Raw genomic sequence first — 56,784 nt, forward strand, 5'->3', positions numbered from 1 at the left:
AGACTGCGCTGCTGCCGATCATTCAGCAGGCTGGTGCTGATGGCGTCGAAATCCGCCGCGAACTGCTTGATGACGCGGCGCTGGCCGATCTGCCCGCACTGGCGCAGGCGGTGGCACAGCATCAGCTTCAGGCCAGCTATTCGGTGCCCGATACGCTGTTTTGTGACGGCGGCGAAATCAATCCGCGCATAACCCACTACGTTGAAGAAGCACGCCAGTTAAATGCACAGCGGCTGAAAGTTGCGCTGGGACATTTCACCGGCGCACTTCACCTTGAAACGCTGCAGGCGCATCTGGCAGCACTGCCGTGTGAACTGACGGTGGAAAACGATCAGACCGAACAGGGCAAACTCGCCCCCTCCGTCGCGTTTTTCACGGCGATCAGGGAAGCCGGGCTACCGATCACGATGACCTTCGACATGGGGAACTGGTGCTGGACCGGCGAAAACGCCTTCCAGGCCGCGCAGCAGCTGGCCGCGCAGGTCGGCTATGTGCATGTCAAAGCTGCCGTTCCGCATCAGGAGAGTTTCCGGGCAATTGCGCTGGATGAGGCGGACGCTGGCTGGCGTGACCTGCTGCAACAGCTGCCCGGCTCGGTGCCGCGCGGTATTGAATTTCCGCTGGAAGGCGACGATCTGATTGCGGTGACGCGCCACTATGTGTCGCTGCTGCGCAATGTGTAAGGAGTAAAAATGAGTCATCACACCCAATATCACACCGGTCCGCTTGATGTGGTCACCATCGGGGAAGCGATGGCGATGTTTGTCGCCCGTGAAACCGGCGATCTCGCCGCCGCAGAGACCTTTGTTAAACGCGCAGCAGGCGCAGAACTCAATGTCGCGACCGGCCTGGCGCGTCTTGGCCTGAAAGTGGGCTGGGTCAGCCGGGTTGGCGATGACGCCTTTGGTCGTTTTATCTGCCAGCAGCTGAAAAAAGAGGGCATTGACCACGCCCGGGTCACGGTCGATAACCGTTATCCCACCGGTTTCCAGCTGAAATCCAAAGTCGATGATGGCTCTGACCCGCTGGTGGAGTATTTCCGTAAAGGCTCGGCGGCCAGCCATCTGTCGGTTGACGATTTTGACGCGGACTACTTTGGCTCGGCACGCCATCTGCACCTCAGCGGGGTGGCGGCAGCGCTCTCGGAGAGTTCACTGGAACTGCTGAAGCACACGGCCAAAGAGATGCGTGCGCGTGGGAAAACCATTTCGTTTGATCCCAATCTGCGGCCGGTGCTGTGGCGCAGTGAAGAGGAGATGCGTAAGCAGCTCAATCTGCTGGCGGAGTATGCCGACTGGGTACTGCCAGGCGAAAAAGAGGGGCTGATCCTGACCGGTTACCGTCAGCCGGAAGCGATTGCAGATTTCTATCTCGATAAGGGTGTGAAAGCGGTCGTGATTAAAACCGGTTGTGACGGCGCCTGGTACAAAACCGCACAGGGTGAACAGGGACAGGTGGCGGCGATAAAAGTCGACAACGTGGTCGACACCGTAGGGGCCGGTGACGGTTTTGCCGTCGGCGTGATCAGCGCCCTGCTGGAAGGTCAGACGCTGCCGCAGGCGATTCGCCGCGGCAACAAAATTGGTTCGATGGCGATTCAGGTCATTGGTGACAGCGAAGGTCTGCCGACGCGTCAGCAACTGGGCGACGAGTAGTTCACGCGCCCCTCTACAGACACAGGAGTTCCCGATGAAAAAGCAGACAATCGCGCCAAAACGCTGGTGGTTCATCATGCCCATCGTGTTTATCACCTACAGCCTGGCGTATCTCGATCGTGCAAACTTTAGCTTCGCCTCTGCCGCCGGGATTAATGACGATCTCGGCATCACCAAAGGCATGTCCTCGCTGCTGGGCGCGCTGTTCTTCCTGGGATACTTCTTTTTCCAGATCCCGGGCGCAATCTATGCCGAACGCCGCAGCGTGAAGAAACTGATTTTCGGCTGCCTGATCCTGTGGGGTGGCTGTGCATCGCTGACCGGTGTGGTCAGCAACATTCCGATGCTGGCAGCGATTCGCTTTGTGCTGGGCGTGGTGGAAGCGGCGGTGATGCCGGCCATGCTGATTTACATCAGCAACTGGTTTACCAAATCGGAACGTTCGCGCGCCAATACCTTTCTGATCCTGGGGAACCCGGTCACGGTGCTCTGGATGTCGGTGGTGTCGGGCTATCTGATCGAATCCTTCGGCTGGCGTGAGATGTTTATCATTGAAGGGATTCCGGCGGTCATCTGGGCGATTGCCTGGTGGTTCCTGGTGCAGGATAAGCCGTCTCAGGCGCGCTGGATGAGCGATGCAGAGAAAGCGGCCCTGCAGGCTGAGCTGCAAAAAGAGCAGGAAAACATCAAGGCGGTGCGTAACTACGGTGAAGCGTTCCGCAACCGCAATGTGATCATCCTCTGCCTGCAATATTTTGCCTGGAGCATCGGTGTATATGGCTTTGTGCTGTGGCTGCCGTCGATTCTGCGTAACGGCACGCAGATGGGCATGGTTGAAGCGGGCTGGCTGTCAGCGGTGCCTTATCTGGCGGCAACCATTGCGATGGTCGTGGTCTCCTGGGCGTCGGACAAAACCCAGAATCGTAAGCTGTTTGTCTGGCCGCTGCTGCTGGTGGGGGCGCTGGCGTTCCTTGGCTCTTACCTGGTCGGCTCAAGCAACTTCTGGGCCTCCTACACCCTGCTGGTGATTGCCGGTGCCGCGATGTATGCGCCTTACGGACCGTTCTTCGCCATTATTCCTGAGATGCTGCCACGCAACGTCGCGGGCGGGGCAATGGCACTGATCAACAGTATGGGTGCACTGGGGTCATTTATCGGTTCATGGATCGTCGGCTATCTTAATGGGGCGACCGGCAGCCCGGCAGCCTCCTACATCTTTATGGGTTCGGCTCTGCTGGTGTCGGTGTGGCTGACGCTGATTGTGAAACCGGCGCAGAACAAAGCGCCGCCGCTGCGGGGCGCAAAACCGGCCTGAAAGCGTAAACGCTGAAGCGGGATGGCCCGGTGCAGCTCCACAACGCCTGCACCGTTCGCACAGGCCTTGCCGGGCCTGTACGGAGGCCGCCCGGGCGTAAACGTCAGCCTCTGTTTTCTCCGGGCGGCCCGCAAGCCGCCCGCTACTTATTTGTTTGATCGGGAGCCACTGAATGAAACCCGCTGTAATTCTCTATAAAAAACTGCCTGACGACCTCTATGCGCGCCTGGCTGAACAGTGTGACGTGACGGAAGTGAGCAATCTTTCGCCAGAGAGCCAGCAGCAGCACGCTGCGGCGTTCCGCCAGGCCGAGGGCCTGCTGGGATCGGGCGGAAAAGTGAATGGCGAGCTGCTGGCGAACATGCCTAATCTGCGCGTCTGCTCCAGTGTCTCGGTGGGCTATGACAATTTTGACGTGGCGGCGCTGAATGCGCGTCATGTGGTGCTGATGCACACCCCGACCGTGCTGACGGAAACCGTGGCTGACACCATGATGGCGCTGGTGCTGAGCACCGCGCGTCGGGTGCCGGAGCTGGATGCCTGGGTCAAAGCGGGCCACTGGCAGAAGAGCATTGGACCTGCGCAGTTCGGCATCGACGTACACCATAAAACGCTGGGCATTCTCGGCATGGGACGGATCGGGATGGCGCTGGCGCAGCGCGCCCACTTTGGCTTCGGCATGAAAATCCTCTACAACGCGCGCCGTGAGCATGAGGAGGCGCAGTCGCGCTTTGGCGCGCAGCGCTGCGAACTGAAAGAGCTGCTGCAGCAGAGTGATTTTGTCTGCATCAGCCTGCCGCTGACTGACGAAACCCACCATCTGATTGGGGCTGCCGAGCTGGAACTGATGAAGCCGGATGCGGTACTGATCAACGCCGGTCGCGGGCCGGTGGTGGATGAGAAGGCGCTGATCGCCGCGCTGCAAGCGGGCAAACTGCACGCCGCCGGGCTGGATGTGTTTGAGCAGGAGCCGGTTCCTGCCGACTCTCCGCTACTGTCGTTGCCGAACGTGGTGACGCTGCCGCACATCGGTTCTGCCACCCACGAAACCCGCTACGGCATGATGCAGGATGCGGTAGAGAATCTTATCGCCGCGCTCGGCGGAAACGTCGATAAAAACTGCGTTAACCCTCAGGCGCTGAAATAATCGCCACGCCTTTCCATTGCGCCCGCCGATGGCGGGCGTTATGGTGAACCCCCGATTCGCAATCACAAATTTTTAACCGCTATGTCCTTTTCTCAGTTCGGCGACAAATTTACCCAACATTCCGGCATTTCACGTCTGATGGAAGATATGGGCGCAGGCCTGCGTACGCCCGGCACCATCATGCTTGGCGGCGGTAATCCGGCGCAGATCCCGGCCATGAACGACTACTTTCAGCAGCTGCTGCTGCAGATGCATGAGGAGGGCAAACTCAGCGAAGCACTGTGCAATTACGACGGCCCGCGCGGCAAAGCGACGCTGCTGGAGTCACTGGCCGGGCTGCTGCGCGACCAGCTTGGCTGGCCGATTACCGCGCAGAATATCGCGCTGACTAACGGCAGCCAGAGCGCCTTCTTCTATCTGTTTAACCTGTTTGCCGGTCGCCGCGCCGACGGCAGCAAAAAGCGGGTGCTGTTTCCGCTGGCGCCTGAGTACCTCGGCTATGCGGATGCCGGTCTGGAAGAGGAGCTGTTTGTGTCGGCGAAGCCGAACATTGAGCTGCTGCCGGAGGGACAGTTTAAATATCATGTCGATTTCGAGCATCTGCCGATGAATGATGAGGTCGGGCTGATCTGCGTCTCGCGTCCGACCAACCCCACCGGCAACGTGATCACCGATGAGGAGCTGATCCAGCTGGATGCGCTGGCGCAGCAGCATGATGTGCCGCTGCTGATCGACAATGCCTACGGCGTGCCGTTCCCCGGCATCATCTTCAGCGAAGTGCGTCCGCTGTGGAATCCCAACATTATTCTCTGCATGAGCCTGTCGAAACTTGGCCTGCCGGGCGCGCGCTGCGGCATCATTATCGCAGACGAGAAGACCATCTCTGCGCTGAGCAACATGAACGGCATCATCAGCCTGGCCCCCGGCAGTATTGGCCCGGCCATCGCCAATGAGATGATTCGTCGCGGCGATCTGCTGCGGCTCTCCGAAGAGGTGATTAAGCCGTTTTATCAGCAGAAGGTTGCGCAGACGATTGCGATCCTGCGCCGCCATCTGTCAGAAGAGCGCTGCCTGATCCACAAGCCGGAAGGGGCGATTTTCCTCTGGCTCTGGTTCCGCGATCTGCCGATCACCACGGAAACGCTCTATCAGCGGCTGAAAGCGCGCGGGGTGCTGATGGTGCCGGGCCACTTCTTCTTTCCGGGGCTGGAGCAGGCGTGGCCGCACACCCACCAGTGTATGCGGATGAACTACGTGCCGGATGCGGAGAACATCGAGCGGGCGGTGCAGATTCTGGCGGAAGAGGTAGAGAACGCCTGGCGCGACAGCTAAGCCTGCGCGTCGGTTAACGACAGCTGGCACCACTGCGCCAGCTGTCGGATCGCCTGTTCCACTTCCGCATTCCAGCCAAAACCGGCATTCAGCCGGAAACAGTGATCGTAGCGCTGATCGGTGGCAAAAATATGGCCCGGCGCAATCCCGATGCCCGCGTTGCGCGCCTTCAGAAACAGTTCGCGCACGTTCAGCGCCTGCGGCGGCATGGCGACCCACAGCACATATCCCCCTTCCGGGTCGGAGACCGTTGTCCCGGCCGGAAACTCCCGCAGCACCGACTGACGCATTTCGCTGATTTGCCGCGCCAGTTCGCGCCGCAGCTTGCGCAGGTGAGCATCATAGCCGCCGCTGCGCAGCAGTTCCGCCACCGCCGCCTGCGACAGCACCGAGGTGCCCATGGTGGAGGTATATTTCAGCGAGGCGATCTTACGCATGTAGTTGACGCTGTGGACCCAGCCGATGCGGATGCCGGGTGCCACGGTTTTCGAGAAGCCGCTGCAGAGAATAGCATTGGGGCTGAAGGCGCGCATTGGGAAAGGGCGACGCTCACCAAAGGCGGTATCGCCAAAAATATCATCCTCAATGATCACCACATCGTTTTCATCGGCCTGGCGCGCAATATAGGCTTTCTGCTCGTTGGGAATGCTTTTTCCCAGCGGATTGTTGACGTTGCACAGCGTCAGAAAGACCCGCACCGCTTTGCGCTGAAACAGACGGGTGAGGGTTGCCACATTCACATAGCCTTCCGGCCCGGCTTCCACTTCAATCACCCGTAAATTGAGGTTATGCAGCATCTGCAGCAGGACGAAATAGCAGGGGGACTCCACCGCCACCACATCGCCTGGCTGCGTGGTGGCGCGCAGTGACAGCGAGATCGCCTCAATGCAGCCGTTGGTGATCAGAATATCGTCGGCGCTGATATTGCAGCCGTAATCGACCGCGCGCCGGGCAATCTCCGTTTTCAGCGGCGCATAGCCGGTGCCCTTCACCGTGTTACCGAGCAGGGCGGGTTTGCTGTAACCCATCTGGCGCATCAGCAGGCCAATCCGCCTGATCGGATAGAGGGCACTGTCGCCGTTCGCCAGATCGAGGCGCACCCGGCAGTCTGATCCGAGCATCGCCAGATGCAGTTCGGTCTGCTCATCCAGCGGGGCGATGGCGCGCGGCTGTTCGCTGACGGCGGGTAACGCACGCGAAGCGGGCCGCTGTGGGGCAACAAAAAAGCCCGACTTCGGGCGGGCGACGGCGTAGCGCTCATCTTCCAGCGTACGCAGGGTTTTCAGGGCAGTGGTGAGGCTGACATTGTACTGTGTCGCCAGGGTGCGCACCGAGGGCAGGCGGCTGTCGGGTGCCAGTGAACCGGCATGGATTGCCTGTTTAATCTGTTCTGCTATCTGGCGATAACGGCTGCTCTGACTCTCCTGTTCCCCGATAACCCCGGTCATCTGTTCCACCCCATATCGCGCTGATCTGTGCATATTCAACAGAGTACATTCAAAGTACTTTAGGCTGCATCTCTTAATTATTCATGACGCTAAACGGCGCACAGCGCCCGGCTGCCGTCGGGCCTGTGGCCATAACGGCAGGCCGTTCACCTAAGGAAAATGTGAAAGATGAATAATCTGCCCGCCATGATGAAAGCAATGGAAGCGTATCTCTCACCGGCCATCATCGCGTCGGCTCAGCGCTGTTCGGCCCGTCTGCTGGCGGCGTTACCCGATAAGCAGCCTGAGAACAACCGCGTCCTGCTCGCCTATGGCGGCGGCAAAGACAGCAGCTACATGGTGGCTTACGTGCGCTACATTCAGGGGCTGATTTGGCAGCAGCAGGGCACCACCTTTCATCTGCGGGTCAGCACCAACCGTCACGCGGCGATGAACCAGAGCGTCATGGATAATATTCACCGCGTTTATCAGTCGCTGGCGATGCATGACGATGAACGGGTGACCTGTCTGGTGGTGGATGGTCTGCTGATCCGCCCTTTCGCCCGCGATCTGCCGATGCCGGACAGCGTGCGTGAGCAGAACCGCAACGATGTGCTGATGAATGGCCACCGCTTTCGCGCCGATGCGCGCTCCACCTTCTGCAACGCCTGCAACCTCAGCATGGTCAACTCCTTTGGCCTTGCGGCGGACTACAACGGCGGTGTGGATATGATTATCACCGGCGATTCGCCGCAGGAGCAGGCCGCCTATGTTGCCTGGGCGCGGCACCTCTCACGACTGTTTGATGCGCCGGTCGCGGAAAAAAGCCGTGGCTTCAGCGGGTTCCTGCAGACGCTGGATGGCGTCGCAGAGCGCTACTTCAGCGACATCTACGGGGCCGGCCAGCTCACTCCCGCGCACCGCATCACCCATCAGCTGGCGCGCGATCCGCTCTTCTTCAATATCTATCAGGACACGGCCTATGAAGCAGGTGCGCACTGGGCGCTGCTCAGCGACTTTATGGGCTTCCGGTTTGATGAACTGATGTTCAGCTTTTCTGAGTCCGACTGCGGTAACCCGACGCTGATGGCGCATCTGCGCGGACTGCGGGCCGAAACGCTCCTGCAGCGCAGCTACGCCGAGGGGATCCGTGAATATGTGCGTTTTGCGCTGGGGCTGATGGTGAAGAAAGATTTTCCCCCGCAGCTGATCGACGAGATGGCGGCGCGCTATCAGGATGACGCCGCGATCCGGCAGCAGCGGCAGCGCGCAGCCGCGTTCGCCGTGCAGACGTTTGACCTCAGCGAAGCGCAGCTGATCTGCATGATCTACTCGCCCTTTCTGGGACAGGGCCAGCAGCTCGGTCACTGGCTGACCGGGCAGCAGATCGCGCTGGAAGAGGCCGCTATCCGCGACCTGCTTGAGCAACGCAGTCAGGATGTCGCGCTGGCCAGGGCGTTAACGCACCTCTCCGGCATGACGCTGACACAGATGCGCCACTGCTGGCAGAGCAAGCCGGTCAGTTCGCTGCTGGAGGGCAAAAGCCCCGATCCCCTGTCGCGCGTGCTGCGCTTCGATCCCCACAAAGCGGTGATTCAGGTCAGTAACGGTGTGCTCAATGACACGGTGACAGAAGTCATCTCCGGGCGATAACCCGGTAAGGCGAGGCGATGAAAAAGATTTTTCTGCAAATTGGCGCCACCCGCGATGGACAGAACCCTTACTGCGCGGTGGCAAAGCGCGAAGGCTATTTCACCGTGCTGGCGGAAATGGGCGACTTTGTCGATTACCAGTCACTAAGCCTGGCGCTGCCTTTTGATCTGATTATTCGCCTCGACCGCCCTGAGAATCCGTGGGAGGTGATGCAGGCTTATCTGCACGCCGGTTTACTGGCGCATCCGCTGGTGGTGCTGGCGGGCTTTGAAGCTTACAACGCCAGCGCCGGGCGACTGCGCGACATGCTGGCCGGGCCGGACGCGCCCGCCGCCTTTATCCCGCTGGATAAATATGCGCAGCGCATGGCGCTGAAAAAAGCCTGGCCGCGCTTCCCGCAGCCGGAGTTCCGCTTTTTTGCCTCGCCGCTCAGCATTCTGGATGCGGAGCAGGCGCTCATCTACCCCTGCGTCGTCAAACCGGTAGATGGCGGCGGCGGGCTGGGCATCTGGCTGATTGAGCGGGCCGATCAGCTGCGCAGCGTGGTGAAGCAGCTGGTGCAGACCATGAACTATGGCGGGCGCGGCTTCAGCGGCTTTATCGTGGAAAGCGCCCTGATCGGCGAGGAGTTTTCGCTACAGGGTGTGGTCGCGCAGGGGCATCCCCGGGCGCTGACCTGCTGCCAGAAGGTGATTGAGCAGCACCGGGACAGCGAAGGCTGCGTCAGCTTTTATGAGTCGGGGCATGTGGCGATGGCAGCAGCGGCGCTGCCCGCCGCGTTCAGCGGTCTCATGACCTTCTGCTGCGAAACCTTTGGCTACCGTCAGGGCGCGTTTCATATCGATTTCATTGTGGTCAACGGCGTGCCGCATTTTCTGGAGATGGGGTTCCGGCTCTCTGGCATGGGGGTGGCGACGCTGGTTGAGGAGGCGACCGGTATCAACTGGGCTGAGGTGACTTTCCGGCTGGAGGCGGGAGGCACCCTGCCTGCCTTTGCCCTGAGCACGTCGCGCGCTGTTGGCCAGCTGCGCCTGCGCCAGCCCGCACAGCTGCAGGCGGCGGAACGCTGGATCGAACAGCATCAGCAGGGCGCGCTGTTACCCCCCCTCCGGTTGCCTGCGTTGCAGGTGTCATCCCGCTCATCGCTCTACGCCGATCTCACCCGTCACGCCGGCATTCTGGCGACCTTCAGCCTCAGCGCCCCGACGCGGGAGCCCGTTATGACCCTTTTTCAGCAGGTGATTGCCGCGCAGCCGGTGACCGCCGGGAGAGACAAAGTATGTGCAGAATGATTCTGGCGCATGGCAGGTTCGACAGCGCACAGATTCTGGAGGCGGCGCGCGCCATGAGCTGCGGCGAAGGAGCCGAACACGATGGCCCAATCAAATCCCATCCCAACGGCTGGGGCTGCCTGTGGCTGGAAGCGGGGGAGATCCGCACCCTGCACGGCACGGGCGCGTTTGCGGAGGCGCTGCCGGACATCGATGTGGATCGGCTGCGCAGTCCGTTTCTGGCCGTGCATGTGCGCCACGCCACGCTGAGTAAAAATCAGGGGCTGGCCTTTTCTCATCCGCTGACGCGCCACAGCGCGGGTCATCAGTGGTACATGATGCACAACGGCTTTCTGCCGACCATCCACCGCCAGCTTGGCCTGGCGGAATCCCGTTTCGATTCAGAAGAGTACCTGCGCTACCTGGTCGATCAGACCACGCCCGCCGACTTCACCCGCGACTATCTGCGCGCAAAGATGGCGCAGGTGGAACCCGGCGGCAGCGCAGGCAATGCCATTTTCGTCACCCGTGACAAAGCCTGGGCGTGGCAGTGGTATCCCCACGACACCCCCTGGCCTGACTATTTTACGATGCATTTTCGGCAACAGGAGGATTGCACGCTGATCGCTTCTGAACCCGTGACAATACCAGGCAGCGCCGGCAGCTGGCGGCGAATGAACAATCATGAACTCTATGAAATTCCGTTTAGGGAGTGATAAACATGGCTATTTTCAATCAGTTCCGCGTGATTAATCCCAGCATGTTTGTGGAGTCGACCTGGCTGGATGACATCGTCACGGCGCGTGTGCCGCTGCTGGTGCTGCGTAATTTCCTGACGCCGGAGGTGCGGGAAGCGGTGGTGGCGGATCTGCAGCGCTGCCGGGAAAAGATCCGTGTTTCTCACTATCCGAATGGCGCGCTGACCACGCTCGGTCCCTATCTGGCGCGTCACACCGCAGAGCCCGATAACTATTTTACCGAGCTGCGCGATATCCAGCCGGCGCTGCCCCCTTCACTCACCACCCTGCGTGAGCAGATCTACCTCTGGGTTCAGCATGCGCTGCGGCTGGAGAGCCTGCGCATCGCCCAGGAGCCGGGCCACGGCGACTATGCCGGTTCTATCGTGCGGTTTCATGCCGATGGCGTCGCGAACCCGTTACACAACGACAATATCGTGCGTGATGCCGCCGGAACCGGGCTGGCGGTGACGCAGATTCTCCATCAGCTCAGCTGCGTGGTCTGCCTGCAGGAGTGCAACGCGGGCGGGGCGCTGCGGATCTACAACAAAAAATGGGCACCGGAGGATGAGCGGTTCAAAACGGCCGGTGAGCTGGGCTATCCCGCTGAGGTGATTGAACACAGCGAAGTCTGCGAATTTTCACCACGCAGTGGCGATATCTATCTGTTTAATCCCGCTTTTTATCACGAGATTGATCGGGTTGAAGGTGATACCCGCATCACCATGGGATTCTTTTTCGGGCTGACCGATAAAAAAATGAAACACGCTATCGCCTGGAGTTAATCCGGTCCGGGCCAGACAAGGAGAGGGATATGACGACGTTTGAAAAAATCACCGCGCTGCTGGATCAGCATCAGGCCAGCTACCGCGTCGTGGAGCATGAGGCGATAGGGCAGACCGACCAGATCAGCCAGATACGCGGTAATGCACTGGGTCAGGCGGCTAAGGCGATGGTGCTGGAGGTCGTTATGCCGGACGGCGCGCCGCCGCGTCCGCTGCTGGCGATTGTGCCGGGCGACTGCCGGATCAATTTTAAAAGTGCGGCGCGCGCCATCGGCGGAAAGAAATCCTCTTTCGCCGCGCCGGAGCTGGCGCAGACGCTGACCGGCTGTGTGATGGGCGCGGTACCGCCATTCAGTTTTGATGACCGGCTGGCGCTGCGGGTCGATACCCGGCTCCAGCAGGTCGGAACGTTATGGTTTAACGCGGGCGAGCTGGATAAATCGATCGCGCTGGCTGTAGATGACTATTTTCGCATCGTGGGGGAAGCGTGCTGTACTGACATCGCGACCCCGATTGCGATCACCGCCTGACGGCGGCTCAAGGAGTTTCTGATGTCGGTAAAAGATATGCTGTTAGCGTTGTGCGTGGTGGTGGCGTGGGGCGTCAATTTTGTGGTGATCAAGCTGGGGCTGCAGGGGATGCCGCCTTTTCTGCTCGCCGGACTGCGATTCACGCTGGTCGCCTTCCCTGCCATTTTCTTTGTCCGCCGTCCGCCGATCCCGCTGCGCTGGCTGGTGGTTTACGGTATGACCATCAGTTTTGGTCAGTTTGCGTTTCTCTTCCTGGCGATTCAGCTCGGTATGCCAGCAGGCCTGGCCTCCCTGGTGCTGCAGGCGCAGGCGTTCTTTACCCTGCTGCTGGGGGCGCTGCTGCTGGCGGAGAAGCTGCGCTGGAACCACATCACCGGGATTATCATCGCCACGCTGGGGATGTTTCTGCTGGCGACGGCAGGCATGGAAGGACAGACCAGCGCCGGCATTACGCTGACCACCATGATGCTGACGCTGTCGGCGGCCCTGTCATGGGGGCTGGGTAACATTACCAACAAGATCATTATGCGGAATCGCAGCGTGCCGATTATGTCGCTGGTGGTCTGGAGTGCGCTGGTGCCGGTCATTCCCTTCTTTGCCTGCTCGCTGCTGTTTGAGGGGCAGGAGGCTATCGTCAGCAGCCTGCTGCACATCGGGCTGCAGACGGTACTGGCGCTCTTCTATCTGGCCTTTGTCGCCACCATCGTCGGCTACGCCATCTGGGGAAATCTGCTCAGCCGCTACGAAACCTGGCGCGTTGCCCCGCTGTCGCTGCTGGTGCCGGTGGTCGGGATCGTTACTGCTGCGCTGGTGCTGGATGAGCATCTTTCCGGGCAGCAGATGCTGGGCGCCTCGGTGATTATTGCCGGCCTGCTGATCAACGTGTTTGGCGGCGTGCTGGGACAGCGTTTCGCGATGCGAACGCAGCCGTAAGGGCAAGGCCGGCGTCAGATATAAGGGCAAAAAATATCGCCTTGAGGTCAGGTGACAGGCTCAGGGAGCATACGCTTTCGCAAAGACGCAATAGACGCCATCCCTGGCATGCTCAGCGCGGCCCATCCCTGGTCCGCGATGCTTTGCTACAGGCGTATGCTCCCATCGCTTTGAACTTATCAGCCGTCTGAAACAGGGGATCGGAGCAACATTTTTTGCCTTATGAATCTCCACTGATCTTAAAAACGAAAAACGCCGCATTAGCGGCGTTTTTTATGGTTACTTCAGAAATTACTTCAGAATCTCAATACGGCGTGGTTTGGCTTCTTCCGGCACCAGACGTTCAAGATCGATACTCAGCAGACCATTTTCGAGACGGGCGTCGCGCACCACGATGTGGTCGGCAAGCTGGAATTTACGCTCGAAGTTACGCTCGGCGATACCCTGATACAGGTATTTACGCTCGGCCTGCTCTTCCGGATGGGCACCCCGTACAGTCAGCACATTGTCGTGCGCTGTGATATCAAGCTCGCTCTGAGAGAAACCGGCCACCGCGATGGTAATGCGGTAGTGATTTTCATCGACCAGTTCAACGTTATAGGGAGGATAACCCCCGTTGCTCTGATTCTGGTTTGATTCGAGCAGGTTAAACAGGCGATCGAAACCGATAGCTGAGCGATAAAGTGGGGTGAGATCAAAGTTACGCATATTAAGACTCCTGAATTTCAGCAAGTTTTGGCAACCTTCCACTACTGGACAGGCTGGATCCGGCACCTCACTGTCCCTTTCGGCGACGGTGAGCGCGTCCGTAAACTAAAAATGGGTGCCAAAGGAGAATTTTCAAGCGTGCAGAATGCAATTTTTTTCGCCAATCTCAGGAAATGACATACACTCAGAACACCTTTTGTCAGACCCGAACGGACTTCGCCCCAGAGTGTTGACGTTGTCTGGCAAGCCAACTCAGCCCGGCGCATGTCAGGGCTGAAGGGATGATGATAATGAAATTGATGAAGACCTTACCTCTGGCTGGAATGGTTTGCTGCGCAATGGCGACAACCGGTTGTTCCAGCGTGATGTCACACACAGGTGCGAGTCAGGGCTATTATCCAGGCACCCGGGCCAGCGCGGATATGCTGACCGACGGGGACACCAGCTGGGCGCTGAAGCCGCTGGCGCTGATCGATCTTCCTTTCTCCGCCGTGATGGATACGCTGCTGCTGCCGTGGGACTACTACCGCAGCGACAAAGATAAATCACTCGACTCCCCGCGGGAACGCATTCTGCAGAGCGAAAAGCTGGCGCACACGCAGGAGAGCCTGGCGCAGGCGCAGCCTATGCCTCCGCTGCGCCCTCAGCCGCAACCGTAAACAGCTGCCGCCAGCCCTCCACCTCACGCATATACGCAATCTGCGTGCCGTCAGGTGACCAGACGACCGCGTCGCCTGAGGGGGCGTCATCCGTTCTGCGCGTCAGACGCTGGCACTCGCCGCTCTCAGCGTCACATCGCATCACGCTGTTATCACAGATAAAGGCGACGGCCTGGCCATCAGGATGCCAGCTGAAGGCGGACTCAATGCTGCTGCCGAGACGGGTCACCTGACGCGGTTCGCCGCCGTTGGGAGAGACCGTCCAGAGCTGGATCACCCCTCCCTCATCTGCCATCAGAAACGCAATCTGGCTGCCATCGGGCGCGCTGCGCAGCCAGTGGCGCGGTTGCAGCGCCAGACCACGACCGTACGTCAGACGGCGCTGCCTGACGCCAGCCGGGGGCGCAGGCAACTGCTGGCTGCTGCCCTCCAGCGGGCTGGCACCGGCCCGGGCGTAATCGTCCAGGGCTTCGGGCAGATCAACAACAAACACTTCAGGACGCTTCTCTCCCTCCGCCGTCAGCGTGTCGCCGATGAACGCGATAGCCCAGCGCTGCCAGCGGCCGTCCGGTTTCTGATAGCCGCGGTTACCGATCCAGCACTCTTCATAGGCGCGGTTGATCTGGTCGCTGCCCGGCTGCGGTGCCGGATGCGTCTCGCTCACCAGCAGGCAAAAGTAGCTGCCGTCATACTCTCGCGGATGCTGCTTAACCGGCGAGACTGCGCGCAGCGGCACTGCGATGCCGACGTTGCGCAGATCCAGCCGGGTATCCCGTTCATGCATGACATGGTCATTGTAGGTAAAGCTCAGGCGTGAACCGTCGGGACTGAAGACATGCACATGCGACCCGCCCCGCAGCGCGCCAGGCGTAAAGGGTGGCGTGATATCGCAGGCATCCAGATTGACAGCGGTGGCGTTCTGAACGATCACCCCGCGGCGGTGATGGAAATCATACTGCCACCGGGCATCGGGATGTTCCGGGCCATGAATGCAGACGTAGCGCGGCGGCATATCGGGGCTGACCGTCACCACGCCGACATGAGCCCCGTGCTGTGCCTGATAGAGCACCTCCACCTCACCGGTCATCACATTGACCCGCTCAATGGTCTGGCTGGTAAAGGAGGCGCCCGAAGGACGCACGTCAAATGCCAGCCACTGGCTGTCGGCAGTCCAGACATTGACATTGGTGAGCTGATGCTGACGGGCAGCAAAGGTGATCTGTTTTTCTGACATGGTGAAACCCGTGCAGGAAGCGTTGCCCGACAAATTACGCGATTCTGTTTTGCGCTGCAGCTTTTTTACCGGGTTCCGGGCCAGCGCGGCCCGGAAAGCGCAGAGCGGTTACAGCACTAACTCTTCAATGGCATGTGCGACGCCATCTTCCATATTGGTTTTCGTGATGAACTGAGCGATAGCCTTGACCGAATCAATGGCATTGCCCATGGCGACACCCGTGCCGGCATACTCAATCATCGCCAGGTCGTTCTCCTGGTCACCTATCGCCATCACCTCTTCCTGCTTCAGGCCGAGCTTCTCCGCCAGCATTCTGACGCCCTGACCTTTGTTGACCCGGCGATCGAGGATTTCGAGGTAATAAGGCGCACTCTTCAGGATGGTGTAGGTCTGCTTAGCGTGCGCTGGCAGGCGGGCAATCGCCGCGTCGAGTAGGGCCGGACGGTCGATCATCATCAGTTTTGGGAAGCGCGTCGCGCGGTCCATCTCTTCCACCGCACGATAGCGCACCGGAATCCCGGTCAGGCTCGCCTCATGGATGGTGTATTCGCTGATGTCTTTGTTGGGTGTATAGAGATGGGATTTGTCGAACGCCTGGAAATGGACGCCAAGTTCACGCGCCAGCTGCTCAATGTAGAGGTAGTCGTCAAAGGTCAGCGTCACTTCCGCCACGCACTCACCATCTTCAGCCTGATGAACCAGCGCGCCGTTGTTACTGATCGCGTACTGGCCGGGGGTCTGCATATCCAGCTCCATCAGATAGCGCTGGATACCTACAAACGGCCGGCCGGTGGTCAGCACAATCGATACCCCCAGCTGGCGGGCGCGATCAAGGGCAGATTTCACCCCCGGCGTGATCTCATGCTGCGGATTGAGCAGGGTGCCATCCATGTCGATAGCGATCAATTTAATAGCCATAGAGTCCTCGTTGCGTCTGGGTTTGGTTCAATGCTAGCGCGATTCAGCGCGTATTGACCAGTTTCATAGCAGGCGGGCACCCCCGGCCGACCGTCAGCGTCAGGCGGTAAACAGATCGCGGTGAATTTTAATCACGGCTTTTCGGATAATGGCGGGTTCACCCGGCGCGCAGCAGGGGCGATGAATATCGTGCGGAAAAAAGATCGCGAACATACCGGGCAGCAGCGTGATCACCGACTCATTCAGCGTCTTCTGATAAAAGACCACGTCGCGTTGCTGAGCAAAATCCTCGGTCACTCGCTGATCGGGGTGGGCACGGGCCACGCCGATATTCTCGCTGCCGGCCAGCAGAAACTGAATGTCGATGTAGCTGAAGTGGGATTCTGCCCGACGCGCGCTCGCCGGTTCGGTCATCATCTCCTGCACCAGGCAGAACATCTTATCCTCAGGCAGGATGGCATATTTATCGGTGTCGAGCTGGCTGAAGTCGGTGTCAGTAATCCAGCGTATCGCCTGATCGATAACCGGATGAAAGGCGTGACGTTCTCTGTTCCAGTCGTGACAGTCGCAGACAATCATAAGGTAACTCCCTGTATTAACGTTGTGCGCGCTGAAGGCGCAAAGAGAGGCAAGCGTAAAGGAGCAGGGCGGGGGAAAACGTGATCGGTCTCGCAGCACCGGGTGCGGCATTCGCCGCGGCGGCATAAAAAAAGGCCATCACCGGGGTGATGGCCTGTCTGGTCTGCGACCGATCAGATATCGATATTGGCTGCTTTCAGCGCATTCTCTTCGATGAAGGCGCGGCGCGGTTCAACCGCATCGCCCATCAGCGTGGTGAACAGCTGGTCAGCACCAATGGCATCTTTGATGGTGACGCGCAGCATACGACGGCTGTCCGGGTCCATGGTGGTTTCCCACAGCTGATCCGGGTTCATCTCGCCCAGACCTTTGTAGCGCTGAACAGAGAGGCCGCGACGCGACTCTTTAACCAGCCACTCAATCGCCTGTTCGAAGCTGGCCACCGGCTGACGACGCTCACCACGTTCAATGTAGGCATCCTCTTCCAGCAGGCCACGCAGTTTGCCGCCAAGATCGCAGATTTTGCGGTACTCCGGTCCCTGAATGAACTCCGCTTCCAGCGGGTAGTCGGTATCCACACCGTGGGTGCGAACGCGCAGAACCGGCTCGAAGAGGTTCAGCTCGCGGTTTTCGCGAACCTGGGCCAGATAGGTGCTGCCGTGCGCTTCGCGTTCAGTCAGATAGCTCACCAGACCGTTCAGCCAGGTCGTGACCTCCGCTTCATTGGTCAGATCGCTCAGCGTGTCGTGATAAATCAGCGCGCGCAGCATGGCCATCGGATAACGGCGCTCCATACGCTTGATCATCTTCTGCGTGCTGTTGAAGTCAGAGACCAGCGTCTCCAGCGGCTCACCGCCCAGTGCCGGAGCGCTGGCGTTGGTGTGCAGCGTGGCACCATCCAGCGCGATGGCGATCTGATACTGATCCATCGCCTCGTCATCTTTGATGTACTGCTCCTGCTTGCCTTTCTTCACTTTGTAGAGCGGCGGCTGGGCAATATAAACGTGGCCGCGCTCAATGATTTCCGGCATCTGACGATAGAAGAAGGTCAGCAGCAGGGTACGGATGTGTGAACCATCGACGTCGGCATCGGTCATGATGATGATGCTGTGATAGCGCAGCTTGTCCGGGTTGTACTCGTCGCGGCCAATGCCACAGCCCAGTGCGGTGATCAGCGTGGCCACTTCCTGAGAGGCGAGCATCTTATCGAAACGCGCTTTCTCAACGTTCAGGATCTTACCTTTCAGCGGCAGGATCGCCTGGTTTTTACGGTTACGGCCCTGTTTGGCCGAGCCGCCTGCGGAGTCACCCTCCACCAGGTAGATTTCAGAGAGCGCCGGGTCGCGCTCCTGGCAATCCGCCAGTTTGCCTGGCAGGCCAGCCAGATCCAGCGCGCCTTTACGGCGGGTCATCTCGCGGGCACGACGGGCCGCTTCACGGGCGCGCGCGGCGTCGATGATTTTACCGACCACGATTTTGGCGTCTGCCGGGTTTTCCAGCAGGTATTCCGCCAGCAGTTCGTTCATCTGCTGCTCAACCGCCGATTTCACCTCTGACGAAACCAGTTTGTCTTTGGTCTGTGAGGAGAATTTAGGGTCCGGTACTTTCACCGACACGACGGCAATCAGGCCTTCACGGGCATCGTCACCGGTGGCGCTGACTTTGGCTTTCTTGCTGTAACCCTCTTTATCCATGTAGGCGTTCAGGGTACGGGTCATCGCCGCACGGAAACCGGCAAGGTGCGTACCGCCGTCACGCTGCGGGATGTTGTTGGTAAAGCAGTAGATATTTTCCTGGAAACCGTCGTTCCACTGCAGCGCCACTTCCACACCGATGCCATCTTTCTCGTTTGAGAAGTAGAAAACGGTCGGATGAATCGGGGTTTTGTTTTTGTTCAGGTACTCAACAAACGCCTTGATGCCACCTTCGTAGTGGAAGTGGTCCGTTTTGCCGTCACGCTTATCTTCCAGACGGATCGAAACGCCTGAGTTCAGGAAGGAGAGTTCACGCAGGCGTTTCGCCAGAATGTCATACTCAAAATCGCGGACGTTGGTGAAGGTTTCGTAGCTCGGCCAGAAACGGACTCGGGTACCGGTTAAATCGGTATCGCCGGTCACGGTCAGCGGCGACTCGGGAACGCCGTGGACGTAAATCTGCTGATGCACTTTGCCTTCGCGACGAATGGTCAGCTCCAGCTTCTGCGACAGGGCGTTAACGACCGAGACACCCACGCCGTGCAGGCCGCCGGAGACCTTGTAGGAGTTATCATCGAACTTACCGCCCGCATGCAGAACGGTCATGATCACTTCAGCGGCGGACACGCCCTCTTCTTCGTGAATACCGGTCGGAATGCCGCGTCCATCATCCTGCACCGAGACGGAGTTATCCGCATGGATGGTGACCACAATGTCACTACAGTGACCAGCGAGCGCTTCGTCGATTGCGTTATCCACGACCTCGAATACCATGTGATGCAGACCGGTACCGTCATCGGTATCGCCGATATACATGCCCGGGCGTTTACGTACCGCATCAAGCCCCTTCAGGACTTTAATACTGGAGGAGTCATAAGAATTCGACATCAACGTTTCTCGCTCATTTTAATCTTCAGGTTGAACCGCTATTTTACCCTGTTCCACGCGGAACATCTTGCCCTTTTCGTCGCTCATGTCGATTACATGTCCGGCCGAAATGGCGCTGACAAAGACCTGAGCCTGGGTGGCTTTTAACCGTTCCGCCAGCAGGCGTCGGCGGCTCTCATCCAGCTCAGAAGCAAAGTCATCAATGAGGTAAATACAGCGGCGTCCGCTCTGGCTTGTCAGGAACTCGCCCTGTGCCAGACGCAATGCACACATCAGCAGCTTGAGCTGCCCGCGTGAGAGTAAATCTTCCACCGGCGTCCCTTCAGCACGGATTCGAAAATCCGCTTTATGGGGGCCGCTGGCGGTGTAGGTCAGTGCACGATCGCGCTCAAAGTTACGCTCCAGCAGCTCGCCATAGTCGCTCTCTTTGTCCCAGCCGCGCTGGAAGGAGAAGCGCAGGTCAAATTCCGGCAGGAACTGGCTGCAGGTGCCGGTGATTTCGGCGGAAATGGCGGCACTGTACTCCGCCCGCCACAGGCTGATCTGTTCAGCCAGCGGCACCAGCTCCTGATCCCAGGGACGGATCTGGCTGTAGCGGGTGACCTGACGCAGCGCGGCGTTGCGCTGCTTAAGCAGGCGACGCAGGTTGTTCCAGGCGTTGAAAAAGCCAGGCGTGTTATGGAAGCAGCCCCAGTCAACATAGGCTCTGCGGTATTTGGGGCCACCATTGAGCAAACTAAAGCCTTCGGGCGTAATTAATTGCATCGGCAGCAGCTGTGCCAGCTCGGCGACTTTGTGACCGTCGCTGCCATCAATGCGCACTTTACTGTCACCGGCCCGGTTTTTGGTCAGTCCGACCGAAATTTCCCGCTCTTTGCTCTCCAGCCGTCCGTGCAGCACAAAGGCCGCCTCGTCGTGACGGATGACGCGCCCCGCCTGCAGGCTGCGAAACGACCGGCCATGCCCCAGCGTATGGATCGCCTCTAACACGCTGGTTTTGCCGCTGCCGTTGACGCCGACCAGAAAATTAAAGCCGGGAGCCAGTTGCAGGTCAGCCTGTTCGATATTACGAAAATCTTTAATAAGAAGGCGGGTTAAAGCCATGAATCAGTCCAGCGTGAGGGGCAATGATCGGGATGAAATGGGTTTTGCCTTGTAAAAATTCAGGATTTACCAGCACCAAACCAGGCCGTCGGCGTCGCAGCTACGTTGCGCCCCGCCAGCGCAGAGCCACCGGAGCGTACTGAAGTACGTGAGGATGGCGAGCACTGCCGGGGCGCAACGTAGCAAGTAAGCCAGGCCGATATATAACACCTACAAGCGCATGGGCATAACGACATAGGCCGCAGCAGGACTCGCCACATCCTCAATCTGCACGCTCGACACCGAATCGGTCAGCAGCAGACGCACGTTCTCACACTTCAGCGCGTTCAGCACATCCAGCACGTAACTGACGTTAAAGCCAATCTCCAGTTCGGTGCCGTTATAGCTGACATCCAGCATCTCTTCCGCCTCTTCCTGTTCAGGGTTATTGGCAGTGATCTTCAGCTGGTTTTCGGTGATATAGAGGCGCACCCCGCGGAACTTCTCGTTGGAGAGGATAGCCGCGCGGGCAAACGCCTGTTTAAGCAGGTCACAGCCCGCTTCCAGCACTTTGTCGGGATTCTTCGGCAACACGCGGCGATAATCGGGGAAACGACCATCAACCAGCTTAGAGGTGAAGATGTAGTCGCCGACGTGTGCACGAATATTACTGCCGCCAATCTGCACCTGCAGCGGGGTCTCGCCGCCATCCAGCAGACGCAGCAGCTCAATCACGCCTTTGCGCGGCACAATCACCGAATGACTCGGCAGCGCCTGGCCAACCGGCATTGAGCAGACGGCCAGACGGTGACCGTCCGTCGCCACGGTGCGCAGTTCTTCCCCTTCGGTTTCAAACATCATGCCGTTGAGGTAGTAACGCACATCCTGATGCGCCATGGAGAACTGAGTCGCTTCGATCAGCCGCTTCATCGTCGCCTGCGGCAGGGTGAATTCGACTTCACTCTGCCAGTCGTCAAGATTCGGGAAGTCACTGGCGGGCAGGGTGGACAGCGAAAAACGGCTGCGTCCTGAGCGCACCAGCATGCGATCGCCTTCCAGCGCCAGCGTGATCTCTGCGCCATCCGGTAAGCCACGACAGATATCGAGGAATTTACGCGCCGGAACGGTGGTCGCGCCAGGCTCATGCGCCTGCGTCAGCGCCACGCGTGCCACCATCTCCATTTCCAGATCGGTACCGGTCAGCAGCAGCGAACCTTCTGTTACCTGCAGCAGCAGGTTTCCGAGGATTGGCAGCGTTGGACGCCCGCCCAGCGGGCCACTTACTTGTTGCAGCGGCTTCAGCAGCTGCTCACGTTCAACAATAAATTTCATAGCGTCACGAAGATAATGTTCTGATGAGATTAGAGAAATCTTCTTTGATATCGTGGCTCTCTTCACGCAGCTGCTCAATCTTGCGGCAGGCGTGAAGCACCGTTGTATGGTCGCGTCCCCCAAAAGCGTCGCCGATTTCCGGCAGGCTATGGTTCGTCAACTCTTTCGCCATCGCCATCGCCATCTGGCGCGGACGTGCAACCGAACGCGAACGGCGCTTGGAAAGCAGATCGGCGACCTTGATTTTGTAGTACTCAGCCACGGTCTTCTGAATATTATCGATGGTGACCAGCTTTTCCTGCAGCGCCAGCAGATCGCGCAGCGCTTCACGCACGAAGTCGATCGTAATCGCCCGGCCGGTAAAGTTGGCGTTGGCGATCACGCGGTTCAGCGCGCCTTCCAGCTCACGCACATTGGATCGTAAACGCTTGGCAATAAAAAAGGCGACTTCACCCGGCAGGCGGATGTCATTCTCATCCGCTTTTTTCATCAGGATCGCCACCCGCGTTTCCAGCTCAGGCGGCTCGATCGCCACCGTTAACCCCCAGCCGAAACGGGACTTAAGACGATCTTCCACCCCGTTGATCTCTTTGGGGTAACGATCCGAGGTGAGGATGATCTGCTGATTGCCTTCTAATAAGGCATTAAAGGTGTGGAAGAACTCTTCCTGCGATCGCTCTTTATTGGCAAAGAACTGAATGTCATCGATCAGCAGGGCATCCACTGAACGGTAGTAGCGTTTGAACTCTTCGATCGCATTGTTCTGCAGGGCCTTAACCATGTCCTGCACAAACCGCTCGGAGTGCATGTAAACCACTTTTGCATTGGGTTTACGGGCAATGATGCCGTTACCTACCGCATGCAGCAGGTGCGTTTTACCCAGACCGGTGCCGCCATACAGAAACAGCGGGTTATACGCGCCGCCGGGATTATCCGCCACCTGACGTGCCGCCGCGCGCGCCAGCTGGTTGGATTTACCCTCGACGAAGTTGTCGAAGTTATGACGGTTATTCACATTCGAGCGGTAGGTCACGTCGGCCGGTGCCGGCACATTGTCCCAGCTGGGACGCACGATCTGCGTCGGTGCCGGACGAACATGGCTCTGCACGGGCATCACTGGTGCGCTGACGCTGGCCATGACCGGCTGGCTGACCGCTGCCGCCTGCTGCTGAACCGGGCGCGTGCCGACTTCAAAACGCAGCGCGGGCACGTTCGGGCCACAGAATTCATTCAGCAGCGCATTGATACTATTGAGGTATTTATCCCGGACCCAGTCGAGTACGAAGCGATTTGGAGCATACAAGGCAAGCGTATTGTCGTTTAACTCAGCCTGCAGTGGACGGATCCACATGCTGAATTCGGTGGCAGGAAGCTCATCCTGCAAACGGGCAAGACACTGTTGCCAAAGCGTAAGTGACACGGCGGACTCCACTCGTACAAATTCGATAAGAATAGTAGGCGTTACTCTAAGAAACGTTCATTTTTTGACACAGACGAAAGAAAGCGCCTGCGACCGCTATCAGCGGTTTTCCAGCCTGCAATCAGCGGAGGATCGTCAGCGGAAGGGCGGATCATAGCGCAAAGCGAGACAGAGATCTTCCCTTTCTACACAGTTTTGATCCTTTTTATCCACAGGCCTGAGGCGCGCAAAGAAGTTTACGCCAGTTGCCGGAAAAACCCGCAGGGATCTGGCGAAAAGCGTCAGAATTTCGGACGATGTCTCGTTTTATCCCCACGATCCCGCCTCCCGATCGTAATAAGATCCCGTACGATCCTTGCGCTTTAGAGCGGAGCCCGTATAATTCCCCACCCGACATTGCGCCCCAAAGCAAAATGTCGGAACTCAGCGGGCTGTATGCGGGTTTTCAGGTACCGTGCCACGCGAAGTAAATTGACTCGGGACTGTACAATTATTACAATCCCGCCTCTTTATTAAAGACACATTGAGGCGTCGGTCGATTTACTGGCCCGAAACGCGTCACCCAGTGAAAATTTTCAAGTTTAGGTAGAAACCGCCATGAAACGCACTTTTCAACCGTCCGTACTGAAGCGCAACCGTTCACACGGTTTCCGTGCTCGTATGGCAACAAAAAATGGTCGTCAGGTTCTGGCACGTCGTCGTGCTAAAGGCCGTTCTCGTCTGACCGTTTCTAAGTAATAAAGCTAGCCCTGATGGGTAAGCTCGCATTTCCCAGGGAGTTACGCTTGTTAACTCCCGCTCATTTCACTTTCGTCTTCCAGCAGCCACAACGGGCTGGCACGCCGCAAATCACTATTCTCGGCCGCCTTAACGCGCTGGGGCATCCCCGCATCGGTCTTACCGTCGCTAAAAAACATGTGAAACGCGCCCACGAACGCAACCGGATCAAGCGATTGACCCGCGAAAGCTTTCGTCTGCGTCAACATGAACTGCCGTCGATGGACTTCGTGGTGGTCGCGAAGAAGGGGGTTGCCGATCTGGATAACCGTATGCTGGCGGAAGCGTTGGAGAAATTATGGCGTCGTCACTGTCGCCTGGCGCGCGGCTCCTGATCGTCCTGATACGCGTCTATCAACGCGGTATCAGTCCATTACTGGGACCACACTGTCGGTTTCACCCGACCTGCTCTCATTACGGAATTGAGGCGTTACGCAGGTTCGGCCTGATAAAAGGCAGTTGGTTGACATTAAAACGCGTATTAAAATGCCACCCCTTGAACCCGGGTGGTGACGATCCTGTGCCGCCAAAAACCTTTGATACCAGAGAACATTAACGATGGATTCGCAACGCAATCTCTTTCTCATCGCTTTTCTGTTCGTGACCTTTATGATCTGGCAAGCCTGGCAGACGGACCACGCTCCGCAGCCACAGCAGACGCAGACCACACAGGGCACCAACAGCGTAGCGGGTGATACCGCCAGTCAGGGTGTACCGGCCAGCGGTCAGGGCCAGACGATCACCGTTAAGACCGATGTCCTGTCATTAAATATCAACACCCGCGGCGGTGATGTAGAACAGGCACAGCTGCTGACTTTCCCGGACAAACTGGGTTCTGACCAGCCGTTCCAGCTGCTTGAAACGACGCCAGCCTTCCTTTATCAGGCGCAGAGTGGTTTAACCGGCCGTAATGGTCCGGATAACCCGAACAACGGTGCGCGTCCGCTGTTCACCACGGCACAGGATCACTTCGAGCTGGCTGATGGCCAGGCTGAACTGCGTGTGCCGATGACCTATACCGCTGAAAATGGCGTGGTTTACACCAAAACCTTCATCTTCAGGCGTGGCGAATATGCCGTTAATGTCGACTATCATGTCAACAACACCACCCAGCAGCCGCTGGAAGTGTCGCTGTTTGGCCAGCTGAAGCAGACTATCGATCTGCCTAAGCATCGTGATACCGGCAGCAACAACTTTGCACTGCATACCTTCCGTGGCGCGGCGTACTCCACCAGCGAGTCGAAATATGAGAAGTACAAATTCGACACCATCGCGGATAACGAGAACCTGAACACCACCACCAGCAATGGCTGGGTGGCGATGCTGCAGCAGTACTTTGCAACCGCATGGGTTCCGCGTACCGAAGGCACCAACACCCTTTACACCAGCAACCTGGGTAACGGCGTGGCGGCGATTGGCTATAAATCTGCACCGGTAACCATCGCCGCAGGCGCACAGCAGAATCTGGGCGCAACCCTGTGGGTCGGCCCGGAAATTCAGGACAAGATGGCTGCTATTGCGCCGCACCTTGATCTGACCGTGGATTACGGCTGGTTGTGGTTTATCTCTCAGCCGCTGTTCAAGCTGCTGAAATTTATCCACAGCTTCATCGGTAACTGGGGCTTCTCCATTATCGTGATCACCTTCATCGTGCGCGGCATCATGTACCCGCTGACCAAAGCGCAGTACACCTCGATGGCGAAAATGCGCATGCTGCAGCCGAAAATTCAGGCGATGCGTGAGCGTCTGGGTGATGACAAGCAGAAGCAGAGCCAGGAGATGATGGCGCTGTATAAAGCAGAGAAGGTGAATCCGCTGGGTGGCTGTCTGCCGCTGGTGATTCAGATGCCTATCTTCCTGGCGCTCTACTACATGCTGTCAGGCTCGGTTGAACTGCGTCATGCGCCATTCATTCTGTGGATCCATGACCTGTCTGCGCAGGACCCGTACTACATCCTGCCGATTCTGATGGGCATCACCATGTTCTTCATTCAGAAGATGTCACCGACCACCGTGACCGATCCGATGCAGCAGAAGATCATGACGTACATGCCGGTGATCTTCACCGTCTTCTTCCTGTGGTTCCCGTCAGGTCTGGTGCTGTACTACATCGTCAGCAACCTGGTCACCATTCTCCAGCAGCAGCTGATTTATCGCGGCCTGGAAAAACGTGGTCTGCATAGCCGCGACAAGAAGAAAGCGTAAGCGATCCAGCGCGGGAGCCATCCCGCCCTATATAGTCTATTCTCAGGCGGTCAAAGCGACCGCCTGTGTTTTTTGTAGCGAGAGAAAATTTATGAGCCACAGCGATACCATTGTTGCCCAGGCAACACCGCCCGGACGCGGCGGCGTCGGCATTCTGCGCGTCTCTGGCGCACAGGCGGCAGAGGTCGCCCGCCAGCTGCTGGGCAAACTGCCTAAGCCACGCTACGCCGATTATCTGCCGTTTACCGACAGCGACGGCAGCGTGCTGGATCAGGGTATCGCGCTGTGGTTCCCTGGCCCCCATTCCTTTACCGGCGAAGATGTGCTGGAGCTGCAGGGCCACGGTGGCCCGGTGATCCTCGACCTGCTGCTGAAGCGCATCGTGGCCCTGCCAGGCGTGCGGATTGCTCAGCCGGGTGAGTTTTCCGAACGGGCGTTCCTGAATGACAAGCTCGATCTGGCGCAGGCCGAAGCGATTGCCGATCTGATTGATGCCAGCTCCGAACAGGCCGCTCGTTCAGCCGTTAACTCGCTGCAGGGCGCTTTCTCGGCCCGTATTCATCATCTTGTGGAAGCACTCACGCATCTGCGCATCTACGTCGAAGCCGCGATCGACTTCCCGGATGAGGAGATCGATTTCCTCTCAGACGGCAGAATTGAAGCGCAGCTGAATACGGTGGTCAGTGACCTGGATGCCGTCCGTGCCGAAGCGCGTCAGGGCAGCCTGCTGCGTGAAGGGATGAAGGTGGTGATTGCAGGCCGGCCAAATGCCGGTAAATCGAGCCTGCTGAATGCGCTGGCGGGCCGTGAAGCCGCCATCGTGACCGACATTGCGGGCACCACCCGCGACGTGCTGCGCGAGCATATTCATATTGATGGCATGCCGCTGCACATCATCGACACCGCCGGTCTGCGTGAGGCCAGCGACGAAGTGGAGCGCATCGGGATTGAGCGCGCCTGGCAGGAGATTGAACAGGCGGATCGCGTGCTGTTTATGGTGGACGCCACCACCACCGATGCCACCGAAGCGGCGGCCATCTGGCCCGATTTCGTTTCGCGTCTGCCGCCACAACTGCCGATCACGGTCGTGCGTAATAAAGCGGATGTGACCGGTGAGTCTCCCGGTCTGACGGACGTCAATGGTCACTCACTGATTCGTCTGTCGGCACGTACCAGCGAGGGCGTCGATGCGCTGCGGGATCACCTGAAGCAGAGCATGGGCTTCTCCGGCAATATGGAAGGGGGCTTCCTGGCGCGTCGCCGTCATCTGCAGGCGCTGGAGTTAGCGGCAACCCACCTGCAGCAGGGCAAAGCACAGCTGCTCGGCGCCTGGGCGGGCGAGCTGCTGGCTGAAGAGCTGCGCCTTGCTCAGCAGGCGTTAAGCGAGATCACCGGCGAGTTCACCTCTGACGATCTGCTGGGACGTATTTTCTCCAGCTTCTGTATTGGTAAATAATCCCTCTGGCCTGGCGGCGTGGGCTGTCAGGCTGGCTTTCCCGCCGTGCGCGTTCCTCCGTTATTCCCCTCTCTGCAGTGATTCTTGCCGATATGTTATTTTGCGGCGGCACGCCATTATCGTATAACGGTAGAGGCGCCGATCTGATGTGCCGCCGTGAGCGATCCCGCTCCAGCCGCGTCAGGCCGCAAGCCGACCCTATACGTGAAGCTATTCGGGCGAACCTTTTCGCCTGCTACAGGAGAGTTGCATGAGTACACCGCTCGATAAGACCGCTCTGGACACGCTGTTTAACGACGCCCGCACCCACAGTTACTGGCAGGATAAGCCGGTCGATAATGCCCTGCTGGAACAGCTCTATACCTTAACGGCTCTGGGGCCAACGTCGGCAAACTGCTCGCCTGCGCGTTTTGTTTTTGTGACCTCGGCGGAGGGGAAAGAGAAGCTGAAACCGGCCCTCTCTTCAGGCAATCTGGACAAAACCATGAGCGCACCGGTCACGGTGATTGTGGCGTGGGATCGTGAGTTCTATGAGCAACTGCCCGCCCTGTTCCCGCATGCTGATGCGCGCAGCTGGTTTACCGGCAGTCCGGAAGCGGCAAAAGAGACAGCTTTCCGTAACAGCAGCCTGCAGGCGGGTTACCTGATTCTGGCGGCCCGTTCGCTGGGGCTGGATGCCGGTCCGATGTCCGGTTTTGATCCGGCGAAAGTGAACGACGCCTTCTTCCCGGACGGTCAGTATCAGGTCAACCTGCTGATCAACCTTGGCTATGGTGAGGCATCAAAACTGCATCCGCGCCTGCCGCGTCTGAGCTTTGAGCAGGCAAGCCGTTTCGCCTGATGCTACCCGCGTCGCGATCCGCATCGCGACGCTTCTCCCAGGCGCTCCCGCCTGCTCTGTGCTCTCCGTTCGTCCTATTCCGAATTTAGCCCAATCCGTGCGTTGCCGGGTGCATTAAGTTAAGAAAATTCTTACAATGCCTCTGATGATTATCTGACCATTTTCACGGAGCGACAGATGGCTGGTCATTTTGTACGCTGGACGGGTGACCCCGGTTTCCCGGCCAGTGAGATGCACATTCCCCAGGCAATCCGGGACACGGCACAGCAGTTTGCTGACAAACGCCGTGGACGCTTCCTTGCCGCGCGTATCCTGCTGGCACAGCTGATGCAGCGGATTTATGGCATCAATGAGTTGCCGCGCTTAACCATTCAGGATAACGGACGGCCCGCCTTTGCCGACCGCGATCTGCCCGATTTCAGCATCGCCTATGCGGGTAATACCGTAGGGGTGCTGCTGGCCGAAGAGGGCGGGCGTGCCGGTCTGGATATGGAGATTGTGCATGCGCGGAGCCGTCAGACGCAGGAGCAGCTGATTCAGGGGCTGACCTCCGGCGAAATCGCCTGGATCAATGCCCAGCAGGATGCGATGGAAGCGGTGACCCAGATCTGGACGCTGCGCCAGAGCATTCTCAAGCTGACGGGAGAGGGCGATCGGGGGCTGGATTCGCTGCGTCTGCTGCCGGGTGCAGGGCGGCTGCGGTCGTCGCTCTATCCCGATATTCAGGTGGTCTGCGATGCAGAGCCTGTGCTGGTCTGGTCGTGTGCGCTCTCATCCGCGACCCAGCGGCTCTATCTGTGGGAGATGGATAACGCCTTTCAGTGGCGCGCATTACGGGAAATGGAGATGGGCAAGCCCAATATCGGGCCGCATGCGCTGCGGCTGACCAGCCTGCCCAGCGAGCGCAATCTGCATCCTGAGATGTGACAACGCCGCAACCGGTGGGTTGCGGCGCTCAGTCACAGCGCTCAGTGCGCGTCGATAAAGACAATCTTCAGTACGAACAGCAGGGCAACAATCACCACGCAGGGGCTGATTTCACGCCAGCGCCCGGTGCCCAGCTTCATCACGCAGTACGCGATAAACCCCAGCGCAATGCCTTCGGTGATAGAAAAGCTGAACGGCATCATGGCGGCGGTGACAAATGCCGGAACGGCTTCGGTTAAGTCATCCCAGCGCACGCGCGACAGGCTGGCCGTCATCAGCACACCCACGTAAATCAGCGCGCCCGCCGCGGCGTAAGCCGGCACCATGGCCGCCAGTGGTGACAGGAACGTCACCAGCAGGAACAGCAGGCCGGTGACGACCGCCATCAGGCCGGTACGGCCACCAATCGCCACCCCGGAGGAGCTCTCAATATAGGCGGTCACCGAGGAGGTGCCCGCCAGCGCGCCACTCACTGAACTGATGCTGTCGACATACAGCGCCTGCTGCATGCGCGGGAAGGTGCCGGTTTCATCGGTCAGGCCCGCTTTATCGGTGACGCCAATCAGCGTGCCGGAGGAGTCGAACAGATTGACCAGCATAAAGGAGAAGATCACCCCGGCCATGCCGATGTTGAATGCGCCTTTGATATCGACCTGACCGACCACCGACGTTACCGACGGTGGCGCGGAGAAGAGGCCGACAAACTTCACATCGCCCAGCATCCAGCCGATAGCCGTGGTGATCACCATGGAGATCAGCACCGCCGCGTGGATATTACGCGACGCCAGAATGGCGATAATAAAGAAGCCCAGCGCGCCCAGGAGCACGCTGTGCGAGGTCAGGTTGCCGACGGCCACCAGGGTATCGGGATTAGGCACGATAATGCCCGCATTCTTCAGCCCCATCATGGCGATAAAAAGGCCGATCCCGGCGGTAATGCCGACGCGCAGGCTAAGCGGGATATTGGCAATCATCCAGTAGCGGACCCGAAGCAGCGTCAGGATCAGCAGGCCGACTGCACCCCAGAAAATGGCGCCCATGCCGACCTGCCAGGAATACCCCATTGCCCCGACCACCACAAAAGCGAAAAAGGCGTTCAGTCCCATAGCGGGTGCCAGCGCTACCGGCAGATTGGCAAACAGGCCCATCAGAATGCTGCCGAAGGCGGCAATCAGACAGGTGGTGACAAACACCGCCTGCGTATCCATGCCCGCGACGCCCAGGATCTGCGGATTGACGAAGACGATATAGACCATCGTCAGAAAGGTGGTGATACCCGCGATCACTTCGGTACGCACCGTGGTGCCATGTTCCTGCAGCCTGAAAATGCGCTGCAAAACGCCTTGCTTGCTCATGCCATCCATCCAGAAGAAAAAATCATCGGCGCGTATCCTGGCGATTTTACCGGGGCAATACAATGATTTTTCGCAACCGATTGCCAGTCTCGCAATCTGTACGGAGTGCGGTAAAGTGAGGAACCCACACCTGAATCGAAGGATAGAATCTGATGTCAGTAGAATGCGTCTTTTTTGATTGCGATGGCACGCTGGTGGACAGTGAACTGCTCTGCACCCAGGCCTACGTGAATACCTTTGCCCGCTATGGCCTGACGCTGTCGCTGCAGGAGATGTTTGAAAAGTATAAGGGCGTCAAACTTTACGACATCATTCGTGATGTGGGTGAGGCGCATCAGGTATCTCTGCCGATGGAGGAGGTCGAAACCGCCTACCGCGCGGAAGTGGCGCGACTGTTCGACCAGCAGCTGCAGCCGATCGCCGGTGCGAAAGCGCTGGTGGAGCAGATCAGGGTGCCGATGTGCGTGGTCTCAAACGGAACCGTAAAGAAGATGCAGCACTCGCTGGGATTAACCGGCATGCTGCCGCTGTTTGCTGAGCACCTCTACAGTGGCTATGACATTCTGCACTGGAAGCCCGATCCGGAACTGATGTACCACGCGGCGGAGCAGATGCAGGTGCCGATTGAGCGCTGCATTCTGGTGGATGACTCCGAAGCGGGCGCCCGCGCCGGGATCGCCGCCGGGATTCCGGTCTACTACTACTGCGCAGACGCGCATAACCCGGAACTGGATCATCCGCTGGTGACGCGCTTCGATGACATGGCGCAGCTGCCTGCGCTGTGGCGCGCCCGTGGCTGGGATCTGGTGTAGCGCGGCCCATGAGTCACACCGTCTGGTTTTTAACCCTGCCTGGCGTCATGGTGCTGGATCTGACCGGTCCGGCCGAGACGCTGAAACTGGCGGGCGATCATTTTACGCTGCGCTACATTGGCCCGCAGCCGGAGGTTGTCTGCTCCACCGGCATGACCATTGGCGGCATCGAACCGCTGCCGGAGCAGCTTCCCGCCGACAGTCTGCTGGTGGTGCCGGGCGTCTATGACTCCCGGCACTGCTTCGCCACGCCGCAGGCCGCCGAGGCGCGCCAGTGGCTGATCCGGCAGCAGGCTGCGCTGCGCGCGCAGACCTGTATGCTGGTCTGCGTCTGCTCAGGTGCCCTGCTGGCCGCGCAGGCGGGGCTGCTGGATGAGGTTGAATGCACGACGCATCATGATGTGATTGCCCGTCTGAAAGCGGCCGCCCCGCGCGCACGGGTCAAAGAGAACCGTGTCTTTGTCGGGCACGGGAACATCTGGACCAGCGCGGGCATCACGGCGGGTATCGACCTGGCGCTGCATCTGATTAATCAGCTCTGCGACACGCCCACGGCGCTGGCGGTGGCGCGCGAAATGGTGGTCTGGTTTCGGCGCGCCGGTGATGATCCGCAGCTCTCGCCGTGGCTGCGTTACCGCAACCATCTCCATCCCGCCATTCACCGGGCGCAGGATCTGATGATTGCCCATCCTGAGCATGGCTGGACGCTGACCGAACTGGCCGGACGCACGCACGTCAGCAGTCGCCATCTGGCACGGCTCTTTCGTCAGCATCTGGGGATCAGCGTGCGTGAGTATCACGAACAGCTGCGGGTGGGCGTGGCGCGTCAGCGGCAGCAGCAGGGAGAGTCCGCCGAGAAAGCGGCGCTGGCGGCAGGATTTTCATCGGCGCGCCAGCTACGACGCGCCCGTCAGCGCGAAGCCGATCAGCTGACAAAGTGACGGGTGTCGACGCGTTTCAGTGCCATGCCCAGCAGCAGGCTGCCGCCCAGCGTCAGCCCGAACACCCAGGGCAGGTCGAGCCACGGGCGTGACATGTCATCGTAGTGATGCGTGCGCAGATAGTGGATAAACAGCGCGTGAAAGCCGTAGATCGGCAGTGAATAGCGCGCAATCAGCGAAAAACCGGGCAGGGTGCGCTGGTTGAGACAGTTTTTAAACACCACCAGCAGGCTAATCGCGGCGATAAACACCAGCGGTCCGCAGTAGAGATACCAGGTATCGTTAAACGCGCCATTAACGATCAGCGCCTTTTTGGTGCCGAGGGTAATGCCCGCCACACAGGCGATAAACAGCCCGGCGGCGAGCGGTGTCAGGCCGCGCCGGGTGGTCTCCATCGAACCGATAGCCCGCCCCAGCAGTGCATAGAGCAGATAGTAGATACTGTCGCCACTGACATAGAGATTCACCGGCAGAAAATGAAAGGGGCCCAGCGACTGGCTGACCGTATTCGGGTTGGCCAGCACCGCCAGCACCAGTACCAGCAGCGCCACATAGCGCGCCTGCACCGTTTTCACCTGAATCAGCGGCGACAGCAGATAGATACCGATCAGCGCAAAGAAGAACCAGAGGTGATAAAACACCGGCTTCTGCAGCATCTTCAGGATCGATCGCCCTTCGCTGATGGGGGTCAGCCAGGTGATATAGGCGAGTGACACGGCGCTGTAGAACAGCAGGCAGAGAACCAGCCGGAGCATATGGCGCGGCTGGGCGCTGCGCTCACCGAAAAAGAGGTAGCCGGAGATCATAAAGAAGAGCGGAACGCAGACGCGTGAGGCCGAGTTCAGCAGATTAGCGGCATCCCAGGCGACCCCCTTTACCGCCATCGGCCCGGTGATGTACCAGGTGGTGGTGTGAATGACGATCACCATCAGGCAGGCAACCGCGCGTAAATTATCGATCCAGTAAATCTTCTGCGGCATAGCGTCCTCTTGCGCATAGCGTCCGTGCGGGAAAGGGTAGCCAAATGCGACCAGTGCAACAACTGCCGCCAGCAGGATTCAGACCCCTCTGTACACCAGCGTGCTGAATCCCCCTTAAACGGGCCGCTATCGTCCGGGATTTACGGCTGCACATCGCGCGGTCAAAGGGTATACTGTCGGCCTCTTTTTTTAATCCAACCGAAGCGCGTGCACACTTAACATGCAAAAGTTTGATACCAAGACCTTTCAGGGGCTGATCCTGACCTTGCAGGATTACTGGGCGCGTCAGGGCTGCACCATTGTTCAACCGCTGGACATGGAAGTGGGCGCTGGCACTTCACACCCGATGACCTGCCTGCGCGCACTGGGCCCGGAGCCGATTGCCGCCGCCTACGTGCAGCCATCACGCCGTCCTACCGATGGCCGCTACGGTGAAAACCCGAACCGTTTACAGCACTACTACCAGTTCCAGGTAATCATCAAACCTTCACCGGATAACATTCAGGAGCTCTACCTTGGCTCACTGAAAGAGCTGGGTATGGACCCGACGGTGCATGACATTCGCTTCGTCGAAGATAACTGGGAAAACCCGACGCTGGGTGCCTGGGGACTCGGCTGGGAAGTGTGGCTCAACGGCATGGAAGTGACGCAGTTCACCTACTTCCAGCAGGTTGGCGGCCTGGAGTGTAAGCCGGTGACCGGCGAGATCACCTACGGCCTGGAACGTCTGGCGATGTATATCCAGGGCGTCGACAGCGTTTACGATCTGGTGTGGAGCGACGGTCCGCTGGGCAAAACCACCTACGGCGACGTGTTCCATCAGAACGAAGTGGAGCAATCCACCTATAACTTCGAATACGCCGACGTCGACTTCCTCTTTACCTGCTTTGAGCAGTATGAGAAAGAGGCACAGCATCTGCTGGCGCTGGAAAAACCGCTGCCACTGCCCGCCTACGAACGCATTCTGAAAGCGGCGCACAGCTTTAACCTGCTGGATGCCCGCAAAGCGATTTCGGTCACGGAGCGTCAGCGCTATATCCTGCGCATCCGTACTCTGACCAAAGCCGTGGCTGAAGCTTACTACGCCTCTCGCGAGGCGATGGGCTTCCCGATGTGCAATAACAAAAAGTAAGAGGCAGCCATGACTGAACAAACCTTCCTGGTGGAGATCGGCACCGAAGAGCTGCCACCAAAAGCTCTGCGCAGCCTGGCGGAAGCCTTTGCTGCGCAGGTTACCGCGGAACTGGATGCCGCGAACCTGAGCCACGGCGAGGTCAGCTGGTTTGCTGCACCGCGTCGCCTGGCGCTGAAAGTGGCGAACCTGAGCGCCGCACAACCCGATCGGGAAGTGGAGAAGCGCGGACCGGCCGTCGCTGCGGCGTTTGACGCGGACGGCAACGCCACCAAAGCGGCCGAAGGCTGGGCGCGCGGCAACGGCATCACCGTCGATCAGGCCGAACGTCTCGCTACCGATAAAGGCGAATGGCTGGTTTATCGCGCCCAGGTGAAAGGCGAAGCGGCTCAGACGCTGCTGCCAGCAATGATTGCTAACGCGCTCGGCAAACTGCCGGTGCCAAAACTGATGCGCTGGGGCGACAGCGATGTGCAGTTTGTCCGTCCGGTACACACCGTGACGATGCTGCTGGGCGATGAGCTGATCCCTGGCACCATTCTGGGCATTGAGTCAGGACGTCACATCCGCGGCCACCGCTTCATGGGCGAAAACGACATCATCCTTGAGAGCGCCGATCAGTATCCTGACGCGCTGGAAAAGCGTGGCAAAGTGATCGCCGATTATCAGACCCGTAAGGCGATGATCAAAGCGGATGCTGAAGCGGCCGCGCGCCGTTTAGGCGGCAATGCCGATATCAGCGACAGTCTGCTGGAAGAGGTCACGTCGCTGGTGGAGTGGCCAGTGGTGCTGACTGCCACCTTTGAAGAGAAATTCCTCAAGGTGCCCGCCGAAGCGCTGGTTTACACCATGAAGGGCGATCAGAAATATTTCCCGGTGTATGACAACGACGGTAATCTGCTGCCGAACTTCATTTTCGTCACTAACATCGAATCCAGCGATCCGCGCCAGATTATCGCGGGCAACGAAAAAGTGGTGCGTCCACGCCTGGCCGATGCGGAGTTCTTCTTTAATACCGACCGTAAAAAGCGTCTGGAAGATCACCTGCCGCGTCTGGAAACCGTGCTGTTCCAGAAAGAGCTGGGCACGCTGCGCGATAAAACCGATCGCATTCAGGCGCTGGCGGGCTGGATCGCCGGCCAGATCGGCGCCGATGTGAATCACGCCACCCGTGCCGGCCTGCTGTCGAAGTGCGACCTGATGACCAACATGGTCTTTGAGTTCACCGACACCCAGGGCGTGATGGGCATGCACTACGCGCGTCACGACGGCGAAGCCGAAGATGTGGCGGTCGCGCTGAATGAGCAGTATCAGCCGCGTTTTGCCGGTGACGATCTGCCGTCCAGCCCGGTTGCCTGTGCGCTGGCGATTGCCGATAAGATGGATACCCTGGCCGGTATTTTCGGAATTGGTCAGCATCCGAAAGGCGACAAAGATCCATTCGCGCTGCGTCGTGCGGCGCTGGGCGTGCTGCGTATCATCGTTGAGAAGAACCTGCCGCTGGATCTGCAGACCCTGACGGAAGAAGCGGTGCGTCTGTATGGCAGCAAGCTGAGCAACGCCCGCGTGGTGGATGATGTGATCGACTTTATGCTGGGTCGCTTCCGCGCCTGGTATCAGGAAGAGGGTCACAGCATCGATACGCTGCAGGCGGTACTGGCGCGTCGTCCGACCCGTCCGGCTGACTTTGATGCCCGTATGAAAGCCGTGTCGCACTTCCGTACGCTGGAGGCGGCGTCAGCACTGGCAGCGGCAAACAAACGCGTCTCAAATATTCTGGCAAAAGCGACTGAACCGCTGAATGAGAGCGTGCAGGCGTCGCTGCTGAAAGAGAATGAAGAGATCCAGCTGGCGACTTTTGTCACCGCGCTGAGCAGCAAGCTGCAACCTTACTTCGCGGAAGGCCGTTATCAGGATGCGCTGGTCGAACTGGCACAGCTGCGTACCGCGGTCGATAACTTCTTCGATAAAGTGATGGTGAACGCCGACGATCAGGCGGTGCGAATCAATCGCCTGACGCTGCTGTCAAAACTGCGCGAGCTGTTCCTGCAGGTGGCGGATATCTCGCTGCTGCAGTAATCCTCTCTGGTTGAGGCAAAAAGGGACGAGCAATCGTCCCTTTTTTATTTTTTTCTGGTCTGCATCCTGAATCCGGCGGTCAGCGTGACCGTTTCAGCGACCGTTTTTTTTTGCTTAGGCTCTCGGGGGCGTGGCGTCTGGCAGAACGTGGGAATAGCGGCAGGTGGCGTAGTGCTTACTGATGGGCTGATGTCAGCGCTATTAGTGGGGCGGCATCAGAGGAGAAATTATAAGTAATAAGTTTGAGGATAAAGTTAATGGAAAAATAAAAAAGCACCGGACAGACCCACTTTTACTGTTTTCCTGTTAAGCACGATTTATTATGGATTTTGTTCTTTTCGTTTGTTTTCTTGATTAATAAAGTAGTCATGAAGTTAATTACATCCGGAGACATTGATTTATCCAACAGGTCATTAAGCTACCTGTCTATTGTGAGTCTGATTATTGGCATAGCGTTGGCATCAGGAATAGGGATCTTTGCCACGATAGAAGAACGCAAAGCCCGCAAATCTCCCCCATCATATCCACAATAATCCCGGCCCAATTGAGCCGGTATTCTTTACCTGCCAATCACTCCTCAGCCAGGCGGATAATCAGCTGCCCCTGCCCGACAATGATGCTGACCGGCTGGCCTATAATAAATCCCCACTGTTCCAGCCATCGTCCTTTAATAGTCAGTTGAGGTAATGGATTCGGTCTGCCGCCATTGGGACGATATCCGACGATACTTTTGCGTGCTTGGGGTACAGCGGGTTCTGACGTAGAATCTGTTCCAGCCATAATTAACTCCAGTTCAGTTAGTTGTGGTCAGCGGGCTGTTGGTGTTCCACCACCTTCAGCCCGCGCTAATAATCTCTCGTTATGCTCTTCCTTTGCAGTTTTCTCCTGTTCAAATATACACCGCCTGCTTTGTAAACTCGCTGAAAGCCAGGTAATAGATTGCGAGGCGTCTCTGAGAAACGGATTGTTTCTCCGTTTACCATTTCGTTTGCATCCTCTTCCCCATATCCTCTTCAGCACCCGTAATCGGTTATTTAGTTCTATTAGCGTGGCGATTTCCGGCATCGCTTAAGCGTGAGATGAAGGTGACAGAGAAAAGGATAACAGGCATGATGACACCACAAATGACACCACGCGAGAGGCAGCTTATGAGCACCATCCACTTCAGGATTGATGACGACGTTAAACGACTTGCCATGCAGGCAGCCGAGCGCCAGAAGAAGACACTGACAGAGGTTGTGCGTCAGCGAGTGGAAGAGCTGGCTGCTGAAGAGCGGCAATATCAGGATGGCCAACATGATGCATGGCTGGAACAGCAAATCACGGCGGCGTTCAGCCGTTATGATGCCGGTGAAAGTGAGTTCATCAGTAACGATGAAATGAATGCCCGCATGGAAGAGCTGAAAGCGCAGGCCGCGCGGGGAACATTGTGATATCAGGCGTTCAATGGGAAAAACAGGCGCAGGCTGACAGGGAGACGATATTTCGTTATCTGTATCGTGAGGCTGGCCTGCTGGTAGCCAGTGCAACAGACGATAAGTTTACCCGTATGGCCAGTCTGCTTAGCGAGAACCCGCGGGCCGGAATAAAAGTCGGCACAGAAAAACAATATAAACTGGTGGTGCCGCGCTTTCCGTTCATCATTATCTATGTTGCCGAAACAGAGGGAGTTCGCATCCTGAGGATACTTCACACATCCCGGAAAATAACAGGCCGCTATCAGCGATAGTCAGCCAGTTCATCCTGCGTCAGATTGTCAGGCCTGAGGACGTCGTCAGACAGAACGGCACGCTTCGGAGCTGGATTAGACCATTAGCCCCCCAACCGCACCTTTTGATTTTGTCACCTGCCCTCTACAGCACACCCATCACGCCGCAGGCGGCGTCGTCATTGCAAAGCTCTCACGCTGAAACAGCGTTTCCGCCAGCTTCACCAGTGCCGGACGCTCAACACACCAGTTAGGCACCACACGGCGGAAATTGAGATAGCCAATCATACAGCCGGTGGCGATATCCGCCAGATTGAGCTGACCGTTGTTGAGCCATTTTCCCTCTGCGGCCTTCGCTTCCAGCATGTCGAGACTGCGCTGAATCTTTTCCCGATTGCGCACCAGTACCTCCTCTGACTGCAAATCCCCCGGCCGCAGCTGCTCGCGCACGATCACCAGCGCGGCATCGCAGATGCCATCCGCCAGCTTCTCCAGCTGACGGATGTTAAGCGACGCAAGCGGATTAGCAGGCAGCAGGGCAGGCTCTGCCCCGCGCAGTTCCAGAAATTCCGCGATGATGCTGGAGTCGAACCAGATTTGCTTATCGTCAGCGACCAGCGCCGGGACTTTGCCCAGCGGATTGTAGTGTGGTACGTGGCTGTCATCGCTGTAGGGCGAGGCGTTGACGAATTCAAACGTAATGCCTTTTTCCAGCATGATAATCGAAATCTTACGCACAAACGGGCTGGTATAGCTGCCAATCAGTTTCATCGGGTTCTCCGGATTCATCGCCTATTCGCCAGGAAACATAAAGGGGTTGAGACTGCTGCGAGCAAAACCTTCCTGCTCCATCCGGGCATCCAGTATCAGCGACGCCAGATCGTCGGCCACCGGTTCGATGGCCGGATCTTTCTCCTGATAGAGCATCTTCAGGTAGGTGCCACAGTCGCCGCAGCTCTCTGCCTTCACCGCCGCCAGCTCGCTGTTGAGCGACCAGTAGTGCAGATCGCGGGACTGCTCGCACTGGGTACACTTACTGCGTACCACATGCCATTCACTTTCGCACAGATTACAGTGCAGGTAACGCGCGCCTTCATCACTGCCCATATGGACCACGCTGGCGACCGGCATACTGGCGCACACCGGACAGAACTGCCGCTGATCGCCCATCTCCGCCCGCGCTTTGCCCGGGATGAGGGCCGCCATCTGCGCCCAGTAGAGCGAGAGCGCCGCCCAGATAAAGGGCGCTCTGTCGCTGCTGACCTGTGCATAATCGCCGGTAAACAGCGCACTGGCCAGCGTCTCCAGCTCGGTGGCGGAGGCCTTTTCCAGATTCTCCAGCACCGCCAGCGCCTGACCGCTCATCTCCGGCTTCAGTTCGGCAATCAGCGAGTGCAGCAGCCGCTGCCAGTGCGGATCGCGCGGCAGGGTGTGGATGTTCAGCGGCGGCTTACCCTCGCTGGCGCTCTGCGTCAGTCGGGCATGCAGATCGATGTGCAGCGGGTGGTCATACAGCACAATCTCCTGCGCTTCGGCGATCGTTGCCGCAAAGCGCAGATAGTCGCCGAGTGGATTTTTCGCCGCCAGGTCGCGCAGTCGCGCAGCACGACGGCTGTATAAATTTTTCAGCCGTGGAAAAAGTAACGGCGGAATCCTCTCCGCCGTGTTCTTTTCGCCTTTCTCCAGCTGATCTTGCGGGATTATGCGAATACTCATCAGGGGCGTTTATCCTGTTTTTCTGGCAGTTTACGCTGCTCACGAAACCAGCGGGGATGGTGATGTCTGGCCCAGTCGGCGCTGACCCAGCCCTCAACCATCGCGGTCAGTGTGCCTTTGACCCACAGTGCAGCATAAACATGCACCATGATGACGATGATCAGTACCACTGCTGACACCGAATGCACCACCAGTGCCAGACGAATCAGCGGAATGGCGAAGGCATCAGCAAAGTAAGGTCGCCAGATCACAATGCCGCTGGCAAGCAGCAGGACTAAGCTGATGATAGCAGCCCAGAACACACACTTCTGACCAAAGTTATATTTACCGGTATCACCCACCTCTTCATTGCGTGCAATCCGGTGAATATTTCTGGCCCAGCAGAGGTCATCACGATTGATCAGGTTCTCTTTCCAGTAGCGCAAAAACATCAGCATAAAAGCGGCAAACATCACCACACCGGTGAAAGGATGCAGAATACGCGCCAGTTGTGACGTGCCGAATATCTGCATCAGCCAGTTGAAGGAGGGAAAGAAAAACCCCAGACCGCTTAAGGCCGTGATGACAAAGCAGATTGCGACGATCCAGTGATTAATGCGTTCCGGTGCACGGTAGCGCACCAGACGATCGGGTTTGTTCATTATTTATCCTCCCTTTGCTGATCGTCGTCACCGTCGTGCGCGTCGGTGACGCGATTCGGACCGACGCCGACATAGTGAAAAATGGATGCGGCGAACGTGGCGGCAAAACCCACCGCCGCCAGCGGTTTCCAGATCCCCTTCCAGAAGGTCACGGCCGGGCTGATGCCCGGATTCGCCGGCAGGCCGTGATAGCGCTGGGGCTTGTCAGCATGATGCAGCACATACATCACATGGGTGCCGCCCACGCCTTCCGGGTTGTAGAGACCCGCCTGTGCAAAGCCGCGCGACTTCAGCTCTGCTACGCGCTCCTCCGCCAGCGTCAGCATGTCGCTTTTGCTGCCGAAATGAATGGCGCCGGTCGGACAGGTCTTCACACAGGCGGGTTCCTGGCCGACGCTGACGCGGTCCACGCACAGGGTGCATTTATAGGCGCGGTTATCCTCTTTATTGATGCGGGGCACGTTGAAGGGACAGCCCGCGATGCAGTAGCCGCAGCCGATGCACTGCTCAGACTGAAAATCGACGATGCCGTTAGCGTACTGGATGATGGCGCCTGCTGACGGACAAGCCTTCAGGCAGCCGGGATCGGCGCAGTGCATGCAGCCATCTTTGCGGATCAGCCAGGCGAGCCTGCCGTTCTCTTCCACTTCTGAAAAGCGCATCACCGTCCAGGATTTGGCGCTCAGATCGGTGGGATTGTCATAGACCCCGATGTTATGACCGACCTCATCGCGGATGTCGTTCCATTCGGAGCAGGCAACCTGGCAGCCTTTGCAGCCAATACAGGTGGTGACGTCAATAAGCTTCGCCACTTCGCGCTGGTGATCGCGCGCCTGCGGCGGCGGGGTAAAGCCACTGGTCGCAGAGCGACGGATAATATCTTGTGATTGATAAGCCATGGTCATCCACCGTTACGCTTTTTCGACTTTCACTAAAAATCCCTTGTACTCCGGGGTCTGCGAGTTGGCGTCGCCAACGGAAGGCGTCAGCGTATTGGCGAGGAAGCCCTTACGCGTGGTGCCCTCAAAGCCCCAGTGACAGGGAATACCCACGGTATCCACCGGCCTGCCGTCAATCATCAGGCGCGGGAGACGGCGGGTAACCACCGCTTTGGCCTCGATATAACCCCGGCGTGACGAGACTCTGACGCTGTCACCGGCCTGAATGCCTTTCTCCTCCGCCAGTTCGGTGCCGATTTCGACAAACTGCTCCGGCTGCGCAATGGCGTTCAGCAGGGCATGCTTGGTCCAGTGGCGGAACAGCTCAGTGATGGAGTAGGTGGTGGCGACGCAGGGATAGTCAGCGACCTCGCCCAGCTGTGCGACGTCACTGCTGAACAGACGAACGACCGGGCTGTGACGCTGCTGCGGATGCAGGGGGTTGTCGGCGAGGGGACTCTCCATCGGCTCATAGTGTTCCGGGAACGGGCCATCCGCCATTTTATCCAGCGCAAACAGGTGACCCATGCCGTCGGGCTGCATGATAAACGGCCCGGCCTGCTGCTGAGGTGGCAGCGTGACCGGATAGTCCGGCACATCGATGCCGTGCCAGCGTGCGCCGTCCCACTCAATCAGACGGCGCTGCGGATCCCAGGCTTTACCCTGCGCATCCGCAGAGGCGCGGTTGTAGAGAATGCGGCGGTTGGCCGGCCATGACCAGGCCCAGCCGGAGACCGCGCCCAACCCGGAGGGATCGGCATTGTCGCGCCGCGCCATCTGATTACCGTCCGGCGTCCAGCTGCCGCTGTAGATCCAGCAGGCGCTGGCGGTGGTGCCATCGTTACGCAGCTCCGAAAAGCTGTTGAGCTGCTGACCTTTTTTCAGCAGCAGTTTGCCACTGGCGTCATAAATATCGGCCAGCGCCTGGCCGTTGCTCTCCTGCGCCACCTCTTCCGGCTCAGGATTGAACGGATCGCGGTAGTCCCAGCGCATGGCCATCAGCGGCTCAGGGTTTGCACCGCCTTCGAGACGATAAAGTTCACGCAGCCGCATAAACAGATTGCCGAGAATTTTTCCGTCATGCAGCGCTTCTCCGGGCGGCTCGGCGGCAGCCCAGTGCCACTGCAGCCAGCGTGACGAGTTTGCGACCGAGCCCGACTCTTCCGCGAAGCAGGAGGAGGGCAGGCGGAACACTTCGGTCTGGATTTGCGCCGGGTCGACGTCGTTGAACGCATCGTGATGTTGCCAGAAGCTGGCGGTTTCCGTGCTGAGCGGATCGATCACCACCATAAACTTCAGCCGGGAAAGGGCCCGTACCGCCTTATTTTTGTCCGGGAAGGCGGCCAGCAGGTTAAAGCCCTGAATCAGACAGCCATTCAGCGCGCCCTGTTCCATCATCTCCGCCTGCGCCATGCAGTCGTAACTTTTGTCCCATTTCGGCAGCCAGTCGTAGCCCCACTGGTTTTCCGCCGTGGCCTTATCGCCGTAGAAACTCTTCATCAGGCTGACAAAAAATTTGTCGGTGTTCTGCCAGTAGTTGACCTGCCCCGGCAGAGGCGCAACCGGCGTGGCCTTCTCCAGCCAGCTGGCCAGTGTAGTCATCTTCTCGGAGGGCAGCGGCAGATAGCCCGGCAGACTCTGTGACAGCAGTCCGAGATCGGTAAATCCCTGCACATTGGAGTGACCACGCAGCGCATTGATGCCGCCACCCGGCATACCGATATTGCCCAGCAGCAGCTGGATCATTGCCGCCGTGCGGATAATCTGCGAGCCGTTAGTGTGGTGCGTCCAGCCCAGCGCATAGAGGATGGTGGCGGTGCGATTCGGCACGCAGGTCGACGCGAGCTGTTCGCACACCGCGATAAAGGCGTCCTGCGATGTGCCGCACAGGCGCGTCACCATCTCCGGCGTATAGCGGCTGGCATGGGTTTTAAGCAGGTTCAGTACGCAGCGTGGATGAGTGAAGCTCTCATCCCGTCGTGCATGGCCGTTTTCATCCAGCTCATAGTGCCAGCTCTGGCGATCGTACTGACGGGTGTCGGCATCATAGCCGCTGAACAGACCGTCGCTGAAGCTGAAGCCGTTGCTGACGATCAGGGCCGCGTTGGTGAAGGCGCGAACATACTCCTGCTGGATCAGGTTGTGCTGCAGCAGATAGTTAATCACCCCCATCAGGAACACAACATCGCTGCCCGCCCGCACGGGCGCGTAAAAATCGGCAACGGCGGCAGAGCGGTTAAAGCGCGGATCGACCACGATGACCTGCGCCTTGTTCCGGGTTTTCGCTTCAATGACCCATTTAAAGCCGACCGGATGCGCCTCGGCCGGGTTGCCGCCCATGATCATCACCACATTGGCATTTTTGATGTCGTTCCAGTTGTTGGTCATGGCTCCGCGACCAAAGCTGGGGGCCAGCGCCGCCACGGTCGGGCCGTGACAGAGGCGCGCCTGGTTCTCCAGCGCCAGAATGCCCAGCGAACGGGCAAACTTCTGGTCGAGCAGGCCGGTCTCATTACTGGCGGCGGAGGAGCAGAACATGGAGGTGGTTGGCCAGCGGTTTACCGTGACCCCTGCGGCGTTGGTGGTCTGGAAGTGGGCATCGCGATCCTGCTTCATCAGGCGGGCAATACGATCAAACGCCTCCTCCCAGCTGATGCGCTGCCATGTGTCAGAGCCCGGTGCACGGTATTCCGGGTACTTCAGCCGCTGCTCGCTGTGAATAAAGTCGATTACGCCCGCGCCTTTGGGGCAGAGCGATCCGCGACTGACCGGATGGTCCGGGTCACCTTCAATATGATAAATCGAGGCGCTGGCATTTTTAGCGCCATCCCCCAGGCTGTAGATCAGCATGCCGCAGCCGACGGAACAGTAGGTGCAGTTATTCCGTGTCTCTCTGGCGCGAATGAGCTTGAACTCCCGGACACTGGCTAAGGCTGTGGTGGGGGCAAAACCGAGCAACGCCGCGCTGGTTCCCGCCAGTCCGCCCGCACAGATCTTAAAAAAACTCCGTCTGTTAATTTGCATGTTATCGTTCTTCTTTTCCGGCTCCATTGCGAAGCCCTGCAAAATAACAGCCCTGATTGCCTGTAAGTTGACCGGGGTCAACAGGTTAGCGATTAGTAATTCTTTTTCTAAATTTTGTTAAAACCCTGCGGTGGGGGAGCGGCATTGCAAGTCCATTTTCAGCGTCAGCCGCGGATGGCGGGGGTGATTTGCTCCCGGATGTTAATGCCGGAGCGGTTCCCTTCTCATTTTGCACACCCGCAGCCGTGGCTGTGCCTCTGGCACACCTGAAACCGCATGAATTGCCCCGCTGTTTATTTGCGCTGTGCCGGGCCTGCAGGCAAAATCAGACGATGTCAGCCCCTCGCCGTGCAGCCGCACCGGCAATTATTTTTTAACAACAGGTCCTATTTTTTGAAAGCTATCCAGCCTGACTCAGGCGAAGATTTAACAATTCAGGCCGGCGTCAGCACAGCGCAGGTCTGGCAGCGTGCCGATCTGATGACGGCTCAGCCTGACTGGCTGGCGGATGAGGTGCCGGTGGCGCTGGTCTATAACGGCATCTCTCACGTGGTGATGATGACCACGCCCAAAGACCTGGAGGCGTTCGCGCTGGGTTTTTCGCTGTCAGAGGGCATTATCGACGCGCCGGGCGATATTTTCGGCATGGACATCGTGCCGGGCTGTCACGGTATTGAAGTCCAGATTGAGCTTTCCAGCCGCCGCTTTATGGCGCTGAAAGCGCAGCGTCGTGCGCTGGCGGGCCGGACCGGCTGTGGCGTGTGTGGCGTTGAGCAGCTGGATCAGATCGGCAAGCCGCTGTCGCCGCTACCCTTTACCCAGACCTTTGCGCTGGATCAGCTCGATCGGGCGCTGGGACAGCTGAAAGAGTTTCAGCCTGTCGGACAGAAAACCGGCTGCACCCATGCGGCGGCGTGGATCCAGCCCGATGGTCAGCTGGCCGGCGGCTGTGAAGATGTGGGTCGCCATGTGGCACTCGATAAGCTACTGGGCTATCGCAGCCAGGCCGCGTGGGGGCCGGGGGCGCTGCTGGTCTCCAGCCGCGCCAGCTATGAGATGGTGCAGAAGTCCGCCATGTGCGGCGTCGAGATCCTGTTCGCCGTCTCTGCCGCGACCCGTCTGGCGGTTGAGGTGGCTGAGCGCTGCAACCTGACGCTGGTCGGCTTCAGCAAGCCGGGCCGGGCCACGATCTACAGCCACCCGCAGCGGCTGCGTTAAATTACCTGCCGTTGCCGCTTCGCTAGACCACGATCAACCGGGGCAGCGCCTGCTGCAACGCATCCAGTTCGGCACCGTTATCCCCGCCACTGTCGGTGATCAGCAGGCTGATCGCCTGCGGCGGCGCGTAGATTGTCCGGCTCACCACGCCCAGCTTGGTGTGATCGGCCAGCAGATAGCAGGCGGCGGATTGCTGAACCATTGCCCGGGCGATGGCCGCTTCATGCGGATGAAAACTGCTGGCACCACAATCGGCCTCAATGCCAACCGGCGACAGCAGCGCCACATCGGCGCGGTAGCGGATGATTTCGCCCACGGTGATCTCACCGCGCGTCTGTTGCGCCCCGGCGGACATATTCCCGCCCAGCAAAATAATCTGATTATTCAGAGGCCGGTCTTCCTCCCCGGCGCTCAGCGCCAGCGCGGCCTGCAGGCTGTTGGTCACGATTGTCAGGCCGGACAGGGCGTGCAGCTCTTCTGCCAGCAGCGTGGTGGTACTGCCCGCATCAAGGAACAGCGTCTGTCCGGGCTGCAGCAACTGCGCGGCGGCACGGGCGATCGCGCGCTTCTCCCGGGTCTGCGTACTGCGACGTTCCGTCAGCGGCGGCTCCGCCGAGGGTTCTATCGCCACCAGTCCGCCGTGGACGCGGCGCGCCAGCCCCAGCGCTTCCAGCTCGATGATATCGCGGCGCGCGGTTTCGCGTGAGACCCCCAGCTCCCTGATGATGCGCTCGGTACTGACCTGATTGAGTCGGGTCAGCAGGGCGCGGATGCGATGAAGGCGCGTTTCCTGCAGCATAGCGGTTTCCTTTTTAAGCGCGAAGAGCACGGATAATACGCCAGTGAGGCGCAGGAGTCCGTCTGAATCAGGCATCAGCTTAACGCGGCGATCTCCCTGCGTCATGTGTATTTTGTTGTATTTGTGTATTTGGTTGCATTTTATTTTCAGGCAGGCATGATGAAGGGGTCTGATCTTCCTCCTTCATCCTTGTCACGGGAGTCATTATGGCCACGCGTTCCACCATTATGGATACCAACAGTTTTCGTGCCGAACATGCCGATGCGCTGGACAGCGACACGCGCAAACTGACCGATAAACGCAGCAAAGTGCTTGGCGAATCCTATCGTCTGTTCTATCGCAAACCGGTTCATCTGGTGCGGGGTGAAGGGCAATACCTGTGGGATGCCGCAGGTGATAAATATCTCGATGTGTATAACAACGTGGCGAGCATCGGCCACTGCCATCCGGCGGTGATCGAGGCGGTGACGCAGCAGATGAAAATGCTGAACACCCACACCCGTTACCTGCATGAAAATATCCTCGATTACAGTGAAGCGCTGCTGGCGACCACACCTGCGGCGATCGATCGTGCGATGTATATGTGCACCGGCTCGGAAGCGAATGACCTGGCAATCCGCGTCGCGCGCGCCTTCAGCGGCGGCACCGGCATCATTGTCAGCAAGGAGGCCTATCACGGCACCAGTGAGCTGACCTCCGGCGCGTCGCCGGCGCTGGGCAGCGGACAGCCGCTGGCCCCCACCACACGGCTGGTGATGCCGCCGGATGCCTACCGGGTGGATGCGCCCGACCTTGGCGACTGGTTCGCTGACCAGATTCAGCAGCAGATCGATGACATGGCGGCACACGGCATTAAATTTGCCGGTTTCCTGGCGGACTCGATTTTCTCCTCGGACGGTGTACTGCCCAATCCGCGTGGCTTCCTGAAAAAAGCGGTCGATGTGGTGCACGCCAACGGCGGGATCTTTATTGCCGATGAAGTCCAGCCTGGCTTTGGCCGCACCGGCGACGCCTTCTGGGGCTTTGGCCGCCACGATGTGGTGCCCGATCTCATTACCACCGGCAAGCCAATGGGCAATGGCATCCCCGTTTCCGGGCTGCTGGCAAAAAGTGATGTGCTGGCCGCCTTCAGCAACTCGATTCCTTACTTCAACACCTTTGGCGGCAATCCGGTCGCCATGGCCGCGGCGCAGGCTGTGCTGAAGGTGATCACCGAAGAGGGGCTGCAGGAACACAGCCGGGTCGTCGGCGCGAAGCTGCTGGCTGAGCTGAAAACCCTGATGGATCGTTATGAGTGTGTAGGGGATGTGCGCGGTGCCGGACTCTTTATCGGCTTCGAGCTGGTGACCGATCGTCACAGTAAAACGCCGGATAAAACCCTGGCGCTGGATTTAATCGAGAAGCTGCGTGAACATCGCGTGCTGACCTCGGTCGCGGGCCCCTATGGGAATGTGCTGAAACTGCGTCCGCCATTGGCATTCCAGGAGAGTGACATCGACTGGCTGGTCGGCGCACTCGACAGCGCACTGCGCGAGCTGGGCAGGTAGTCCGCAGGTCAGGGCTGACGCGGCAGGCGGGCGGACAGACCGCCTGCTCTGCGTGCGGGATCGGCATCCCGGTCCGGCGGACGGAGAGGGTCAAAAAGGCAGGGTGAGGCACAGCATCTTGAAAAAACAACGGGTTGCTATTGCCGGATTTCTCAATTCCTTAGGTTTTATAGGGCATTGATTACCCTTTTACGCTACATGAATTTAACTATAATGATTCGACTGCTTACGCGGCACGTCCTGAATCCGTCGTGCTGCACCCACTAAATGGAGAGGAAGAACATGAGTTATTCACTGCCATCCCTGCCTTACGCATACGACGCACTGGAACCGCATTTCGACAAGCAGACGATGGAAATCCATCACACCAAACATCACCAGACCTATGTGAACAACGCTAACGCGGCGCTGGAAGGCACTGAATTTGCCAATCTGCCGGTTGACGAGCTGATCACCAAACTGGATCAGCTGCCAGCAGACAAAAAAGGCCCTCTGCGCAATAACGCAGGTGGTCACGCTAACCACAGCCTGTTCTGGAAAGGCCTGAAAACCGGCACCACGCTGCAGGGCGACCTGAAAGCCGCGATTGAGAAAGATTTCGGCAGCGTAGAAAAATTCCAGGAAGAGTTCGAGAAAGCGGCAGCCACCCGTTTCGGTTCTGGCTGGGCATGGCTGGTTAAGCAGGGTGACAAACTGGCTGTGGTGTCGACCGCAAACCAGGATAACCCACTGATGGGCGAAGCGGTTGCCGGCGTGTCTGGTTTCCCGATCATCGGTCTGGACGTGTGGGAACACGCTTACTACCTGAAGTATCAGAACAAACGTCCTGATTACATCAAAGCGTTCTGGAACGTCGTTAACTGGGACGAAGCGGCTGCGCGTTTCGCTGCTGCTCAGTAAGTTAACCAAACGTAAACATAATGAAGATAAACCGGTAAATTCTATTTTGCCGGTTTTTTTTATCCCTATTTTATGCAGTCTCAAAGTGAACCAGAAATCGTAAAATATCCGCTTTAATGTTGTCCGATATTAACCTGCCGTTGATATTGGCCATGTTATTTTCAGTGACATCGTTGCTTAACTCTTTGTGTGTCGCTGATTATGTCAATTATAACTACTCATGAATCCACGACCGATTCAACTGCCTCGCTTTTTTTCCAGTTAATCAGTGGGAAATATGTGCCGGATAAACTCTGGCTGAGTAAACGCTTCCGGCTGAAATTTGTGTTAAGAACATTAATATCGCCGCTGACTACGCTGCATTATCTGGATGCGCTGTCGCAATTACCACAGCGCGCCCTGCTGATGAGCACCCAGGGACTGCTGCCAGCCAAGCTGCACCGGCCCTATCTGCGCTCGGGGATGAGCATTGCGGCCCGCGCACAGGCCATTCTCGATCACTACACTCTGATGAATAATCTGGCGAATCCGGCGCTGCGTCAGCTGCTGCAGAGCGCGTCTGATAATCCGCTGGCGATGCTGACCGGTAAAAATGGCGAGAAATTCCTGCTCTCCTGCAGCTCGGGTTATTTCGACCGTGAAGGTGAAGTGACGCTGGTATTGCGTTATAACGACGAAGTCATCGCCTCGCTCTCTTTTTCTATTCTGAACGAGAATAACCAGCGCACCTTATTAATTGGCGGATTACAGGGCCCGCGGAAACATATCAATAATGAGGTGATCCGCGAGGCGACCAAAGCGGCGCAGGGTCTCTTTCCGAAACGTCTGTTAATGGAAGCGGTATTTATTGTGGCGAAGCAGTGCGGCGTGGAAGCTATTCTGGCGGTCGGCGATGAGACGCACGTCTTCCGCAGTCTGCGTTATCGTCACAGCAAAGGGGATAAGTTCTTTGCCAGCTACAGTGAGTTCTGGCTGTCGCTGAGTGGCGAGGCTCGCCCGGACGGGATGTTCAGACTGCCGCTGAGCCTGCCGCGTAAAACGCTGGAGGAGATCGCCAGTAAGAAGCGGGCAGAGTATCGCCGTCGCTATGAACTGCTGGATTCGCTGGCGGAGCAGGTTTATGCCGCCGCCGGCGAACACAAAGCCGATGTCGATCAGGCTGCCGCCTGATCGCGGGCTCAGAATGCGGTTCTGGCGAAGCCGGTCATCACTTTCAGACCCATTTCACGTCCCAGCGCGGTCATTGGATGCACCACGACCAGGCCGCGCACGCTTTTCTTCAGCGCACCCAGATTTGCCTGCTCTTTTTTGGTAATTTCGCGGCTGAAGCCCATCTTTTGCAGCTTCTGCGCTTCAGCACTCAGCTTTTCAACCCGCTGATTGCGCAGACGCTCAATTTCCGTGACCAGCGTTTCTTTCTCTTTCAGCAGCGCGCCCAGTTTCTCGGCATCACCCGATTCCAGTAACTGCGGCTCTTTGCGGTTCAGTGCGTCCAGCTGATCGCTGAGACGTTTGATTTCGTTCTTTTCTTGCTCTTTCATGACAACAACTCGTTGAGGAAAACAGGCCAAGGATACACCAAATCTGGCGCCGGTTCCCGACAGGTTAAGGCAAAAAAGGCGCCGCAAGGGCGCCTGACGGGATTAGCTGCCGGACTTTTTAAACGCCTGCTTCATACTGATGCGGGCGATAAGCTCGGTGAGGGAGAGAACCATGGTGGATCGCACCATCTGCAGATAGCGCTGCTGCTGCATGCTGCGCAGTTCTGCATCGTCGGTGTGAAACACCGGTGCGGGCGGCCAGGCGGTCACGCAGTGCAGCTCGCCAAAAGGGCCCAGAATTTCATCGTCGGTAAAACGATACTCTCCGGTGTCGTGATTCAGCTCTTCGCGGAGCGCCAGCAGCAGCTCAGCATCTTCATATTCGTGCCGGCTGATGACGCCCAGACCGTAGATCAGCTTCAGGCGAACCGAGAGTTCGCCTAAAGGCCCATCGCCCAGCAGCAGCGGTTCTACCGCATATTTGACCGCATAGTCATCTTTGCGGAACACCTGCAGCACCAGCAGATTGACGGCTTCCGCCAATAGCTCAACGGCGGCGATCAGAAAGCTTCTCACCGAACGACCGGCGTTCAGGCGCTCAAGCACCCGGTTCTCAAAAGCTTGCTTCTCTTCCATTATTGCCTGCATGGGTTCAATACCGCCGTTGGGCGCAGGCGAACTGCGCCCGGCTTGCGTCACTAACACGCGCGCATTATGCCATAGCGTGCCAGGCGCTCACCACCGAAGCCACGACCTCGCTGTCAGCATCCAGCCCTGAGATCTCCGCCAGCGTCGCCTGTGGACCTTTCTCTGCCAGCAGTGCAGCCAGCTCCTGCGCCTGCGGGTCCTGGTCGCTGTGATAGTGCATCGCTGCGGCAATTCCCTGCACCAGGCTGGCGTGCGGTAACCCGTACTCCAGCGTCCCCAGCGTCGGCTTGATCAGGCGATCGCCCGCGCTGAGTTTACGCAGTGGCTGACGCCCGACGCGCTCAACCTCATCTTTCAGATAGGGGTTTTCAAAACGGCCGAGGATCTTGCGGATGTAAGCCGCATGTTTCTCTGCGTCAAAACCGTAGCGCTTAATCAGCACGGCGCCGCTCTCCTCCATCGCGCCTTTCACCACGGCCCGGATTTTTTCGTCAAGAATGGCATCGCGAATGGTCTGGTGACCCGCCATCTGGCCGAGGTAGGCGGTAATCGCGTGACCGGTATTCAGGGTGAAAAGCTTACGCTCGACAAACGCCATCAGGTTGTCGGTCAGTTCCATGCCCGGAATGGCCGGCAGGTCACCTTTGAACTGGGTTTTATCCACGATCCACTCGCTGAAGGTTTCAACCGTCACCTCCAGCGGATCGCTGCTGCACGCTTCGGTTGGCGGCACGATGCGGTCAACGGCGGAATCCACGAAGCCGACATGCTGCTCCAGCCAGGCGTGATACTGTTCGGGCAGCGCCTTCAGCACATGCTGTTTCAGCTGGCTGGTGCCGCGCACCATGTTCTCGCAGGCGATGATATTTAACGGACGGGTGTTACCGTTGTCGCTGCGTTTTGCCAGCCCTTTTGCCACGCTACCGGCGATACGCTCCAGGATCTGCGGCCCCACGGCGGTGGTGACCAGATCCACCTCCGCAATCAGGGTGACGATCTCATCACTGGTGCTGTTTACCGCACTGACGCCTTTAACGGTTTCTGTTCTGGCCTGCTCGCCAACCACATGAACGGGATACTCATGACGCGCGTTCAGTGCATCCAGCACCGCCTGATTCACATCAGCAAAAACCAGTTCGATACCTGCATCAGCCAGTAATTTGCCGATAAAGCCGCGACCAATGTTTCCTGCTCCGAAATGTAACGCTTTCATAATTTTTGACCCATATCAAATGACGATGGGGCGGGCAAACCCGCCCCAGGAAATCGGGACGGGCATGACCGCCCCAGGGAAAAACAGCCTTGAATTACGCGAGTGCCGGTTTGCCTGACAGCAGATCCAGCACTTCCTGCACGCTGCTGGTGTTCGCCAGCTTCTCAATCACGCTGTCATCATCCAGCGCATTGGTCAGGCTGGTGATGACCTGAATGTGCTCGTTGTTGCGGGCAGCAATACCAATCACCAGGCGCGCCACATCGTCCGCATCTTCGCCGAACAGGACGCCTGCCGGATACTGGCAGAACACCACGCCGGTTTTCAGCACGCGATCTTTGGCTTCAACCGTGCCGTGGGGCACCGCGATCGACTCGCCGAGGTAGGTCGGCGTCAGTTTTTCACGCGCCAGCATCGCCTCAACATATTCAGGCTCAACGTAACCGCCTTTCACCAGCTGCTCACCCGCAAAGCGGATGGCCTGCTCTTTGTTGCTGGCGCTCAGGCCGAGGAAGACGTTATCCGCGCCCAGCTTAAACAGGTGTGCGTTGCCTTCATCGTAACTGTCAGACAGGGCAGTGTTGACCGTTTCACGATGGAGGTCGCTGCGGTTTGCCGCTACCAGACGCTCGGTCAGGGTGCTGTAGAGCGCGCTGTCGAGGAAGTTGTTCAGCGAAATATGCTGTGCATGCGGTGCCTGGCGAATGGCGCGTTCGGTCAGGTCGCGGTGGGTGATCACCAGGTCGACATCGCCTGGCAGAGCGTTGATGGCGGTATTGGTTACCGAAACATTGCTCAGACCCGCGTCCTGCACTTTCTTACGCAGCACGCCTGCGCCCATGGCGCTGGAGCCCATACCGGCATCACAGGCGACGATGATTTTACGGACGTGATGCAGATCGACGCTCATGGCATCGCTGGCGATAGCGCCAGCTGCGGCACCCTGACCTTTCGACTGCGCTTTCATCTCATGCATGCGCTGGGTTGCCGCTTCGATATCGTCATCTTCTTTGACTTTGCTGGTTTTCAGCAGGATCGCAGAGACCACGAAGGAGACAGCGAAGGCGGCAGCAATCGCCGCGATGTTGGCGAAGTAGGCACCTTTTGGCGTCATCGCCAGCACCGCCAGGATAGAACCGGGTGAAGCCGGAGAGACCAGGCCGCCGTTCAGCACGGTCAGCGTGAAGACACCGGTCATCCCGCCCAGGATCACCGCCAGCAGCAGGCGAGGGGCCATCAGCACATACGGGAAGTAGATTTCATGGATGCCGCCCAGGAAGTGGATAATCGCCGCACCCCCCGCAGACTGTTTGGCACTGCCGCGACCAAAGAACATGTAGGCCATCAGCACGCCCATACCCGGACCCGGGTTGGCTTCGATCAGGAAGAAAATCGATTTGCCCGCTTCACTCGCCTGCTGGATACCGAGCGGCGAGAAGATGCCGTGGTTGATGGCGTTGTTCAGGAACAGGATTTTCGCCGGTTCAACGAAGATGGAGGTCAGTGGCAGCAGGTTGTTCTGCACCATCAGGTTCACGCCAGCGGCGAGAATGTGGGACAGACCTTCCACCAGCGGGCCGATGGCCAGGAAAGCCAGCAGCGCCAGGATCATCCCGATAATACCGGCCGAGAAGTTGTTAACCAGCATCTCGAAGCCGCTTTTGATTTTGCCGTCGATCGCCCGGTCAAACGAGCGAATGGCCCAGCCACCCAGTGGACCGGCAATCATCGCGCCGAGGAACATCGGCATATCGGCACCCACGATCACACCCATGGTGGTGATAGCACCGACCACGCCGCCGCGATCGCCGCCCACCAGACGCCCGCCGGTAAAACCGATCAGCAACGGCAGCAGGTAGGTGATCATCGGGCCGACCAGTTTGGCCAGCGTTTCGTTAGGGATCCAGCCGGTTGGAATAAACAGTGCGGTGATGATACCCCAGGCGATAAACGCCCCGATGTTTGGCATCACCATATTACTCAGAAAGCGACCAAAGCTCTGTACTTTGACCTTGACTGATGAGGACATAAACCCACCCCTTATTGAGACGCGCTGCAATAGGAGAGCGCGTTTGTTTTTGTTTAGCCACCCCGACCAGAGCCGGTGGTATTACTGTATGCACGCGGACTCTATCACGCGAATCTGGCACTGCGTAGGGCCCGGAATAAGTGTGATCCACATCACTCATTTGCGGTGGGGACGGGGGTTATTAGCGTGACTTTGATCACAAATACAGAGGCGGGCACGGTGACTTTGCCTGAATTATGACCGGTGCACCGGCTTATCTGTGATGAATATCACATTCGTGATGGCAGGGTTTGTTATGTAAATGTGACTGAGATCACAAACTATTTTTGGTCGAAAATGCGCCAGATCACACTTTAGTCAGCGGGGGATTCAGGGGCAGAAGAGGCGGGGAAAAAAAGTGGCAGGGAGAGGGGCAGGCGATCGGTGCCTGCCCGTAAAAAGCGTTACTGCAGACCCGCCTGAACGGCGGCCTGAGCCTGAGGCAGAGCCTGCGCATTGGCTGACACGGTGCTCATCAGCGCATTGTATTGCGAAGCCTGCTCCTGGGTCGGGAACTGCACACCGCCATCATTGAAGCTGACGCGGGTTCCCTGCGATTGCAGGAAGTCGCCGGCCTGCACCGCGCCCTGACTCAGCGCCTGGAGCTGAGGCAACAGCGGGATCAGCTGATTGGCAGGTACCGTCACCACTTTGTTGTAGGCGCTGTCGTAGACTTTTTTCAGATCATCCTGCTGCTTCAGGGTCGCTTTGCTGCTGTCCGCCTGCATTTTGGCGCTCTCAATCTGCTGCGTGACGATCACCAGGGCGCTGGTGGCCTGGCGGAGTGAGTCACGACGGCTGAGGTAATCCTGCGGCACGCGAATGGCAGACAGCTCATCGACCACCGGGCGCATCCCCTGCTCAACGGCTTTATTCGCCTGCTGCGAGAAGCCATACAGGATGGCGTAGTCGCTGGCGAAGTTGCCAAAACTCTGCTTCTGATTTTCGCTCAGGCTGGGCAGATGCTCGCCGCTGCGCATAACGGTATTCTGGAGGAAATCGATAAATGCTTTGCGCTGCTCGCCTTCTTTATCACCGCACGCGGTGAGTTGCAGCACGATCAGCACGCCAGCGATCATCATGCCGCTGCGTGCCAGGATGCGGGTAAGTCCTGAAGCCATGGGTTCAACTCCTGTCGGTGATACTGTCTGATATCCAGGTAAGAATGGCCTAAAGAATAGAACAATCCCTGGTCACGGCACAATGTGAAACCACACGTGAAACAGAGACTTTCTGCAACCCGCGCCGTCGCACCTCCGCGCCGGGGCGTCAGGGCGTGCCAGGCAGCACGCCCTCAGTGATGCTGAGGAGGCTGAACCTCACTTCAGAACACCACCGCCTGACCATCTTTGCGGCTCTCGCTGGCCGCAATGTAGAAGCCCTGAGGATCGCGCACGATTGCCTGCGCACCGCCAAAATTGTAATTGCTCAGCGGATCTTCCAGCACCACGTTGTGTCCCATGCGTCGCAGGGTGCTCAGGGTATTGCGATCGATCGTTGACTCAAACACCACCTCGCGTCCCTGCACCACCCGCCAGCGCGGCGCATCAATCGCCGCCTGAGGATTTTGCCGGTGAAGCATGATGCGCAGCGCCAGCTGGACATGCCCCTGCGCCTGCATCGGGCCGCCCATTACGCCAAACGCCATCAGTGGCTGGCCCTGCTCATCCCGCGCAAAGGCCGGAATGATGGTATGGAAGGGGCGCTTACCCCCCGCCACAAGGTTGGGATGAGAGGGGTCGAGTGAAAAACCGGCACCCCGGTTCTGCAGGCTGATGCCCGTGTCAGGCACCACCACCCCGGAGCCAAATCCCATGTAGTTAGACTGAATAAATGAAACCATCATGCCGCTGGCATCGCCGGTGGCCACATAAACGGTGCCGCTTTGCTGTGGCGACCCAAAGCGAAAATCGCCCGCCTGGCCGGGGTCAATCAGCGCGGCGCGCTGGCGGAGGTAGTCGCTGCTCAGCAGGCGGTCAGCCGGAAATTCGAGATGATCTTCATCGGTGACATAGCGC

At 58.4% G+C, this 56,784-nt stretch carries 53 protein-coding genes (2 of these 53 running past the window's edge); 29 read left to right on the forward strand and 24 right to left on the reverse strand.

Translation table 11 applies throughout. The annotated features are described in order from the left end of the window. The 5 genes from AC1V0D_RS18950 to AC1V0D_RS18970 form a co-directional block, all read left to right on the forward strand. Nucleotides 1–683 carry the 3' portion of a sugar phosphate isomerase/epimerase gene (locus tag AC1V0D_RS18950; RefSeq protein WP_482907880.1) on the forward strand. 67 nt of this gene lie to the left of the window's left edge, so only the last 683 of its 750 coding nucleotides appear in the window; the start codon falls outside the window, past its left edge; it ends in the stop codon at nt 681–683. A 9-nt stretch (nt 684–692) separates the two neighbouring features. Further along, nucleotides 693–1,655, forward strand: coding sequence for a sugar kinase (locus AC1V0D_RS18955; RefSeq protein WP_009088257.1), 963 nt, complete (start codon nt 693–695; stop codon nt 1,653–1,655). A 34-nt stretch (nt 1,656–1,689) separates the two neighbouring features. Further along, nucleotides 1,690–2,970, forward strand: coding sequence for an MFS transporter (locus AC1V0D_RS18960; RefSeq protein WP_009088258.1), 1,281 nt, complete (start codon nt 1,690–1,692; stop codon nt 2,968–2,970). A gap of 172 nt (nt 2,971–3,142) precedes the next feature. Continuing rightward, the gene (ghrB, locus tag AC1V0D_RS18965) at nt 3,143–4,117 is read left to right on the forward strand and encodes a glyoxylate/hydroxypyruvate reductase GhrB (protein WP_009088261.1); all 975 of its coding nucleotides are present in this window, start codon (nt 3,143–3,145) and stop codon (nt 4,115–4,117) included. Nucleotides 4,118–4,198: 81 nt separating this feature from the next. Then, on the forward strand, nt 4,199–5,449 hold the full coding sequence (locus AC1V0D_RS18970; protein WP_482907881.1) for a valine--pyruvate transaminase: 1,251 nt from the start codon (nt 4,199–4,201) through the stop codon (nt 5,447–5,449). Here the strand turns inward: AC1V0D_RS18970 and AC1V0D_RS18975 are convergent. After that, complete coding sequence (locus AC1V0D_RS18975; RefSeq protein WP_150029950.1) at nt 5,446–6,897, reverse strand: aminotransferase-like domain-containing protein; 1,452 nt, start codon at nt 6,895–6,897, stop codon at nt 5,446–5,448. The genes AC1V0D_RS18970 and AC1V0D_RS18975 overlap by 4 nt on opposite strands. Nucleotides 6,898–7,065: 168 nt before the next feature. Between AC1V0D_RS18975 and AC1V0D_RS18980 the strand changes: the two genes are divergently transcribed. Genes AC1V0D_RS18980 through AC1V0D_RS19005 form a run of 6 tightly spaced genes read left to right on the forward strand, consistent with a single transcriptional unit; the run spans nt 7,066 to nt 12,785 of the window. Further along, nucleotides 7,066–8,529: a hypothetical protein gene (locus AC1V0D_RS18980; RefSeq protein ID WP_312830080.1), complete on the forward strand. Its 1,464-nt coding sequence runs from the start codon at nt 7,066–7,068 to the stop codon at nt 8,527–8,529. A 17-nt stretch (nt 8,530–8,546) separates the two neighbouring features. Beyond that, nucleotides 8,547–9,821 (forward strand): ATP-grasp domain-containing protein, encoded by a 1,275-nt coding sequence (locus AC1V0D_RS18985; protein ID WP_482907882.1) that lies wholly within the window; start codon nt 8,547–8,549, stop codon nt 9,819–9,821. After that, entirely contained in the window at nt 9,809–10,516 is a 708-nt protein-coding gene (locus AC1V0D_RS18990; RefSeq protein WP_033736116.1) for a class II glutamine amidotransferase, read from the forward strand. Before AC1V0D_RS18985 ends, AC1V0D_RS18990 begins: the two co-directional genes overlap by 13 nt. A 5-nt stretch (nt 10,517–10,521) precedes the next feature. Next, entirely contained in the window at nt 10,522–11,322 is an 801-nt protein-coding gene (locus tag AC1V0D_RS18995) for a 2OG-Fe(II)-dependent halogenase WelO5 family protein (RefSeq protein ID WP_009088271.1), read from the forward strand. A gap of 29 nt (nt 11,323–11,351) precedes the next feature. Continuing rightward, a complete protein-coding gene (locus AC1V0D_RS19000; protein ID WP_482907883.1) occupies nt 11,352–11,852 on the forward strand; it encodes a YbaK/EbsC family protein in 501 nt (166 codons plus the stop codon). Between the two features lie 21 nt (nt 11,853–11,873). After that, entirely contained in the window at nt 11,874–12,785 is a 912-nt protein-coding gene (locus AC1V0D_RS19005; protein WP_154929050.1) for an EamA family transporter, read from the forward strand. A 291-nt stretch (nt 12,786–13,076) separates the two neighbouring features. Here the strand turns inward: AC1V0D_RS19005 and ibpA are convergent, their stop codons facing one another. Continuing rightward, a complete protein-coding gene (ibpA, locus tag AC1V0D_RS19010) occupies nt 13,077–13,493 on the reverse strand; it encodes a small heat shock chaperone IbpA (protein WP_009088277.1) in 417 nt (138 codons plus the stop codon). Nucleotides 13,494–13,783: 290 nt separating this feature from the next. Here ibpA and AC1V0D_RS19015 point away from each other — a divergent pair, with 290 nt between their 5' ends. Beyond that, nucleotides 13,784–14,152: a YceK/YidQ family lipoprotein gene (locus AC1V0D_RS19015; protein ID WP_033736117.1), complete on the forward strand. Its 369-nt coding sequence runs from the start codon at nt 13,784–13,786 to the stop codon at nt 14,150–14,152. Here the strand turns inward: AC1V0D_RS19015 and AC1V0D_RS19020 are convergent. The 7 genes from AC1V0D_RS19020 to dnaA all read right to left on the reverse strand — a co-directional run bounded on the left by AC1V0D_RS19020 (nt 14,118) and on the right by dnaA (nt 23,300). Then, on the reverse strand, nt 14,118–15,386 hold the full coding sequence (locus tag AC1V0D_RS19020) for a DUF3748 domain-containing protein (RefSeq protein WP_482907884.1): 1,269 nt from the start codon (nt 15,384–15,386) through the stop codon (nt 14,118–14,120). The two genes, AC1V0D_RS19015 and AC1V0D_RS19020, sit on opposite strands and share 35 nt — an antisense overlap. 108 nt (nt 15,387–15,494) lie before the next feature. Further along, nucleotides 15,495–16,304 (reverse strand): sugar-phosphatase, encoded by an 810-nt coding sequence (gene yidA / locus AC1V0D_RS19025; protein ID WP_336794694.1) that lies wholly within the window; start codon nt 16,302–16,304, stop codon nt 15,495–15,497. 99 nt (nt 16,305–16,403) lie between these two features. After that, nucleotides 16,404–16,883: a NanQ anomerase/TabA/YiaL family protein gene (locus tag AC1V0D_RS19030; protein WP_482907885.1), complete on the reverse strand. Its 480-nt coding sequence runs from the start codon at nt 16,881–16,883 to the stop codon at nt 16,404–16,406. A 173-nt stretch (nt 16,884–17,056) separates the two neighbouring features. Then, complete coding sequence (gene gyrB / locus AC1V0D_RS19035; RefSeq protein ID WP_009088286.1) at nt 17,057–19,465, reverse strand: DNA topoisomerase (ATP-hydrolyzing) subunit B; 2,409 nt, start codon at nt 19,463–19,465, stop codon at nt 17,057–17,059. Nucleotides 19,466–19,483: 18 nt separating this feature from the next. Beyond that, on the reverse strand, nt 19,484–20,569 hold the full coding sequence (gene recF / locus AC1V0D_RS19040) for a DNA replication/repair protein RecF (RefSeq protein ID WP_009088288.1): 1,086 nt from the start codon (nt 20,567–20,569) through the stop codon (nt 19,484–19,486). Between the two features lie 210 nt (nt 20,570–20,779). Next, a complete protein-coding gene (gene dnaN / locus AC1V0D_RS19045) occupies nt 20,780–21,880 on the reverse strand; it encodes a DNA polymerase III subunit beta (protein WP_009088289.1) in 1,101 nt (366 codons plus the stop codon). A gap of 4 nt (nt 21,881–21,884) precedes the next feature. After that, nucleotides 21,885–23,300, reverse strand: a complete 1,416-nt coding sequence (gene dnaA / locus AC1V0D_RS19050; RefSeq protein WP_009088291.1) for a chromosomal replication initiator protein DnaA — start codon at nt 23,298–23,300, stop codon at nt 21,885–21,887. A 597-nt stretch (nt 23,301–23,897) separates the two neighbouring features. Here dnaA and rpmH point away from each other — a divergent pair. From rpmH to AC1V0D_RS19085, 7 genes are all read left to right on the forward strand, one after another. Then, nucleotides 23,898–24,038, forward strand: coding sequence for a 50S ribosomal protein L34 (rpmH, locus tag AC1V0D_RS19055; protein WP_003849659.1), 141 nt, complete (start codon nt 23,898–23,900; stop codon nt 24,036–24,038). A 14-nt stretch (nt 24,039–24,052) separates the two neighbouring features. Further along, nucleotides 24,053–24,412: a ribonuclease P protein component gene (rnpA, locus tag AC1V0D_RS19060; RefSeq protein ID WP_482907886.1), complete on the forward strand. Its 360-nt coding sequence runs from the start codon at nt 24,053–24,055 to the stop codon at nt 24,410–24,412. Then, nucleotides 24,376–24,633: a membrane protein insertion efficiency factor YidD gene (gene yidD, locus AC1V0D_RS19065; RefSeq protein ID WP_008926397.1), complete on the forward strand. Its 258-nt coding sequence runs from the start codon at nt 24,376–24,378 to the stop codon at nt 24,631–24,633. The genes rnpA and yidD overlap by 37 nt, the downstream gene beginning before the upstream one ends. A 2-nt stretch (nt 24,634–24,635) precedes the next feature. Further along, complete coding sequence (gene yidC, locus AC1V0D_RS19070; protein ID WP_009088294.1) at nt 24,636–26,282, forward strand: membrane protein insertase YidC; 1,647 nt, start codon at nt 24,636–24,638, stop codon at nt 26,280–26,282. Between the two features lie 91 nt (nt 26,283–26,373). Further along, nucleotides 26,374–27,738: a tRNA uridine-5-carboxymethylaminomethyl(34) synthesis GTPase MnmE gene (mnmE, locus tag AC1V0D_RS19075; protein ID WP_009088296.1), complete on the forward strand. Its 1,365-nt coding sequence runs from the start codon at nt 26,374–26,376 to the stop codon at nt 27,736–27,738. Between the two features lie 250 nt (nt 27,739–27,988). Then, nucleotides 27,989–28,579: a malonic semialdehyde reductase gene (locus AC1V0D_RS19080; RefSeq protein ID WP_046100914.1), complete on the forward strand. Its 591-nt coding sequence runs from the start codon at nt 27,989–27,991 to the stop codon at nt 28,577–28,579. 177 nt (nt 28,580–28,756) lie between these two features. Then, nucleotides 28,757–29,506, forward strand: coding sequence for a 4'-phosphopantetheinyl transferase family protein (locus AC1V0D_RS19085; protein ID WP_046100915.1), 750 nt, complete (start codon nt 28,757–28,759; stop codon nt 29,504–29,506). Nucleotides 29,507–29,547: 41 nt separating this feature from the next. On the opposite strand, the gene AC1V0D_RS19090 is transcribed toward AC1V0D_RS19085, so the two are convergent. Then, nucleotides 29,548–30,861, reverse strand: coding sequence for an NCS2 family permease (locus AC1V0D_RS19090; protein WP_140923976.1), 1,314 nt, complete (start codon nt 30,859–30,861; stop codon nt 29,548–29,550). Between the two features lie 152 nt (nt 30,862–31,013). On the opposite strand from AC1V0D_RS19090, the gene yieH reads away from it, so the two are divergent. Beyond that, on the forward strand, nt 31,014–31,673 hold the full coding sequence (gene yieH / locus AC1V0D_RS19095) for a 6-phosphogluconate phosphatase (RefSeq protein ID WP_009088307.1): 660 nt from the start codon (nt 31,014–31,016) through the stop codon (nt 31,671–31,673). Between the two features lie 8 nt (nt 31,674–31,681). After that, nucleotides 31,682–32,614 (forward strand): GlxA family transcriptional regulator, encoded by a 933-nt coding sequence (locus tag AC1V0D_RS19100; RefSeq protein WP_046100916.1) that lies wholly within the window; start codon nt 31,682–31,684, stop codon nt 32,612–32,614. On the opposite strand, the gene AC1V0D_RS19105 is transcribed toward AC1V0D_RS19100, so the two are convergent. Further along, nucleotides 32,599–33,594 (reverse strand): acyltransferase, encoded by a 996-nt coding sequence (locus AC1V0D_RS19105; RefSeq protein ID WP_009088311.1) that lies wholly within the window; start codon nt 33,592–33,594, stop codon nt 32,599–32,601. The genes AC1V0D_RS19100 and AC1V0D_RS19105 overlap by 16 nt on opposite strands. Nucleotides 33,595–33,814: 220 nt before the next feature. Here AC1V0D_RS19105 and glyQ point away from each other — a divergent pair, with 220 nt between their 5' ends. Both glyQ and glyS read left to right on the forward strand, forming a co-directional pair. Continuing rightward, nucleotides 33,815–34,726 carry a glycine--tRNA ligase subunit alpha gene (glyQ, locus tag AC1V0D_RS19110; RefSeq protein ID WP_003849680.1) on the forward strand — a complete coding sequence of 304 codons (912 nt, stop codon included), beginning with the start codon at nt 33,815–33,817 and terminating at the stop codon, nt 34,724–34,726. 9 nt (nt 34,727–34,735) lie between these two features. Then, nucleotides 34,736–36,805, forward strand: coding sequence for a glycine--tRNA ligase subunit beta (glyS, locus tag AC1V0D_RS19115; RefSeq protein ID WP_009088313.1), 2,070 nt, complete (start codon nt 34,736–34,738; stop codon nt 36,803–36,805). Between the two features lie 570 nt (nt 36,806–37,375). Here the strand turns inward: glyS and AC1V0D_RS19120 are convergent. After that, nucleotides 37,376–37,585: a SymE family type I addiction module toxin gene (locus tag AC1V0D_RS19120; protein WP_046100917.1), complete on the reverse strand. Its 210-nt coding sequence runs from the start codon at nt 37,583–37,585 to the stop codon at nt 37,376–37,378. A 368-nt stretch (nt 37,586–37,953) separates the two neighbouring features. Between AC1V0D_RS19120 and AC1V0D_RS19125 the strand changes: the two genes are divergently transcribed. Then, a complete protein-coding gene (locus AC1V0D_RS19125; RefSeq protein WP_482907914.1) occupies nt 37,954–38,238 on the forward strand; it encodes a damage-inducible protein J in 285 nt (94 codons plus the stop codon). Continuing rightward, the gene (locus AC1V0D_RS19130; RefSeq protein WP_009088318.1) at nt 38,235–38,534 is read left to right on the forward strand and encodes a type II toxin-antitoxin system RelE/ParE family toxin; all 300 of its coding nucleotides are present in this window, start codon (nt 38,235–38,237) and stop codon (nt 38,532–38,534) included. Before AC1V0D_RS19125 ends, AC1V0D_RS19130 begins: the two co-directional genes overlap by 4 nt. Before the next feature lie 138 nt (nt 38,535–38,672). Here AC1V0D_RS19130 and AC1V0D_RS19135 read toward each other — a convergent pair whose 3' ends face one another. Genes AC1V0D_RS19135 through fdnG form a run of 5 tightly spaced genes read right to left on the reverse strand, consistent with a single transcriptional unit; the run spans nt 38,673 to nt 44,832 of the window. Beyond that, complete coding sequence (locus tag AC1V0D_RS19135) at nt 38,673–39,284, reverse strand: glutathione S-transferase (RefSeq protein ID WP_046100919.1); 612 nt, start codon at nt 39,282–39,284, stop codon at nt 38,673–38,675. Nucleotides 39,285–39,305: 21 nt separating this feature from the next. After that, the gene (fdhE, locus tag AC1V0D_RS19140; protein WP_058957166.1) at nt 39,306–40,229 is read right to left on the reverse strand and encodes a formate dehydrogenase accessory protein FdhE; all 924 of its coding nucleotides are present in this window, start codon (nt 40,227–40,229) and stop codon (nt 39,306–39,308) included. Beyond that, on the reverse strand, nt 40,229–40,870 hold the full coding sequence (gene fdoI / locus AC1V0D_RS19145; RefSeq protein WP_482907887.1) for a formate dehydrogenase cytochrome b556 subunit: 642 nt from the start codon (nt 40,868–40,870) through the stop codon (nt 40,229–40,231). The genes fdhE and fdoI overlap by 1 nt, the downstream gene beginning before the upstream one ends. Further along, complete coding sequence (fdxH, locus tag AC1V0D_RS19150) at nt 40,870–41,769, reverse strand: formate dehydrogenase subunit beta (RefSeq protein ID WP_482907888.1); 900 nt, start codon at nt 41,767–41,769, stop codon at nt 40,870–40,872. The genes fdoI and fdxH overlap by 1 nt, the downstream gene beginning before the upstream one ends. A 12-nt stretch (nt 41,770–41,781) precedes the next feature. Continuing rightward, nucleotides 41,782–44,832 carry a formate dehydrogenase-N subunit alpha gene (gene fdnG, locus AC1V0D_RS19155; RefSeq protein WP_482907889.1) on the reverse strand — a complete coding sequence of 1,017 codons (3,051 nt, stop codon included), beginning with the start codon at nt 44,830–44,832 and terminating at the stop codon, nt 41,782–41,784. Nucleotides 44,833–45,225: 393 nt separating this feature from the next. Here fdnG and fdhD point away from each other — a divergent pair, with 393 nt between their 5' ends. Further along, nucleotides 45,226–46,050, forward strand: a complete 825-nt coding sequence (gene fdhD, locus AC1V0D_RS19160; protein WP_167429381.1) for a formate dehydrogenase accessory sulfurtransferase FdhD — start codon at nt 45,226–45,228, stop codon at nt 46,048–46,050. 22 nt (nt 46,051–46,072) lie between these two features. Here the strand turns inward: fdhD and AC1V0D_RS19165 are convergent, their stop codons facing one another. Continuing rightward, nucleotides 46,073–46,849, reverse strand: a complete 777-nt coding sequence (locus tag AC1V0D_RS19165) for a DeoR/GlpR family DNA-binding transcription regulator (RefSeq protein ID WP_046100923.1) — start codon at nt 46,847–46,849, stop codon at nt 46,073–46,075. 206 nt (nt 46,850–47,055) lie between these two features. Between AC1V0D_RS19165 and AC1V0D_RS19170 the strand changes: the two genes are divergently transcribed. The 3 genes from AC1V0D_RS19170 to AC1V0D_RS19180 all read left to right on the forward strand — a co-directional run bounded on the left by AC1V0D_RS19170 (nt 47,056) and on the right by AC1V0D_RS19180 (nt 50,466). After that, nucleotides 47,056–48,396, forward strand: a complete 1,341-nt coding sequence (locus AC1V0D_RS19170) for an aspartate aminotransferase family protein (RefSeq protein WP_325937436.1) — start codon at nt 47,056–47,058, stop codon at nt 48,394–48,396. A 282-nt stretch (nt 48,397–48,678) separates the two neighbouring features. After that, complete coding sequence (sodA, locus tag AC1V0D_RS19175) at nt 48,679–49,296, forward strand: superoxide dismutase [Mn] (RefSeq protein WP_009088335.1); 618 nt, start codon at nt 48,679–48,681, stop codon at nt 49,294–49,296. Between the two features lie 201 nt (nt 49,297–49,497). Continuing rightward, complete coding sequence (locus AC1V0D_RS19180; RefSeq protein ID WP_307743796.1) at nt 49,498–50,466, forward strand: VirK/YbjX family protein; 969 nt, start codon at nt 49,498–49,500, stop codon at nt 50,464–50,466. Nucleotides 50,467–50,474: 8 nt separating this feature from the next. On the opposite strand, the gene AC1V0D_RS19185 is transcribed toward AC1V0D_RS19180, so the two are convergent. From AC1V0D_RS19185 to AC1V0D_RS19210, 6 genes are all read right to left on the reverse strand, one after another. Continuing rightward, nucleotides 50,475–50,837: a YibL family ribosome-associated protein gene (locus tag AC1V0D_RS19185; RefSeq protein WP_058957163.1), complete on the reverse strand. Its 363-nt coding sequence runs from the start codon at nt 50,835–50,837 to the stop codon at nt 50,475–50,477. Between the two features lie 102 nt (nt 50,838–50,939). Next, entirely contained in the window at nt 50,940–51,485 is a 546-nt protein-coding gene (gene mtlR, locus AC1V0D_RS19190; RefSeq protein WP_181161962.1) for a mannitol operon repressor MtlR, read from the reverse strand. Between the two features lie 64 nt (nt 51,486–51,549). Continuing rightward, a complete protein-coding gene (mtlD, locus tag AC1V0D_RS19195; protein ID WP_482907890.1) occupies nt 51,550–52,698 on the reverse strand; it encodes a mannitol-1-phosphate 5-dehydrogenase in 1,149 nt (382 codons plus the stop codon). A 94-nt stretch (nt 52,699–52,792) separates the two neighbouring features. After that, on the reverse strand, nt 52,793–54,727 hold the full coding sequence (locus AC1V0D_RS19200) for a PTS mannitol transporter subunit IICBA (RefSeq protein ID WP_140029635.1): 1,935 nt from the start codon (nt 54,725–54,727) through the stop codon (nt 52,793–52,795). A 443-nt stretch (nt 54,728–55,170) separates the two neighbouring features. After that, the gene (locus AC1V0D_RS19205) at nt 55,171–55,887 is read right to left on the reverse strand and encodes a DUF3053 domain-containing protein (protein ID WP_009088346.1); all 717 of its coding nucleotides are present in this window, start codon (nt 55,885–55,887) and stop codon (nt 55,171–55,173) included. A gap of 203 nt (nt 55,888–56,090) precedes the next feature. Beyond that, on the reverse strand, nt 56,091–56,784 hold the 3' end of the coding sequence (locus tag AC1V0D_RS19210) for a gamma-glutamyltransferase family protein (RefSeq protein WP_482907891.1). It continues 905 nt past the right edge of the window; the window shows 694 of its 1,599 coding nt (coding positions 906–1,599); its start codon lies beyond the right edge, outside the window — the gene reads right to left on this strand; the stop codon is at nt 56,091–56,093.

This window comes from Pantoea sp. PA1, from assembly GCF_056856975.1.

Coding starts and splice junctions, on each gene's coding strand:
- AC1V0D_RS19105 (WP_009088311.1), bottom strand. CDS start 33,594: ATGCCGCAGAAGATTTACTGGATCGATAATTTACGCGCGGTTGCCTGC.
- rpmH (WP_003849659.1), top strand. CDS start 23,898: ATGAAACGCACTTTTCAACCGTCCGTACTGAAGCGCAACCGTTCACAC.
- AC1V0D_RS18960 (WP_009088258.1), top strand. CDS start 1,690: ATGAAAAAGCAGACAATCGCGCCAAAACGCTGGTGGTTCATCATGCCC.
- yidA (WP_336794694.1), bottom strand. CDS start 16,304: ATGGCTATTAAATTGATCGCTATCGACATGGATGGCACCCTGCTCAAT.
- glyS (WP_009088313.1), top strand. CDS start 34,736: ATGACTGAACAAACCTTCCTGGTGGAGATCGGCACCGAAGAGCTGCCA.
- AC1V0D_RS19135 (WP_046100919.1), bottom strand. CDS start 39,284: ATGAAACTGATTGGCAGCTATACCAGCCCGTTTGTGCGTAAGATTTCG.
- glyQ (WP_003849680.1), top strand. CDS start 33,815: ATGCAAAAGTTTGATACCAAGACCTTTCAGGGGCTGATCCTGACCTTG.
- yidC (WP_009088294.1), top strand. CDS start 24,636: ATGGATTCGCAACGCAATCTCTTTCTCATCGCTTTTCTGTTCGTGACC.
- AC1V0D_RS19165 (WP_046100923.1), bottom strand. CDS start 46,849: ATGCTGCAGGAAACGCGCCTTCATCGCATCCGCGCCCTGCTGACCCGA.
- AC1V0D_RS19100 (WP_046100916.1), top strand. CDS start 31,682: ATGAGTCACACCGTCTGGTTTTTAACCCTGCCTGGCGTCATGGTGCTG.
- ibpA (WP_009088277.1), bottom strand. CDS start 13,493: ATGCGTAACTTTGATCTCACCCCACTTTATCGCTCAGCTATCGGTTTC.
- AC1V0D_RS18995 (WP_009088271.1), top strand. CDS start 10,522: ATGGCTATTTTCAATCAGTTCCGCGTGATTAATCCCAGCATGTTTGTG.
- AC1V0D_RS19030 (WP_482907885.1), bottom strand. CDS start 16,883: ATGATTGTCTGCGACTGTCACGACTGGAACAGAGAACGTCACGCCTTT.
- mtlR (WP_181161962.1), bottom strand. CDS start 51,485: ATGCAGGCAATAATGGAAGAGAAGCAAGCTTTTGAGAACCGGGTGCTT.
- AC1V0D_RS18985 (WP_482907882.1), top strand. CDS start 8,547: ATGAAAAAGATTTTTCTGCAAATTGGCGCCACCCGCGATGGACAGAAC.
- AC1V0D_RS19080 (WP_046100914.1), top strand. CDS start 27,989: ATGAGTACACCGCTCGATAAGACCGCTCTGGACACGCTGTTTAACGAC.
- fdoI (WP_482907887.1), bottom strand. CDS start 40,870: ATGAACAAACCCGATCGTCTGGTGCGCTACCGTGCACCGGAACGCATT.
- AC1V0D_RS19000 (WP_482907883.1), top strand. CDS start 11,352: ATGACGACGTTTGAAAAAATCACCGCGCTGCTGGATCAGCATCAGGCC.
- AC1V0D_RS19180 (WP_307743796.1), top strand. CDS start 49,498: ATGTCAATTATAACTACTCATGAATCCACGACCGATTCAACTGCCTCG.
- AC1V0D_RS19120 (WP_046100917.1), bottom strand. CDS start 37,585: ATGGCTGGAACAGATTCTACGTCAGAACCCGCTGTACCCCAAGCACGC.
- gyrB (WP_009088286.1), bottom strand. CDS start 19,465: ATGTCGAATTCTTATGACTCCTCCAGTATTAAAGTCCTGAAGGGGCTT.
- mtlD (WP_482907890.1), bottom strand. CDS start 52,698: ATGAAAGCGTTACATTTCGGAGCAGGAAACATTGGTCGCGGCTTTATC.
- AC1V0D_RS19205 (WP_009088346.1), bottom strand. CDS start 55,887: ATGGCTTCAGGACTTACCCGCATCCTGGCACGCAGCGGCATGATGATC.
- rnpA (WP_482907886.1), top strand. CDS start 24,053: ATGGGTAAGCTCGCATTTCCCAGGGAGTTACGCTTGTTAACTCCCGCT.
- AC1V0D_RS18980 (WP_312830080.1), top strand. CDS start 7,066: ATGAATAATCTGCCCGCCATGATGAAAGCAATGGAAGCGTATCTCTCA.
- AC1V0D_RS19170 (WP_325937436.1), top strand. CDS start 47,056: ATGGCCACGCGTTCCACCATTATGGATACCAACAGTTTTCGTGCCGAA.
- AC1V0D_RS19020 (WP_482907884.1), bottom strand. CDS start 15,386: ATGTCAGAAAAACAGATCACCTTTGCTGCCCGTCAGCATCAGCTCACC.
- AC1V0D_RS19200 (WP_140029635.1), bottom strand. CDS start 54,727: ATGTCCTCATCAGTCAAGGTCAAAGTACAGAGCTTTGGTCGCTTTCTG.
- recF (WP_009088288.1), bottom strand. CDS start 20,569: ATGGCTTTAACCCGCCTTCTTATTAAAGATTTTCGTAATATCGAACAG.
- fdhE (WP_058957166.1), bottom strand. CDS start 40,229: ATGAGTATTCGCATAATCCCGCAAGATCAGCTGGAGAAAGGCGAAAAG.
- AC1V0D_RS19085 (WP_046100915.1), top strand. CDS start 28,757: ATGGCTGGTCATTTTGTACGCTGGACGGGTGACCCCGGTTTCCCGGCC.
- fdnG (WP_482907889.1), bottom strand. CDS start 44,832: ATGCAAATTAACAGACGGAGTTTTTTTAAGATCTGTGCGGGCGGACTG.
- ghrB (WP_009088261.1), top strand. CDS start 3,143: ATGAAACCCGCTGTAATTCTCTATAAAAAACTGCCTGACGACCTCTAT.
- AC1V0D_RS19005 (WP_154929050.1), top strand. CDS start 11,874: ATGTCGGTAAAAGATATGCTGTTAGCGTTGTGCGTGGTGGTGGCGTGG.
- AC1V0D_RS18975 (WP_150029950.1), bottom strand. CDS start 6,897: ATGACCGGGGTTATCGGGGAACAGGAGAGTCAGAGCAGCCGTTATCGC.
- dnaN (WP_009088289.1), bottom strand. CDS start 21,880: ATGAAATTTATTGTTGAACGTGAGCAGCTGCTGAAGCCGCTGCAACAA.
- AC1V0D_RS19125 (WP_482907914.1), top strand. CDS start 37,954: ATGAGCACCATCCACTTCAGGATTGATGACGACGTTAAACGACTTGCC.
- yidD (WP_008926397.1), top strand. CDS start 24,376: ATGGCGTCGTCACTGTCGCCTGGCGCGCGGCTCCTGATCGTCCTGATA.
- mnmE (WP_009088296.1), top strand. CDS start 26,374: ATGAGCCACAGCGATACCATTGTTGCCCAGGCAACACCGCCCGGACGC.
- AC1V0D_RS19185 (WP_058957163.1), bottom strand. CDS start 50,837: ATGAAAGAGCAAGAAAAGAACGAAATCAAACGTCTCAGCGATCAGCTG.
- AC1V0D_RS18955 (WP_009088257.1), top strand. CDS start 693: ATGAGTCATCACACCCAATATCACACCGGTCCGCTTGATGTGGTCACC.
- AC1V0D_RS19090 (WP_140923976.1), bottom strand. CDS start 30,861: ATGAGCAAGCAAGGCGTTTTGCAGCGCATTTTCAGGCTGCAGGAACAT.
- AC1V0D_RS18970 (WP_482907881.1), top strand. CDS start 4,199: ATGTCCTTTTCTCAGTTCGGCGACAAATTTACCCAACATTCCGGCATT.
- yieH (WP_009088307.1), top strand. CDS start 31,014: ATGTCAGTAGAATGCGTCTTTTTTGATTGCGATGGCACGCTGGTGGAC.
- sodA (WP_009088335.1), top strand. CDS start 48,679: ATGAGTTATTCACTGCCATCCCTGCCTTACGCATACGACGCACTGGAA.
- AC1V0D_RS19015 (WP_033736117.1), top strand. CDS start 13,784: ATGAAATTGATGAAGACCTTACCTCTGGCTGGAATGGTTTGCTGCGCA.
- fdxH (WP_482907888.1), bottom strand. CDS start 41,769: ATGGCTTATCAATCACAAGATATTATCCGTCGCTCTGCGACCAGTGGC.
- AC1V0D_RS18990 (WP_033736116.1), top strand. CDS start 9,809: ATGTGCAGAATGATTCTGGCGCATGGCAGGTTCGACAGCGCACAGATT.